A 57,671-nucleotide genomic window follows, 5' to 3' on the forward strand; every position below is an offset into this window, starting at 1 on the left:
CTTCGCCAGTCTGCTTGATGAGCCAGTCGAGCAAACCTGGGTAGTCCTGATGGCGGTTGGGGAATACTTTCGTTTTGACTTTCCCCTTGCTTAGATCGCGCACCCACAGGCAATCAAGTTTCTGTTTGCTAACATCAATGCCGATATATGCCATCTCGTTGTCTCGCCTTGTTCGTACAGCCTCTTTCGTCGTGCGAAGGGCTTTGGATACCGTCCAAATTTACGAGATAAAAACCAGAAGGGGCCCATCTACAACACAGGGTCAATGCCCCTTAGGAGCCCAACGGGTTACCCTTCTGGCCAGAGAGAATGGTAGCTAATCATTCCCTCTTGAGAGACACAAGGAGCCCAATTCATTGGGCGATCAGCAATGATCAGAGCGCCGAGGGTAAACGCTGATAGACGGCCTGATCGCCCGACAAGTCGGGCTCCTTGTGTCTCTACAAGACCGGTGCTGGAATCCGGATTAAACGCCCAGGTAATCCAGCATGCCTTCTGCGGCCTGACGGCCTTCGTAGATGGCGGTGACCACTAGGTCGGAGCCGCGCACCATGTCGCCACCGGCAAAGATTTTCTCGTTGCTGGTTTGGAAGGCGTACTGGCCGTGCTCCGGTGCTTTCACCCGGTCGCGTTCGTCGACCTGGATATTGGCCGGATCAAACCACGGCGCGGGGCTTGCCTGGAAGCCAAACGCTACGACTACCGCATCGGCGGCGACGATCTCTTCCGAGCCCGGCACTACTTCAGGACGCTGGCGACCGTTTTCATCCGGCTCACCCAGACGCGTGCGTACCACCTTCACGCCTTCGACCTTGTCTTCTCCGACCACAGCCACCGGCTGACGGTTGAACAGAAACTCGACACCCTCTTCCCGGGCATTGGCAACCTCTTTACGCGACCCCGGCATGTTTCCCTCATCGCGGCGGTAGGCACAGGTCACGCTAGCCGCGCCCTGACGAATCGAGGTGCGGTTACAGTCCATGGCGGTATCGCCGCCGCCCAGCACCACCACACGCTTACCTTCCATCGAGATGTAGTCGTCGGGATTTTTTTCAAAGCCAAGGCAACGGTTGACGTTAGCAATCAGGAAGTCGAGCGCTTTATAAACCCCCGGCAAGTCTTCACCCGGGAAGCCGCCTTCCATGTACTTATAGGTGCCCATGCCCAGGAAGACCGCATCGTAGTCCTGGAGCAGCGTTTCAAACTCAATGTCGCTGCCAATTTCGGTATTGAGGCGGAATTCCACGCCCATCTCTTCAAATACCGCGCGACGGCGCTCCATGACGTTCTTTTCCAGCTTGAACTCGGGGATACCAAAGGTCAGCAGGCCGCCAATTTCCGGGTACTTGTCGAACACCACCGGCTTAACGCCGTTGCGCGCCAAAATATCCGCACAGCCAAGGCCCGCCGGGCCAGCACCGACAATCGCGACTTTTTTATCAGTCCATACCACCTTGGACATATCTGGCCGCCAGCCCATGGCAAAGGCGGTATCGGTGATGTACTTCTCTACCGAGCCGATGGTCACTGCACCAAAGCCATCGTTGAGCGTGCAGTCGCCTTCGCATAGCCGATCCTGCGGGCAAACGCGGCCACACACTTCGGGCAGCGAGTTGGTTTTGTGCGATAGCTCGGCGGCTTCAAGAATGTTGCCTTCCACCACCAGCTGTAGCCAGTTGGGAATGTAGTTATGCACCGGGCATTTCCACTCGCAGTACGGGTTGCCACAGTGCAGACAGCGATGCGCTTGGCTGGCCGCATCAGTCGGCTTGTACGGCTCGTAAATCTCGGCGAATTCTTTGGCACGCTTGCGCGCGTCTTTTTTCTCTGGGTCTTTACGACCCACATCGACAAACTGAAAGTCGTTATTCAAACGGTTGGCCATGATTTCTCTCCTGTCAGCGATAGGGGCAATACGGTTATTCCGGATGACGCCGAGACTGATCCAGCAGGCTACCCAAGCTGGCCGCTTTGGGTTTTACCAACCAGAAGTGGCGCGCGAAGTCGCTGAAATCTTCCAAAATAGCCGCCCCACGTGCCGATCCTGTCGCTGCAACGTAGGCCTCAATCATTTCGCGTAGGTGGCGACGATACGCCTCCATCGCTTCAGTGTTAACACGGTGAATCTCGACCAGCTCGTGGTTGTACTGATCCACAAAGGTGCGATCTTCATCCAGCACATAGGCAAACCCGCCGGTCATGCCCGCGCCAAAGTTAACGCCGGTTTCGCCCAGCACGCAGACCATACCGCCGGTCATGTACTCGCAGCAGTGGTCACCCGCGCCTTCAATCACCGCCGTGGCACCGGAGTTACGCACGCCGAAGCGCTCGCCCGCCGTGCCGGCAGCAAACAGCGTGCCGCCCGTCGCGCCGTACAAGCAGGTGTTACCGATAATGGCGGTTTTGTGGCTCTCAAACTCACTCATCTTGGGCGGCACAATGACGATACTGCCGCCGTTCATGCCCTTACCCACGTAGTCGTTGGCGTCGCCTTCGAGATACAGGTTCAGGCCACGGGCGTTCCACACCCCGAAGCTCTGCCCGGCGACGCCGGTAAAGCGAGCGGTGATCGGGGCCGCCTCCAGGCCTTCCTCACCGTAACGCTTGGCGATCGCCCCCGAGGTTAGCGCAGCCACACTGCGGTCGCAGTTGGTGATAGTAAAGTCGAACTCACCGCCAGTCTGATTGTCGATGGCGTCTTTTAGCGCTGCCAGCACTTCCTGGTTTTTGGCACCCGGGTCGTGAGGCACGTTACGACTAACGTTACAGAACTGCGGCGCATCTTTGGGCACGAAGTCGTTGGCCAGCAGCGGCGTCAAATCCAGCTTGCGCTGAGACGCAGTGTTGCCTTCCAGGACTTCCAACAGGTCGGTGCGGCCAATCAGGTCGGTGAGCTTGTTCACGCCCAGCATGGCCATCAGCTCACGCACCTCCTCGGCGATAAAGCGGAAGTAGTTTTTGACCATATCCACCGTGCCGCGGAAGTGTTCGCCGCGCAGGAAGTCATCCTGGGTGGCGACACCAGTGGCGCAGTTGTTCAAGTGGCAAATACGCAGGTACTTACAGCCAAGCGCCACCATGGGCGCGGTACCAAAGCCGAAGCTCTCGGCACCCAGAATCGCCGCCTTGACCACGTCGAGCCCGGTTTTTAGCCCGCCGTCGGTCTGCAGGCGAATCTTGTCGCGCAGGCCGTTGATACGCAGCGCCTGATGCACTTCCGGCAGGCCCAACTCCCATGGCGAACCGGCGTGCTTGATCGAGGTTAGCGGGCTGGCCGCGGTGCCGCCGTCGTAGCCGGACACGGTAATCAGGTCGGCGTAGGCCTTGGCCACCCCGGTGGCGATAGTGCCGATACCCGGCTCGGAGACCAGTTTCACCGAGACTTGAGCATCCGGATTGACCTGCTTAAGGTCAAAAATCAGCTGCGCCAGGTCTTCGATGGAGTAGATATCGTGGTGCGGCGGCGGTGAAATCAGCGTGACGCCGGGCACCGAATAACGCAGCCGGGCAATCAACTGATTGACCTTGCCGCCGGGCAACTGGCCGCCTTCGCCGGGCTTAGCGCCCTGGGCCACCTTGATCTGCAATACTTCCGCGTTGACCAGGTAATGCGGCGTCACGCCAAAGCGGCCGGAGGCAATCTGCTTGATCTTAGAGCTACGAATGGTGCCGTAGCGGGCCGGGTCTTCGCCGCCTTCGCCTGAGTTGGAGCGACCACCGGCTTCGTTCATCGCCTGGGCCAACGCCTCATGAGCTTCCGGCGACAGCGCGCCCAGCGACATGCCCGCGCTGTCAAAGCGTGGCAGCAACTCTTCTACCGGCTCGACGTCGTCCAGGGAAATCGGCGTTTCCGCGGGTTTGAGCGCCAGCAAGTCACGAATCGTCGCCACCGGCCGCTCGTTGACCAACTGGGCGAATTTTTTCCACTTCGCGTAGCTGCCTTCTTGAACGGCGGCCTGAAGCGTCATTACCACGTCGGGGTTGTAGGCGTGGTACTCATGACCATGCACGTATTTGAACATGCCGCCCTGGGAGATGCCCTTGCGGGGAATCCAGGCGTCTTTGGCGAGCAGTTCTTGCTGAAGCTGTAGTTCGGCAAACCCGGTGCCTTGAATACGCGAGGCCATACCCACGAAACAGGTATCCATCACTTCGTCGGCAAGCCCCACGGCTTCAAACAGCATCGAGCCACGGTAGGACGCCAGCGTCGAGATACCCATCTTGGAGAGAATCTTAAACAGGCCTTTCTGCAGACCTTTGCGGTAATTTTCCCGCCCGTCTGCCGGGTTGCCGGTCAGCTCGCCGGTGCGGTGCATATCCGCCATGACCTGATAGGCAAGCCACGGGTAAACCGCCGTGGCGCCGACGCCGAACAGCACCGCCATCTGATGAGCATCCCGCGCGTAGCCGGTTTCCACCACGATGTTGGCGTTGGGGCGCAGGGCCAGACGGCCCAGATGGGTATGCACCGCGCCCACCGCCAGGGCGGCCTGAATCGGCAGCAGCCCCTTGGTCAGGTCGGCATCGGAGAGCACCAGCACGACCTTGCCGGCCTGCACCTGGGCTTCCGCTTCCTGGCATAGCGCTGCCAGCGCTTGCTTGAGCGACTGCTGCTCGGGGTCATAGCCAAGCGATAGGGTGTGGCTGGCAAACGCCGGGTCGTCCTGGCTGACCAGCGCGGTAAACTTGCGCGGCGACAGTACCGGCGTGGTCAGAATCAGGCGATGGGCGTGCTCGGGTGTCGCCTTGAAGACGTTGAGCTCGGCGCCGCAACAGGTTTCCAGCGACATGACGATGGCTTCGCGCAGCGGGTCGATCGCCGGGTTGGTGACCTGGGCAAACTTCTGGCGGAAATAGTCGGTGAGCAGACGCGGGCGGCTGGACAGCACCGCCATCGGCGTATCGTCGCCCATGGAACCGACTGCCTCCTGACCGCTCTCAGCCAGTGGGCGCAGCACCTGGTCGCGTTCTTCGAAGCTGACCTGAAACATCTTCTGCTGCACGTTCAGCGCGTCGGTGCCCATGTTCTGGAACCGCGCCAACTCGGTGAGCGCCGATTCAAGGTAGCTGGCTTCCTGCTTCAACCAGCGCTTATACGGATACGCCGACTTCAAGCGGTCGTCGATATCCTGGGTATGCAGCACTTCACCGGTCTGGGTGTCTACCGCCAACATTTGGCCGGGGCCCACGCGACCTTTGGCCACCACGTCTTCGGGCTTGTAGTTGTAGGTGCCGATCTCGGAGGCCAGAGTGATGTAACCGTTTTTGGTCATTACCCAGCGCGCCGGGCGCAGGCCGTTGCGGTCGAGCATACACACTGCCTGGCGGCCGTCGGTCATCACCACGCCCGCCGGACCGTCCCACGGCTCCATGTGCATGGAGTTGTATTCGTAGAAGGCGCGCAGCTCGGCGTCCATGGTTTCTACGTTCTGCCAGGCTGGCGGCACCATCATGCGCACTGCCCGGTGCAGTTCCATACCACCGGTCAGCAGCACTTCCAGCATGTTATCCATGCTCGAGGAGTCAGAACCCGTGGTGTTGACGATTTCGTCCAGCTCGGCGATATCCGGCAGGCGTTCGTTAACGAAGTTGGCTTTGCGCGAGTTCGCCCACCCCCGGTTAGCTTCAATGGTGTTGATCTCACCGTTGTGGGCCAGCATCCGAAACGGCTGGGCAAGCGGCCAGCGCGGCTCGGTGTTGGTAGAAAAACGCTGGTGAAACACGCAAATAGCGGTTTCCAAACGTGGGTCGTTCAAGTCTTTATAGAAGGCCGGCAGGTCTTCCGGCATCACCAACCCTTTATACGACACCACCTCGGACGATAGCGACGCAACGTAAAAGTCCTGGTCATCGCGCATGGTCTGCTCGGCGCGGCGGCGCGCCATAAACAGGTCAACGTCAAAATGCTCGCCGCTACCCGGTTGAACGAATACCTGCTTGATGCGCGGTAGGCAATCAAGCGACATCGGCCCACACACGCTGGCATCGGTGGGCACGTCGCGCCAGCCGAGCACGTTTAAGCCACGCGCCTTTAACGCCTCTTCGAGGGTGTCACGTCCCCGCGTTGCCCGCGCGTCATCATCCGGCAGGAACACAACCCCGACAGCGAAACGCTCGCCAAGCTCGACGCCCAACGCATCGTTCGCCACGGTCTGCATGAAGTGAGTGGGCATCTTAAGCAGCAGCCCGCAGCCGTCGCCGGTTTTTCCGTCAGCGGCGATACCGCCCCGGTGAGTCATGCAGGTAAGTGACTCGATCGCAGTTTTCAACAAGTCGTGGCTGGCCTGCCCTTCCATGTGGGCAATCAGGCCGAAGCCGCAGTTGTCGCGAAACTCGCCGGGCTGGTGAAGACCTCTATTCATGGGCGTGCCTCTAGTCAGCGTGTTTTTTTGGTAGCGGGGTTGTGATAAAAAGGCGGGTTATTGATTTTTTGGGGAGTGGCAACCGGCCGTTTGTCGGCGGTGCCTGCCTTCGCTACCGTCAGAAAAATGGCCGATCAGCATAGCCATTTGCAGCGGCTTTGCGCAATCTTTCCGCACCCTTTCAACTGCTAAAAACCTCGCCAAATCTTGTAGTTGCACAACTGATCAATTAAAAAGTTGATATCCATCAACTACTTGCACAGAGCGGAAACGCTATTTTAACGAAAGGCGCTCAATACTAGACTTTAGTCGTATAAAGCGCTTTTTAGCCATGCCGATGCTGCATAAGGCATGCGGATTAACTAAATCGAAAACACTGACTCTCGCCCTAATAAAAACACCCCGCTTGGTCAAAGCGAGGTGTGCAACGAGGTTAACGCGTCATGGATTAGCGGCGTGGGTAGCAATCTATCAGGTTTTTCAATTGACTGGCGGGCACCGCATCGCTCACACAGGCATTGCCCAGCGATTCAAGCAACACAAGGCGCAACCGGGCGTCGATATTCTTTTTATCCAGCCGCATGCGGGCTAAAAAATCGTCGCTGGTCATGTTTGCCGGCGCATGGGTAGGCAAGTTGGCACTTTCGATTAGCGCGAGGCTTCGCGCTTGATCCGCCGTCGATATCCAGCCAAGCGCTTGAGAGAGCGTTGCGGCCATGGCCATCCCTGCCCCCACGGCTTCGCCGTGAAGCCAGTTGCCATACCCCTGGTGCGCTTCAATGGCGTGACCAAAGGTATGCCCCAAATTGAGCAGCGCGCGAACGCCTTGCTCGGTTTCATCCTCGGCCACGATATCGGCTTTGATTTGGCAGCTTTGGGCAATGGCGTCGGCGATCACGTCGGGGGCAACGGCTAACAGCGCGCTCATGTGCACTTCCAGCCAGTCTAAAAAGGCGGTATCGCGAATCAGACCGTACTTGATGACTTCCGCCAGGCCCGCCGATAGCTCGCGTGCAGGCAGCGTGGTGAGCGTATCGATATCCACCAGCACGGCTTTGGGCTGCCAAAACGCGCCGATCATATTTTTGCCCAGCGGGTGGTTCACCCCAGTCTTACCGCCCACGGAAGAATCGACCTGAGAGAGCAGCGTGGTGGGCACCTGGATAAACGCCACGCCGCGCTGATAAGCGGCAGCGGCATACCCCACCATGTCGCCGATCACACCGCCGCCTAGCGCCACCAGCGTGCAGCGGCGGTTAAAGCCCGCTTCCAACAACGCATCCCAAATACGGCTAACCTGCTCGATGGATTTGTACTGTTCACCATCGGGCAGTACCAGCGTGCGCACCTCCAGGTGGTCCGGCAGAGTGGCGCAAAGCTTGTCCAGATACAGCGGCGCGATGGCCTCATTAGTCACCACCATGACTTGCTGGCCCGCCAAATACGGCGTCAGCAGCTCGGCCTTGCCTAGCAGCCCGGTGCCAATATGGATCGGATAACTGCGCTCACCGAGCGCTACCTGAAGCGTACGCTGTACGCCGTCGACTGCGGTCATTGGGATACCTTATTAGACGAATGAGCGGTTTCAAGCGGATCGACCAGGCGCCGAACCCGGCGCAAAATCTCGTTCACCACTGCCCGCGGGCTACGCCGGTCGGTGCGCACGGTGATATCGGACGTGGCGCGATACAGTGGATCGCGTTGGGTGAACATATCATTCAGCACCTGCTCACGATTGGCACATTGCAGCAACGGGCGGTTACGGTCTTTCGCCGTACGCCTTAGCTGCTGGTCCACCGTGGTCAGCAGATACACCACCGTGCCGCGCTCGCGCAGCGCACGGCGATTTTCCTCGCGCAATACCGCGCCGCCGCCGGTAGCGACTACCACCGGCTGGCGCTGGGTCAGCTCGTCGATCATATGAACTTCGCGCTGGCGAAAGCCCTGCTCGCCTTCCACATCAAAAATCCACGGGATATCCGCCCCGCAGCGCGCTTGAATGGCGTGGTCGCTATCGAAAAAATCGCGCGACAGCTCGGCTGCAAGCAGCCGACCAATCGTGCTTTTGCCAGCCCCCATGGGACCAATCAGAAAAAGGTTGGGTAAATCCTGCATCAGCGAACCGTTAAGCCATCGTCAAGAAGTCGTGGTGTAATAAAGACTAACAACTCTACCTTTTCATTGCTCTCTTCGGTATAGCGAAACAGTCGACCTAGTAAAGGAATATCGCCAAGCAGTGGTGTTTTGGAAACTTGTCTTAGCTCTTCAGTCGTCAAAATACCCCCCAACACCACCGTTTGCCCGTTATCTACCAATACCTGGGTCTCGATCTCGTTGGTATCAATCGGCGGCTCACCGCCAAATTCGGATTCGCGGAAGCTGTCGTTGCGAATCAACAGATCCATGATAATACGGTTATCGGGGGTGATTTGCGGGGTCACCTCAAGGGATAACAACGCCTCTTTAAACTCGGTGTCCGGGTTATCGTTGCCGTCCACGCTTTGAAAGGCACGCTCTTCACCCTGACTGATGGTGGCGGTGCGCTGGTTAGCGGTAATGATTTTCGGCTGTGAAATCGTTTGGCTTTTACCTTCGCTTTCTAAGGCGCGCAGCTCAAGATCAAGCAATACGTCGCCTGCCAAATAGCCAAAGCTAAAGCCGGTTCCAGCGTCGGAGGTGTCGCCCAAATCCACCGCTAGTCCGCCCCGGGCGCGGTTTAAACCGTCGGGGTTAATATCCCGAGCGGTAAAGTTACCGTTATCGTTTTCCTGAAACCCGCGAGTGCTGGACGCGCCCCAGTTAACCCCCAACTCGCGGGAGGCGGTGTCGCGGGCAATCACGATGCGTGCTTCAATCTGCACCTGGCGAACAGCCACATCCAAACGATCCAGCGTGCCCCTAATATCGCGCACTTGATCCGCCGTGTCCTGAATCAACAGCGTGTTGGTTCGCTGGTCAACGCTGACCCGGCCACGCTCGGTGAGCAGGCCGAAGCCATCGCCGCCGCGCAGCAGCTGCGCTAGGTCTTCCGCACGGGCGTATTTCACTTCCACAAACTCGGTAACTAGCGGCGCCAGGGTTGCCTGCTGGTCGCGGGCTTGTAACTTTTGACGCTCCAGCTCGGCGAGTTCACTGGGCGGCGCGACCACAATCACATTGCCGTTTTTACGGCTGGAGAGACCCTGGCTCTGCAGGATCAAGTCTAACGCTTGATCCCAGGGGACATCGTTGAGGTTGAGCGTCACCCGCCCACTAACGCTGTCGCTGGCCACCAGGTTCAAACCGGTAAAGTCGGCTAACGTGGCCAGCACGGCACGCACTTCAATATCCTGGAAATTAAGGCTCAAGCGCTCGCCAGTATATTCTTCGCCTTGATCCATACGGGCCTGCTGGGGCGATTCGCTAACGGGCTGAACCTCTACCGTTAATTGCCCTCCCGACTGAGACGACACCATGGCATAGGGGCCATCGGTGGTAATCACCAGTTCGCTACCGCGCTGCCCTCGACGCGGGGTAATGCGCGTAATCGGCGTGGCAAAATCCGTCACGTCATAGACTTGGTTCAGCGCGTCAGGCACGGTGATTTGACCTAGATCGACGACGACTTCATTGCGCCCGCCTTCACGAACACGAGGATTCACACCGTCGCGATCAAAGGTCACCAATAAACGCCCCGCGCCGTCCTCGCCGCGCTGAAAATCGATGTCTTCCACCTGCGGCCCCTGCGCGGTTTCAAGGCCCTGGCCGGATGCCTCTTGCGGTTGATTGGGCGCTGCGAGGGTCACCGTGAGCCGATCGCCGGAAACCGACGAGCGGAACTGCCTCGGGGCCTCCAAGTCGAGAACCAAGCGCGTACGACCGCTGCCTTCCAACGCCGTTATGCGTTCGAGGCCCCCTTGATCAATCTGCATCCGCCGCTCGGCGAGGCCATTTTCAGCACCAGCCAAGTCCAGTGCCAAACGCGGTGGATTCGTTAACGGATAGCCATTGAGCTCAGGGACGTCGCCGCTGAAACGTAAATCCATCATTACCTCACCGCTTTCCGACTGGCGTACGTCCAGGTCGGTTAACACAGACGCCATCGCCCAGCAGGGAAATAGCGCCACTGCCAACAGCATGCCTTGCCGAAAACGGCTTACCAACGAGTCTGCCATGGGCCTCCATCTACCTTCTTTGGGTCGCTGGGTCATCATCAACGTCCCGGTCATCAGTTAGGCGCTCATCATCAATGGTGAGCGTGGCCGGACGCGACTGCCACCCGTTTTGCCGGGTGTAGACGCGCTCGGTGATACGGACTTTCTGGTCGGAGATAGCCGTGATGCGGCCATAATCGGTTCCTACATAGTTACCTTCCCGTACCGTCACCACCTCACCGTCGGGTGCGGCAACCATGGCAACATTACGCGTGCCCATCTGCAGCGTGCCAACTAATTGCAGTTCTTGCAGCGAAAATCGCTCCAGCGGTTCGGGAGAGCGCTGTTGATCGGGGGCGTTTTCACTTACCAACCGCTCGCCGGACGCGCTGTTAGGGATCGATTCGGGCGGCAAAAACGGGCTGCGCGCATTACTGTGCTGATAGCGTTGCGCAGGATACAGTGGCACATACGGGATCACCATGGCGGGCTCACCACTGGGCATTTGCCGGATATCGCTGAGCGTGGCCTCCAATTGTGTTAACGAAGGGTCTGCACAGCCGGTCAACAAGGCAAGCCCCGCTATTCCCACACACAGGGGCCATTGGCGGACGAGTCGCCTCATGGTGCATCCTCCCGATCACGGTAGGTGCGTGCCAACATTGAGAGGCGCAGCGTATCGCCATTGCTGTCTGCCCTTTCCAGGGCAAAATCATGCTGGGTCACCAACCGTGATAGCGAGGCCATATCGGCCACGAAACGGGCAATTTGATGAAAGTCGCCACGCACCTGAATATCCAGCGGCTGCTCCACATAGTGCGGCTGGGTGACCGTGGGGCGCAAACGAATGGTTTCGATGGTCAGCCGGTTATCGACCGCTGCGTCGCTGATGCTATCGAGCAACGAGGGAATTTCCGCATCGGTCGGCAGAATCGCCCTGAGACGTGCCATCTGGTCTTCAAGCGTGGCTAGCTGCTCGCGCATTTTGGGCAGTTGAACCGCTTCGCCCGCCTGTCGGCGATAATCGCTGAGTAAGCGCGACTCTTGCTGCTGAGCACTCACCAGTGCGGCGCGGCGCTCGCCGATCACCCACCACTCCATCACCAACAACGCGACGAGCAACGCCAACCCGCCACACAGTGCTTTGAGCAGCGACGGCCAGCCGCCAGCTTCTTTAACGTCCAGGTCGCGCCAATCGACCTCTCGAAGCTGTTGCCATTCATACGCCCAACGTTCTCGATTCCACATCACGGCTGCTCCCCGGCTAGCGGTGTCGCGAGCGCCGTTTGTTCAACCTCGAAACGGAACTGGCGGCCGTTGCCCTGGCCATCGCTCTCAACTTCTGACAACGATGGCACCCCCAGTGCCTGGGTATCGGCGACCCGGCGCAGCTGTTCTGACACTTGACGCTCACTGGTGGCGACGCCTTCTACGCTCACCTGTGCGCCGTTGCGCGAGACCCGCTGATAAACCACTCCGCCAGCCACGCTATCCGCCAGGGCATTAAATAACGCCACAGCGCTGGTGCGTTGCGTTTGCAGCGTCTGAAACACCACCAGTTGTTCGCCCAGCCGTAAAGCGTCGGCTTTATAACGTTGCAGCTCGCCGATATCCTCAGATAACTCGCGCGCCTGTGCTTCGATAAAGGCATTCCGCTGCTGCTGAGCGGCTACTTGAGTGGCATAGAATTTGGCAATCCCCCACCCTAGCGCCGCACCCACCAGCAATATCAACACCATGATGTGGTAAAACCGTCGCGTGCGTTGCTCGCGCTGTTGCTCCCGCCACGGCAGTAGGTTAATGGTAATGCTCATTGCCCTACCCTCATGGCTAAGCCGCCCGCGGTGAGCATGGCCGGTGCGTCATTGGTGAGTGCTTCAGCATCCAGTCGTTTATTAACCAACATGGACTGGAAGGGATTGGCGATGGTCACCGACATTCCGCTGTCTTCGGCGATACGCTCCGCAAGCCCGGGGATGACGCTCGACCCACCCGCCAACACAATGTGTTTTACCTCGTGCTGACGGCCCGCGGTGTAATACAGCTGCAGCGACCGCCCTACCTGCTGCACCACCGTTTCCAAAAACGGGTTCAACACGCTCGATTGATAGTCATCGGGCAGACCGCCGCGTTTTTTGGCAAATCCCGCCTCTTCCATGCTGAGCTGATAACGGTCGCGAATCGCATCGGTCAGTTGGCGGCCGCCAAACACGGTGTCGCGGCTGTACACAATGTGCCCACCGCGTACCACGTGAAACGCATTCATATTGGCGCCGATATCCACCAACCCTACGCAGGCGTCAGGGTCATCCCGTACGTGCAACTGGCGACGCAACATCTCGAATGAGCGCTCCATGGCAAAGGTTTCGACTTCCACCGCGGCAGGCTCAAGCCCCGCCCGCTCCAAGGTCTGGGTTAACTGGCTGACGTCCTGCTGACGGCAGGCGACGAGCACCACCTGTTGGCGCTCGTCGTCAAACGGCGACGGACCTAAACATTCAAAATCGAACGCCACTTCATTGAACGGGAATGGAATATGCCGGTCTGATTCGGCAATAATCCGTGCTTCAATGTCATCTTCGCTAAGCGATCGCGGAAAACTGAGCGTTTTGGTGATCGCCGCGCTGGCGGGCACGGCCACGGCGGCTTTACGCGTCGAGGGGCGGGCATGCTCTACCGCACGACTGAGGACATTGGCCACGTCGTCGATATCACGGATGCGGCGCTCAACAACTGCGCCTTCGCGCAGCGGGCGCACCGCATAGCTTTCGACTTGAAAGTTTTGATGAGCATATTTGAGCTCAAGCAGCTTGACGGTCGCCGACGTAATATCGACGCCGATCAACCCGTTACGGGGTTTGAGTAAGCGCATTATGGGTCCGGTGTCGCCTGCCAATCGCGTTGATCGAGGTTACATGATTTTGAGTGAAGTCTCACTCACGCGGCACCAGAGTACATCAACACTGGTGGTGGCCGCCTCGGCTTCCTATAATGGCAGCCAGTTGCGTGATACGGTCGTTTAGATACCGTCTCCTTTTTTTCATCCCATGGGTACTTTCCATTCATGACGTTTCTCCGCACCCTTATTGTGTCGCTGTTAGGTATTGTGGTTTCGCTGGTCGGTGTCGTGGCGCTGGGCGTTGTCGGTGCTGCTATCTACTTTGCCCCCGGCCTCCCCGACGTTCGCCAGCTGCAAAATTTTGAATTGCATACCCCGCTACGTATTTATACGCGCGATGAACGATTGATCGGCGAATTTGGCGAAGAACGGCGTACCGAAATTGACTTCGACGCGATTCCCGCCGAAATGATCGACGCATTGACCGCCGCTGAAGATGCCAGATTTTTCGAACACCAGGGCGTGGCGCCGCGTGCTTTAGCTCGCGCATCGTTGGAATTAATCCGTAGCGGCGGGACGATTCAGTCCGGCGGCTCCACCATTACCATGCAGGTAGCACGTAACTATCTGCTCACGCTGGATCAAACCTTTACCCGTAAGATTCGCGAAATTCTGCTGGCCTTGCAGATGGAGCAATTGTTAAACAAAGAAGAAATTTTAGAACTCTATGTTAACAAAATCTTTTTAGGTAACCGGGCGTACGGAATTGCGGCAGCGGCCGACACCTATTACGACAAACCCCTCGACGAACTAACGCTTGCGCAAACCGCGATGATCGCTGGCCTGCCCAAAGCGCCCTCGGCGTTTAACCCGCTGGCTAACTCTGAGCGTTCGTTGATTCGCCGCAACTGGATTCTGTTCCGTATGCGCGAGCTGGAGCTCATCGATAACGAGGCTTATCTCGAGGCGGTTCAAGAGCCGGTGACAGCACGCCGACACTTCACCCAACCCGAAGTCGATGCGTCTTACGTCGCCGAAATGGCACGCCAATACGCGATCGACCGCTTCGGGGATGACGCCTATACCGGCGGCTACCGCATTTACACCACTATCGACAGCGAGTTGCAGCCCACCGCACGCCGCGCCTTGGCCGACGGACTCATCGCCTACGACCGGCGTCATGGCTGGCGGGGTCCAGAAGAACAGGACATAGCCGCGAGCTTGGTAGAAGCCCAGGAAGAAACCGCGACCCAGGGGCTTGAGGAAGAGCTTTCCGAATCCCCGGAGATTCGCCAAACCGCTCGTCAAGCGGCCGAACGCAGCCAAACCAACGTTGAAGGGATCGAGGGGGACGTCAGTAACTGGGTTCAGGTACTCGAACGCACGCCGAGCTACGGCCTGTTGGAGCCCGCGATTGTGGTCGAAAGCAGCGGGCAGGAAATGCAGGTACTCGTCGACGGCGAACTACGCCGCATTCCCTGGGAAGGTCTGAGCTGGGCACGCCCTTACCAATCCCCGCGCAGCCGAGGCGCCGAACCCAGTTCGGCGAGCGAGATTGCCACCCGGGGCGACTTGGTTAGGGTGGTTGAAGATGAGGAGGGCCAGTTGCGCTTGTCGCAACGGCCCGACGCAGAAGGTTCACTGGTCGCCCAGGATCCGCGCACCGGTGCCATCTTAGCGTTGCAAGGCGGCTTTGATTTCAACGCCAGCAAATTCAATCGCGCGGTTCAGGCTCAGCGCCAGGCGGGCTCTATCTTCAAGCCGTTCATTTACCTGGCCGCGCTTGAAGACGGCGAAATGAACGCCGCAAGTGTGGTCAACGACGCCCCCGTGGTCATGGATGACGGTAGCGACACCTTATGGCGCCCGGTTAATTCGAGCCTCGACTTCAATGGCCCTATGCGCTTACGTCCGGCGCTGGCCCGCTCACGCAACCTGGTCACCATCCGCGTACTGCAAAGCATGGGGCTTAATTACACCCTGGAATACCTGAAAGGATTCGGCTTTGCCGAAGGCCGTCTACCCCACGGTTTGTCGCTGGCGCTGGGCAGTGCCAGCCTCACACCGCTGGAAATGACCAATGCTTACTCAGTGCTTTCCAACGGCGGCTTCCAGGTTTCGCCGTGGTTTATCCAGCGCGTTGCCCGCGATGGCGATAGCGAAGAGAAAACACTCGACGAAGCCAGCCCTCAGGTGGCTTGCCGCGAATGCGATGACGACCAGGAGACGGTGGAGATTGATGGCCACGAGTACCCCATCGCGCCCCGAGTTGCCGACCCAGCGGCCTTATATATTCTGCGCGACATGATGCGTGACGTTATTGAGACGGGAACCGGGCGTGCGGCATTGAGCCTCGGGCGCGACGATATCGTCGGCAAAACCGGCACCACCAATAGTCAGCGGGACGCGTGGTTTGCGGGCTTTAACGACGACCTGGTGACCACCGTCTGGGTAGGCAAAGACAGTAACGAAACCATCTCGGAATATGGTTCTCAGGCCGCGCTACCTATTTGGATCGACTTTATGGGACAGGCCCTGGAAGGAACCCCGCCGGCAATTCCCGAGCGCCCCGATACGGTGGTCACCGCGCAAATTGATCCCAACAGCGGGCGTCGCCTGCGCGACGGTCAGTCCGGCGGCATCACGGAGTTTTTCCACCAGGATCACCTGCCCGACTATCAAGCCCAACAGATTAGCCGCGAGCTGGAAGAAGCCAGCGGCTCACAGGGCTCAGGTACCGCCGAGTCGATTTTCTAACGCACCAATACGCTGCAAGACAAAAGGCCTGGCAATATGCCAGGCCTTTTTTATGCTCCACGTCGGTTCCTTAGCCAGTCGCCAGACTAAACCGCGACGGCAGATTCCCGCCGGTTGGCTAGCCAGTTGGCGATAATCGCCACGCTCATGACCACTACCCCGGCGACTTCCGCCATCAGGTTCGGGTAGAACACGCCAACGATCGCGATGCTGATGGCAATGCGCGACAGCCACCCCATGCGGGTGAACAGATAGCCTTCCAGCGCGGCAGCAAAGGCACACAGCGCCAGCAGGGCAATCACCGCGTTCCAGATCACCAACGGTACCGGTCCGCCCACGATGATCTCTGGATTGAAGACCATGAACAGCGGAATCAGGTACAAGCCCTTGGCAAACTTCCACGACTGGAAGCTGGTTTCCATGGGTTTGCTACCGGCAATGGCGGCCCCAGCGAAACCAGCAAGCGCAATAGGTGGCGTCACATTAGAGTCCTGGGAGTACCAGAACACCACCAGATGGGCCACCAGCAGCGGAATGCCGAATTCTGTCGTCAGCGCCGGGCCGACCAGCACGATGAGCACGATATAGCTGGCGGTGACCGGCAGCCCCATGCCCAGCACCAGGCTTGCCAACAGAACCATGATCAGCGCGAGCACGATATTACCACCGGAAAACGCCATCATCATCGACGAGAACTTAAGCCCCAGGCCGGTAAGCCCGACAATGCCCACGATGATCCCCGCAACAGCACAGGCCATGGAGACGGCGACGGCATTGCGCGCCCCCAACTCCAGCCCTTCCACCAGTTTCTTGAATCCAGCAGCGGCCAACTCCTTGATGCTATGGGCCGTCACGGTTTCACCCTGGCGAGGCGCCACAAAGAAGAACCACAGCACATAACGCAACACGGCCACAGCCACCATGGTGACGACCGCATAAAAGCCGACGCGACTGGGCGACATGCTCATCGCCAACAGCCATACCAGAACGCCCAGTGGCAACAGGAAGTGCCAACCATCCTTCATCACCTGGCGCATCTTGGGCAGCTCACTTCTGGACATGCCCTGCATGCCTTGCTTAAGCGCAATAATGTGTACAAACAGATAGACCGTCGCAAAATACATTATCGCGGGCAAAATACTGATCTTTACAATATCCAGATACGGCGTATTGGTATATTCGGCAATCAAAAACGCGCCAGCCCCCATCAGCGGCGGCATGATCTGCCCCCCTGTGGAAGCTGCCGCTTCGATACCACCGGCCTGCTTGGGCTTATAGCCCAAGCGCTTCATGAGCGGAATGGTAAAGGCACCAGTGGTCACCACGTTGGCAATCGCACTGCCTGAAATAGAGCCCATGCCAGCAGACGCCAATACCGCTGCCTTGGCAGGCCCACCACGCTGGCGACCGGTCGCCGCGTAAGCCATGTCGATAAAGAACCGGCCGGCGCCGGTGCTTTCCAGAAAAGCGCCAAACAGCACGAAAATAAAGATATAGGTCGCAGCGACGCCCAAGGGCAGTCCGAAAATGCCCTCCTGGCCAAGATAGAGCTGACCAGCAATACGATCAAAGCTATAGCCCCGATGCCCCAAAATGCCGGGCAGCCACTCCCCCAGCCAGGCCAGATCACCGCGCGGCCCCGCCATCGCATAGAGAATAGCGATGAGACCAATCATGGTCATGCTAAGGCCGACAGCTCGGCGGCTCGCCTCCAGCACGGTCACAGTGGCGATGCAGGCTACTGTAATATCGGTCTGCGACCAGAAACCGGCGCGATTGATGATCTCGTCGAGAAACAGCACAAGATAGCCGCCGGTAATCAGCGCGCCGGTGAAAAACACCGCATCAAGCGCCCAGCCAACAATACCTCTGGGGCGCCCACCGCCAAACACCGGGAACATTAAAAATGCCAGCATCATGATCAGTGACAGGTGAATGCTGCGCTGATAGAAAAGCCCCAGCGGCTGAATACCCGCCGAGTAAAGTTGAAACAGTGAAAGCCCTACCGCCACGATGGTAATGCACCACAACACAGCGCGTGGCTGAACCACGTTGCCGCCGGGCATTACCACCGAGGGTTGATTGGATTCGCTCATGAAGTCCTCGTCAGACGATATCTGGCTTATTAGTTGTTAGCGCTGGAGTGCGCCGTGTTGGTCAGGTGCAGCGTTACCCGTTCACCCGCTGCTCGACGGCTTAGGCTGAAGCTTTGCGTCTCTCCATCGCGCTGCCATACCAAACGGTGGTCCACGGCGGGCGACCCGACACGCAAAACGTATTGGTTACCGGGTACCGGTTCATCGATGTGTTCGATCCAATAGCCCCCCTGACCATCGGAAACCTGTTCTCCACGGCCGTAGATATGCCCCAGGCCAGCGGCAAAATCCGGCTGATGGCTGCGCTCTAGCAGCATGTCACCCGCGTGGTTACGGTAGCAGTCCAGTACCGCAAATTTTTCCACCGAGTGGTGCCACTGCATACACCAGCGCGCGCCTTCGGGCATCGCCGTTTGGAAAAGTTGTTCACCCTGCTCGTTGGTCACCACCAGGAACTCAGACGCATTAGCCGGAGCAGAGGAAGCCTCCGCTCCGGCTAATGGTGAGGATACTAGCGCCAGCACAAACAGTGCTGGCGCTAACCACCCGGTCAATATCCAAGGCAGGCGTCGTTGCTGATACATAATGAGCGCCTGCTGAAGAATTAGGGACGTAAATGATCCGGAATATCGGCGTCAATTTCTTCGAAATAGCGGATCGCCCCAGGGTGCAGCGGTACTGGTGTGGACTCCATGGTGAACTCGACGGTAGTGTCGTTAGCGGCTGGGTGTACCGCAATCAGCTCATCGGTATTTTCAAACAATAGCTGAGTTAACTGATACGCCAAGTCCTCGTCCATATCAGCGTTGACCACGAGTACGTTGGGAATGCCGATAGTTTGAACCGCTTCGTCCATGCCTTCGTAGAGACCTTCTTGAAGCTGATAGGGCGCGAATACTTCCACTTCTTCCCGCGCGTTGGCAACTTCTTCATCGGAAAGGCCGATGATGCGAATGTCACGCGTGGTCGCCAGGTTCATGATCGAGCTGGTCGGCGGCCCAACGCTCCAGAAACCGGCATCAATATCGCCGTCACGGATGGCATCGGCGGTTTCATTGAAGTTCAACCGCTGGGGGTCGAAATCGTCGTAGCTCATGCCGTTGGCTTCAAGCAAAGCGCGCGCGTTCAGCTCGGTACCGCTGCCCGGTGCGCCCACGGAGACCCGCTTGCCTTCCAGATCCGAAAGCGACTCAACGTCGGAATCAGCCAGGGTGACCAGCTGCACGGCATTAGGGTAAACCGAGGCAAGGGCACGAGTATTTTCGATCTGGCGGCCTTCAAAGTCGCCTGAGCCGTTGTAGGCCTGATAGACCGTGTCGGCCAATGCCAGGGCCATATCGGCATCGCCGCGCATGATCAGGCCCATGTTTTCAACCGAGGCGCCGGTCACTTCGGCGGTCGCCTGAGCGCCTTCAATATGGTTGTTGATCATTTCGGCGAAACCCCCGCCGATGGGGTAATACACGCCGCCGGTGCCGCCGGTGGCAATAGACAACTGTTGGGCGCTGGCCGGCAGTGCAACGGCCAGCAGTGACGCCGCAGCGGCTTTGGTAAGAATGCGCATAAGCATTTCCTCCGTCCTGTTTGGACTTATAGGTATGGTTGGCGATAAGGAGGTCGTACATTCAGCTTCCGTTTATGGGGAAGCAGTATCAATGAAATTAGCATGCCTTAGCCTTGAGATGCCAATAACTTGATGTTACCGCTCAAACTCTACCTAGCTTCCTCAGCATCGTTAACAATACGCTAAGGTGCGCTTACCTTACGATGCTAATATGCTCTTGGGCTACGTTTCTGGAGGAGGTCACTATGCAGTCCGTTCTACACCCGACTACCGGGGGCTACGTATGATGCTTTGGGAGGCCGCTGCGCTGGTGGCGATCGGCATTTTGGCCGGGTTTATTAATGTGCTATCCGCAGGCGGCTCTATGCTGGCCCTGCCGCTTTTAATGTTTCTTGGGTTACCTACCCAGGTGGCCAACGGCACCAACCGCGTGGCGATTGTACTGCAGAGCGTCTCGGCGATTGGCAATTTTATGCGCGCGGGGGCATCGCATATTGGCCTGAGCCTGCGCCTGTCGGTACCGGCCGTCATCGGCTCGCTGGTGGGTGCTTGGCTGGCTTTGCAGGTGAGCGATGCCCTGTTCGAAGCCATTCTGATTGCCGTCATGGCCGGTTCAGCATTGTTAATGCTGCTTCCCCAACCCAAGCTGGATACCCGCCCGCTCACCACTGAGCGACTGACGCCGGTCATTTACCTCGCCATGTTCGCGATTGGCGTTTACGGCGGGTTTATTCAAGTGGGCGTTGGGGTGCTGTTTATCATCGTGCTGTACCGCATGCTGAAAATCGACCTGGCCCAGGTCAACGTCTTCAAGGTGCTGATTATTCTGGTTTATAGCATCCCCGCCCTGGCGATGTTTATGTGGTTTGACCAGGTGCGCTGGAGCTATGGGTTGCTACTGGCACTGGGCAGCATGACCGGCGCCTGGCTGGCGGTAAAGGTCAACATGAGCCCACGGGGTGCCATGTGGATCAAATACCTGACGCTTGTCATGATCGCCGCGATCTTGCTGCGGCTACTGCTCGGTTAATCGGCCTGCGTCGGGTTATTCGAGCAACAGCGCCTGAACCTGCTTCACGATATGCGCGCCGATCGGTAACGCGGAGGTGGCCGCCGGTGACGGTGCGTTGCCCACATTCAACGTGCGGCGGGTATTAACGAACAGGAAGTCATCCACCAGCTTGCCGTCGTTAGATACCGCCTGGGCTCGCACGCCTGCCGGATGCGGCAGCAAGTCCTCGTCGGTGAGGCTGGGGCAGTACTTGCGCACCAGCTCAAGATAGCCGCGTTTATAAAGCGAGTTTTTCATCTCAATAATCCCCGGGCGCAGGTGTTTACCCAAGACTTTTAGTATTCCCGGATGGGTAAACATGTGGCCCATATCGCTAAGCGACACGTCCCGCTTACGGTAGCCTTCGCGCTTTAATGCCAGCACCGCGTTGGGCCCCACGGTCACGCTGCCGTCGATCATGCGGGTCAAATGCACGCCGAGAAACGGCATCGCCGGGTCGGGAATGGGGTAAATCAGGTGGTTAACAATCTGGTTATGCTGCGAAGAGAGCTTGTAATACTCACCGCGGAATGGGCAAATCGTGAAGTCGGGTTTTTGCCCCAATAAGCGGATCACTTTGTCGGCCATCAGCCCCGAACACGACACCAGATAGCGGCAGGTCAGGCGCTCAAGAGAGGTCGTCACGACGACCTCCTGGCGGCGCTCTTCCAATGCCGTCACCTCAGCACCATATCGGATTTCACCGCCGAGGCGTTCGAACGTTGCCGCCATGGCACGGGTCACTTCGGCGTAATCGACAATACCGCTAGACGGCACGTAAATACCCGCCACCCCGGTTATGTTGGGTTCGCGCTCACGCAGCGCACCGGCATCAAGCCATTCACGTTCCAGCCCGTTGGCAGCTGTGCGCTCCCATAACGCCTCCATGCGCTGCTTTTCGACGTCGTCGGTGGCGACCAATAACTTGCCGCAGATGCGGTAGTCAATGCCGTGCTGATCGCAAAACTCGCGAGTGGCGCGGTTACCTTCAAGGCAAAATTGGGCTTTTAAGCTGCCCGGCGTGTAATACACCCCAGCATGAATCACGCCGCTGTTGTGGCCCGTCTGGTGCTGAGCGGGGCCATCTTCTTTTTCGACCACCAATAGGCGTTTATCAGGATAGGTCTGCTGAAGCTGCATTGCCGTGGACATACCGAGGATGCCGCCGCCGATAATGATAAAGTCCCACATCAATTACGTCCTCTATGCCAAATTGATAACATTTTTGCATAATAGTCATTATTCTTTGGGTATCACGTTTTATCCAGCCGACACTAGGGAGCCACCCCGTCATGGAGCCAGACGCGCCGCGTCAGAATTTAGCCATTCGCGCCTACCGTGAACTTAAGCACGATATTATCCGCGGCCGCTATGCACCTGAACAAAAGTTGCTGATGAGTCGCCTGAAAGAGTATTACGGCGCAAGCACCGGCCCGCTGCGCGAGGCACTTTCGCAGCTGGTCGCTGACCGTTTGGTGGTCGCCATCAGCCAACGCGGTTATCGCGTGGCTCCTATGTCGCTTGCTGAACTCAACGATATTTACGACGCCCGCGCTCAGCTTGAGGGGCTCATTCTACGACTGGCCATCGAACGCGGCGACGACGACTGGGAAGCCTCGGTCGTCGCTACGGCGCACCGCCTGGCCAAAGTCACCGACGTTAGCTCGCCGGATGACTTACTCGATGACTGGGATCTCCGCCATAAGGACTTCCACACCGCCATCGCCAGTGGCTGCAACTCGCCCCACTTACTGCAAATGCGCGACACCCTGTTCAACCAAGTCGAGCGCTACCGCCATCTATGGCTTCAGGAAACCGTTATGTCCCCCCAGGCGTTAGCGCAAAAGCGCCAGGAACATGCAGCCTTGGTCGAGGTTATCCTCGCCCGGGACGCGGATCGAGCGTCTGCCCTGATGCGCGACCATTTAATGACCCCGGTGCCGATCATTACCCGCGTACTGCAGGCGCGGGGCATCGATTAAATTCTGCGTTTTAAAAAAATGTAGATATTTTAAAAGAACGGCGATACATTGACGGTAGCGTAAATTCGACTGCCTCGTTATTGCCGTGGTCGCTTGCGGGCGTCTACGGAACTGCACCAAGGAGTTCTGCCATGACACATTTCAACTGGGACGACCCGCTGCTACTGGAATATCAACTGAGCGACGAAGAGCGGCAAATTCGCGATGCCGCCCACGACTACTGCCAGGAAAAGCTTCAGCCGCGGGTGCTCAGCGCCTTTCGTGAAGAGCGCTTTGATCGCGAGATCATGACCGAAATGGGCGAGCTTGGCCTCCTTGGGGCCACTGTTTCACCTGACTACGGCGGTGCGGGCGTTAACCACGTCGCCTATGGTTTGATTGCCCGTGAGGTTGAACGCGTCGACTCCGGCTATCGCTCGGCCATGAGCGTGCAGTCGTCGCTGGTCATGCACCCCATCGAAGCCTACGGCTCCGAAGAACAAAAGCACAAATACCTGCCTAAGCTGGCCAGCGGCGAGATGGTCGGCTGCTTCGGCTTGACCGAGCCCGACCACGGCTCGGATCCCGGCTCGATGATTACCCGGGCGGAAAAAGTCGACGGCGGCTACCGCATGACCGGCGCCAAAATGTGGATTACCAATAGCCCGATTGCCGATATCGCCGTGGTCTGGGCCAAGTCATCGGCCCACGACGACCAGATCAAAGGGTTCATCGTAGAGCGCGGCACCGAAGGGTTCTCCACTCCTAAAATCGAAGGCAAGGTATCGCTACGCGCGTCGATTACCGGCGAGATCGTGCTGGATAACGCCTTTGTGCCTGAAGACAACCTGCTACCCAACGTCAGCGGCCTTAAAGGCCCCTTCGGCTGTTTGAACAAAGCCCGTTATGGCATCGCTTGGGGCGTAATGGGCACCTCTGAATTCTGTTGGCACGCCGCCCGCCAGTACACCCTGGATCGCAAGCAGTTTGGGCGCCCACTGGCAGCCAACCAGCTCATCCAGAAAAAACTCGCCGATATGCAGACCGAGATCACGCTGGGTCTGCAAGCCGCATTGCAAGTCGGTCGCCTAATGGATAGCGGCAACTGGGCACCGGAAATGGTCTCGTTGATCAAACGCAATAACTGCGGCAAGGCGCTGGATATCGCCCGCCAATCTCGCGATATGCACGGCGGCAACGGTGTCTCCGACGAATACGGCGTTATTCGCCATATGGTTAACCTGGAGTCGGTCAACACCTACGAAGGCACCCACGACGTGCATGCGTTAATTCTGGGGCGTACCCAAACCGGCATTCAGGCGTTCTTTTGAACGTCCCGAAGGAATCACGATGAGCACACCGTCCAAGCCACTGGCAGGCATTAAAGTCCTCGACATCTCCAGGGTGCTGGCGGGCCCGTGGTGCGGGCAAATGCTCGCGGACATGGGCGCCGATGTGATCAAAATTGAGCGCCCCGGCTGCGGCGACGATACCCGCCACTGGGGACCGCCGTGGCTATCGGACAGTGCAGAATCCGCCTACTACCTGTGCACCAACCGCGGCAAGCGCTCGGTCACGGTGGATATGGCCAAGCCCGAAGGCCAGGCGCTCATCAAGCAGCTGGTGGCTGAATCAGATGTACTGTTGGAAAACTTTAAAGTCGGCGGCTTAAAACGCTATGGCTTGGATTACTTAAGCCTAAAGGCGCTGAACCCCAAACTGATTTACTGCTCGATTACCGGCTTCGGTCAGGAAAGCCCTTACGCCCACCGGGCGGGTTACGATTTCATGATCCAAGCCATGGGCGGGATCATGAGCCTAACCGGCAAACCCGACGACGAGCCCGGCGGCGGACCGGTCAAAAGCGGCGTGGCGTTTACTGATATTTTCACCGGGCTATACGCGGCCAATGCGGTGCTGGCGGCGCTTTACCAGCGCCGCGACACGGGCATTGGCTGCCACATTGATATGGCGCTGATGGACGTTCAGGTGGGCGTGCTGGCCAACCAAGCGCTCAACTATTTAACCTCGGGCCAAGTGCCCCAGCGCATGGGCAACGCCCACCCCAACATCGTGCCCTATCAGGCCTTTACCACGGCGGATGGCCATATGATTGTCGCCGTGGGTAACGACGACCAGTTCCGGCGATTTTGCCAGGTACTTTCATTACCTAGCCTGGCCGAGGATGCGCGCTTTGCCACCAACGGAGCGCGCGTTCTGCACCGCGACCAGTTGGTACCGCTATTAGAGGCAGCGCTTGCCCAGCGTGGCACCGATGACTGGCTTGCCGAGTTTGAGGCCGTGGGTGTTCCCTGCGGCCCAATCAATACGCTAGACCGTGTCTTCGACGACGCACACGTTAAAGCACGCGGCCTGAAGCAGACATTGCCCCACGCCCAGTCGGGCCACGTCGACTTAGTGGCTAACCCCATCCGCATGAACGGCGAATCGTTAAGCGCCACCACGGCACCGCCAACCCTAGGTGAGCACACCGACGATGTGCTCACCGATATAGGTGTTACCGCTGAGCAACGCCAAGCACTGCGCGATGCAGGCATTATTTAGCCACATTGACTCCTTGCCGCCTCAATGCTGTTCTCACTATTCCAGCGCCTCTTGGGGCGCTTTTTTGGCTAAACACGCTAAACGCAGGAAAATCTATACAAAACATGTACAAACAAGTTGCGACTGGCTAGAATAGCATAAGGGTAATTGGGCAACCCATTTTTAAAATTTAATAACATAATGCTTGTCTCGCGATTGGTGAGCAAAAGCATCAGGAGTCAAAATGAGTCAGTGTGCTCGAGTTAACGGGAGCTGCAAACGCTGCGAAGGCGATCTACCTTTCGACTTTACGATGGCTTTTCAACCCATCGTGGATGTGTCACTCGCCAAGGTTTATGCTTATGAGGCACTGGTGCGTGGCCCAAAAGGGGAATCCGCTTGGAGCGTGATTTCGCAGGTCACCGATGAGCTTATGTACCGCTTCGACCAAGCCTGCCGGGTAAAAGCCATCGAAATGGCCAGCGCACTGGATATGCAAACGGATCTCTCGATCAACTTCTTGCCCAACGCCGTGTACGAACCCGAAGCGTGTATACAAGCAACGCTAGAAGTGTCCAAGCGCGTCGGCTGGCCAGCGAATCGGCTTATTTTTGAGATTACTGAAACCGAGCGCGTACGCGACCGTCAGCACCTGTGCAATATTATTGATGCCTACCGTTCCATGGGTTTTACGACCGCCCTGGATGACTTTGGCAATGGTTATGCAAACCTGGATCTTTTAACCGATCTCGCGCCCGATAACATCAAAATTGACCGCGAATTGATCATGGGCTGTGATCAACATAGTCGGCGCCAAGCGCTGCTACGATCCATCGTCCTGTTGGCGGAAAACCTGGACATTAAACTGATTGCCGAAGGCGTTGAGACCCACGCTGAAGCCTTATGGTTAGCGCGTGAAGGCATCCCTTGCCAACAGGGGTTTTACTACGCACGTCCTGCTGTCAACACGTTGGGCGACGACCTGACCCAACACCTCGTCACTCTGCGCAATGAAGCGTGGCAGTCAAGCAGCTAGGTACCCTATGGATAACGTGCTACCCAAAGATATTTACCAACGCTTTCAGCGCACACAGCGCAATACAGAAAATGTGATCAAAGCCGCCCCGCTCGGCATCTGCATCACTAATCCCCAGGGCTATTTGGAAATGGTCAACCCGGCCTACTGCGATTTTTACGGTTATCGCGAAGAGGAACTGCTGGGCCAGCATTTCACCATCGTGGTTCCCGAGGCCCACCGCGCCACTTTGTCGGATCTGCACGGTTTATTTATTAACGGTGAAGAGATTCAAGAGTTGCGCCAAGAGTGGGAGGTGCGTTGTAAAAATGGCGAAGTGCGCACGATTATTGCTGAAGCCGCGCGCATTGAAGGCGATGACGGGCAGCCGCGGAAAGTCACCTTCATCGTCGACATAACCCAGCGTAAACAGCTGGAAGAACGCCTAAAACAGGCCAACGATCGTCTGGAGCATCTCGCTCACCACGACGAACTGACCGGTATACTTAACCGACGAGCAGGTTTGCAGTGTTTAGAGCAGGAGCTAAAACGTAGCTCGCGGTACGGCAGTCCGCTCAGCGTGGCCATGTTTGACCTGGATAACTTCAAGGCCATCAACGACACTCATGGACACGGCGTGGGTGATCAAATTCTTGAAGAAGTGACGGCGACGGTGAACCAAACGCTGCGCGAGACCGATATACAGATTCGCCTGGGTGGCGAAGAGTTTTTAATCATCATGCCCGAAGTGAATGCCGAAGACGCCCAGATTGCCATGGAGCGGGTTCGCCGTGTGGTCGGTCAAACGTCGTTTACGCGACAGGCCTTGACGGTTACGCTCTCAGCAGGTGTGGCAAGTTACGTCGAAGCGTCGACCACCCGCTTGCTCGATCACGCTGACAAGGCCATGTATCAAGCTAAGCAGTCGGGTCGCGACCGCGTGGTAGTCGCGTCATCCATGTAAGCCAGTTTATTGCGCACTATGCTGAAGCATATCGCCCCATCAACCCAGGAGTTGAGCCATGAGTAATGCCGAGCTAAACGAACTAAAACTCAAATACGTCGCCGCCGGTGCCGCAAGCCCCGCCACGGCGTATGCTGCGCGCGCTGAAAATGCCGAAGTGTGGGACGCCGACGGCAACCGCTTTATCGATTTTGCCGGTGGGATTGGCGTATTGAACGTGGGTCATCGCCACCCGAAAGTCGTCGCGGCGGTTAAAGACCAGCTCGACAAGGTGATGCACACCTGCCAAACGGTGATGCCCTACGAAGGCTACGTGAAAGTTGCTGAAAAACTCAGCCAGATCGTGCCGGTACGTGGCCAAGCCAAAGTGATGCTGGCCAACTCTGGTGCAGAAGCGCTGGAAAACGCGGTTAAAATCGCCCGCGCGGCCACGGGTCGTTCCAACGTCGTCTGCTTTGACGGCGGCTACCATGGCCGTACGCTCTACACCATGGCCATGAACGGCAAGGTCGCCCCCTACCAGACCGACTTCGGCCCAATGCCGGGTACCGTCTTCCGTGCGCCCTACCCAGTGCCCTACCACGGCGTGAGCGAAGACGAAGCCATTCGCGGCTTGAAGATGGCGCTGAAAACCGACGCCAACCCCAAGGATACCGCGGCGATCGTTCTCGAGCCGGTGCTGGGCGAAGGCGGTTTCTACCCGGCGTCCAAGAGCTTCCTTGAAAAAGTTCGCGCCATCTGCGATGAACACGGCATGCTGATGATCATCGACGAAGTGCAGTCGGGCTTTGGCCGGACGGGCAAAATGTTTGCCATCGAGCACAGCGGCGTAGAGCCGGACATCATGACCATGGCCAAGAGCATGGCTGACGGTATGCCGATTTCTGCCGTTGTGGGTACCGATAAGGTGATGGATGCCTCCGGCCCCAACTCCTTGGGCGGCACCTACACCGGTAGCCCTACCGCCTGTGCGGCGGCGCTGGCGGTCATGGAAGTGTTCGAAGAAGAGAACATTCTTGAGAAAAGTCAGGCGCTGGGCGAGAAACTGGCTACCCGCTTCAAGGACTGGGAAGGCAAGTTCGACTGCATCGACAACGTCCGCAACATGGGCGCAATGGCGGCGTTCGAGCTGGTATCCGACAAAGCCAACCACACCCCCAACCCGGAACTTGCTGCCAAGCTTTGCGGCAAGGCTCGCGAAGAAGGGTTGATCCTGCTGTCCTGCGGTATGTACGGCAACACGATTCGTTTCTTGATGCCGGTGACTATCGAAGACAACGTGCTCAACGAAGGCCTGGACATCATCGAGTCCTGCCTGGATTCGCTGACGTAAACGCTATTAGCGCCAAAACCAAAACGCCGCCCAATTGGGCGGCGTTTTGGTTAGTGATCAAGCAGTCCTCTAACGGTCTGAACAACCCTTGGCGGGGGCGCTGTAAACCCGTCCCTGGGCGCTACTTTCGCCATCCATGGCGAAAGACCCCCGCTACGGGTTGATTCAGACCTCATTGCCAAGATAGCTCACTACCGTGGCCGACGATCACCTTCGAGAAAGTTAACCGTAAAGACTGCTTTACCGTGGGTTTCAAACGACCATTTCATGACATCGCTTAACCCCGCCATCACCGCGTCGAATTCGCCAAATACCTGAGTGCTCATGCGGTTGGGGTGCACCTCGAGGCCGGAGGCTTCAAGACGCTTAACCACCTCTTTAACGGCCGGCTTAAAATCATCGGCCAGCGGGTAATAGCTAAGCTGTACGGAAAGATACATATCGCCTCCTTACGCAGTATGTGAAGATCTGCTTTGTGGCGCCAGCCGCTGCCAGGCAGCCAAAATAGCGCCACGGGTTTCATCCGGGTGTTCCATCGGGAACATGTGCGTACCAGGGATCTCGCTTACCGAGACGCCGTAGCGCTTCAAGCGCTGAATACGCGACGCGGTCAATAAGTGCGATTGTTGACCGGCCACCACCTCCAGTGGCACGCCTAGCCGACGCGGCAAGCGCGTCAGGTGATCGGGCAAATGACGGAAAATCTCCACCTCGATACGCGGGTCAAAGGTCAGCTCGGCGCTGCCGTCGGCTAACACTCGGGTTCCTGCTTCAATGTAGTCGTTGAGCGCTTCCGGGGTAAAGCGACGAAACAGCCCGCGGCGCCTCAAAGAATTAGCCATTGCTTCCCGACTCGGCCAGACCGCTCGCCGACCCAGGGTTTTACCCGCCGGCGTGACGCGGTCAACAAAGCCAAAGCGCTTGGCGGCTTTCATCGCCCAAGCATCCGTCCCCAGCTTCAAGGGCGGATCCAACATGATCACCCCACAGAAACGCTCGGGCTGCTTATCGGCGGCCATGGCCATGAGTGTCCCGCCCAGCGAATGGCCGACGCCCAGCAATGGCGTATCGCTCTCGGGCAGGCAGCTCAGCAACTCGTCCACCAGGTTGCCCCAGTTACGGTTCACCGGGTAATCAGGATGGTGGCCCAAACGCTCGATGGGATGCAGATCAAAGTTGTCGGCCAGCGGCGCCAGCAAGCTGCGATAACTTAACCCAGGAAAGCCATTGGCATGGGCAAACACTAAACGGGGGCGTGGCGCGGTATCGGCAGGCATGGTGGGCTCGTGGTTTAGTCAATTAGTTAGCGATGGCAAGGCATCTATCATACGTCTGTTTTAACGCGCTCCCTGCTTAGCGTCAATCCACCTGTGTCGTTAAAAAACTAATCAAACAACGACAGCTGATGTGTTTGGGTGTTCTCCGCCAGCCGGTAACCCACGCCCAACAAGCGCACCGGCCGTTCGCCCCGGGCCCAGCCAACGTTGAGCAGGGTTTCGAACTGGGCAAGGTTGGGCGCGGGATCCGCGTGCTCGACGGTGGTCTGAGTAAAGTCGTTAAACTTCACTTTGACGATTAACCCGCGCACCGCCAACGGCGGGTCTAATCGTGCGTAGCGGCGCTCTAAGTCTTCTATTAGCGCCGGTAGCTCACGGCGGCAATCATCAAGGGAGGGCAAATCTTGAGCGTAGGTTTGTTCGGTGCTGACCGATTTGCGCTCGCGGTGGGTTTTCACCGGGCGCTCATCGCGCCCCCAGCTTAGCTCGTGTAGCCGCCGTCCAAAACGCCCAAAGTGCTCTACCAAATCCGTCAGCGAGCGCAGCCGTAAATCGGCGCAGGTATGAATATCCAGCCCCGCCAGCTTCTCGGCTGTGCGGGGGCCAACGCCGTGAATTTTCTTCACTGGCAGTTGCTGCACAAAGCTATCGACTTTATCCGGGGTAATCACGCACAAGCCGTCGGGCTTATTCCAATCGCTGGCAATTTTGGCGAGAAACTTATTGGGCGCCACGCCCGCCGAGACGGTAATCCCTACTTCGCGACTCACCCGCTCGCGGATGGCTTCGGCCATCAACGTGGCGCTGCCGTGATGCACCGTGACCTCTGAGACATCCAAAAAAGCCTCATCCAGCGACAGCGGCTCGATAAGCTCGGTCACCTCGCGATAGATGGCAAACACCTGCCGGGCGACCGTTTTGTATTTGGCCATATCGCCGCGAATCACGGTCAAATGCGGGCAACGCTTGAGCGCCTGGGCCATAGGCATCGCCGAATGAATGCCGTATTCGCGGGCGGGGTAATTGCACGTGGCAACCACCCCACGCTGCTCGACGCTACCGCCAATGGCAATCGGGATATCCCGCAGCGCCGGGTTATCGCGCATTTCCACTGCCGCATAAAAGCAGTCACAGTCGCAGTGAATAATTTTGCGCACCGGCTACCCGCCTAACTGTAAAAAACCACAGTCTAGCATAGGCGTTATGTGCCACAGAACGTTCTTAATACCTGTTCGCTATCGGTGGCGGGCGCCGCCAGACGGCGCGCTTCAACAGAGTCGTCGAATGGCTGGGTGACCACCGCTAGCAGGGTATGGAAAGGCGCAAAGTCGCCGTCGTAAGCGGCATCAATGGCCTCTTGAACCCGGTGGTTGCGGGGGATGATAACCGGATTGCCACGGCGCATAGCCGCAAAGCGCTCCTCGTCTTGCCCGACTACCTGCGCTGCCTGCCACTCATCCAACCACGCGGTTAGCGCCTGGGGCTGAGTCGTCAGCGCCAGAAGCGCGTCGCGGTGTTCATCGCTTGGCGAGGCAGCGTATTGGGTGAGCGCATCAAAGGTGGCGGTCATATCCATCCGGCCTTGGTGCATCTGACTTTCCAGGCCTTCCATCAGCGCTTCCGCGTCGCTGCTTTCCGCCGCGAGGCCCAGCTTATCGGCATGCAGGCGGCGCTGTTCGGCGCTGAACACGCCATCAAAGCGGCGAATGGCGTCGGTGGCCTGCGCGACGCCCGCATCGCCCTGCTCCTTCATCAGCGGCAGCAGGGTTTCAGCAAAACGCGCCAAATTCCACTGGGCAATAGCGGGCTGATGACTAAACGCGTAACGCTTGCCCTGGTCGATGGAGCTAAACACCTTCTGCGGATCAAACTGCTCCATAAAGGCGCAGGGGCCGTAATCGATGGTTTCCCCGGCAATGCTGCAGTTATCGGTATTCATCACGCCATGAATAAAGCCAACGCTCATCCAGCGCGCCACCAATTCGGCCTGGCGGGCCACCACAGCGTCCAACAGCGCAAGATAAGAATCGTCCGCCGCAGCGGCGTCTGGGTAGTGGCGTTCAATCACATGGTCGGCCAGCGCTTTTAACGCATCCTCATCCCGGCGTACGGCGGCAAACTGAAAGGTGCCGGCGCGAATATGGCTGCTGGCCACGCGGGTAAACACCGCGCCGGGTTCGGGCAGTTGGCGTACTACCCGCTCGCCGCTGGTCACCGCCGCCAGCGCACGCGTTGTAGGGATGCCCACGGCGGCCATAAACTCGCTGACCAGATATTCACGCAGCACCGGCCCTAACGGCGAACGGCCATCTCCGCCGCGAGAGAACGGCGTGCGCCCGCTGCCTTTTAGCTGCACATCGCGGCGCTTGCCGTTCGCATCAACCACCTCGCCGAGCAGCAGCGCCCGGCCGTCGCCCAACTGGGGGACAAAGTTGCCAAATTGATGCCCGGCATAACCCAGCGCGCGGGGCTCGGCACCCGGCATTGGCTGATTACCGCTAAACCACTGGGCCAGAGTGGCGGTATCGGGTATCTCTTTAGCGCCCAGCTCCTGGGCCAGTGGCGCATTAAACGCGATCAATTCAGGATTGGCCACGGGCGTTGCCGCACAGGCAACCGAGAGAGGTTCAGGTAAAGTGGCGTAGCGATGTTCAAATGACAGCACGATAAGCTCCGCTTCAATGGGCTATGGTATGGCTAATACCCTAGCATTTTACTCAAGTAAACGCCGAGACGAAGTTTTCACACCATGCCGATTGCTCAAGACACCAAACTAACGCCGCTGACGCGCGATTTTTATAACCGCGATACCCTTGAGGTCGCCCGCGAGTTGCTGGGCTGCTGGCTGGTACGTGAACGTAACGGTGAGCAACTGGCCGCGCGCATTGTGGAAACCGAAGCCTACTGCGGCGCCGAGGATTCCGCCTGCCATGCACATCGGCGCCGCTCGCCGCGCACAGAGGCGATGTTCGGGCCGCCCGGCCACGCTTATGTGTATCTGGTCTACGGCATGCACTGGCTATTAAACGTGGTCACGGAGGCGGAAGGTTCGCCCTGCGCGGTATTGATTCGCGCGGTGGAGCCCACCGCCAACGAGGCCGCGATGCGCGCAACCCGTCAGGCTGCTGGAAAACAACTGAGCAACGGCCCCGGCAAGCTTACCCGCGCGCTGAGCATTGATAAGGCGTTATATGGCCATGACATGACCCAGCGCAACCAGCTGTGGATAAGCGACGCAGCGCACAGCACGCCGATAGCCAGCGGCCCACGGGTGGGAATTGATTACGCTAAACCGGAGCACCGCGACGCTCCCTGGCGGCTGTGGCTGAAGGATAACCCGTGGGTGTCGAAGGCCCGCTAACGGTCAAAGACGGCGAAACGACCGGAAAGCCATCACGTAGGCTTTCATGATTGTCCTGGTCGTTACCGTATGGATAAATGTTCTGTGAATTTTTTCTGCTGGTTATTTACCGGCACAAGGTTTACTTTTATGGAAAATAAACATGAAAAGTAAACCGGATGACCGATATGTTAGGACAACGTATACATCAGGCACGCCTTGCCGCTGACCTGACGCTTGAAGCGTTGGGCCAACAACTTGAGGTTTCCAAGGCTGCAATCCAGAAGTATGAAAAGGGTAAGGCGACACCCGACTCTTCTAAATTGCTCAAGATCGCTCAAGCGTGTGGCGTGCGCACAGAATATTTTTTCCGTAAGTCGACGGTGACGTTGTCGAATGTCGAGTTTCGTAAACGCAGCACGTTTGGAAAGAAACGTTCTGACGCTGTGCAAATTCGCATTACCGAGCTGATTGAAAAGCGCGTAGAGCTGCTGAATGCGTTCCCCGAGTTACCTATTCCCCGCTTCGCAGTCCCAGCCTTTGTGCCGTCCAAGGTGGAGGATTTGGACGAGATTGAAAGCATCGCCGAGGGTGTTCGGCACGCTTGGGAGCTTGGGCTGAACCCAATTGCCGACCTAACCGCTGAGCTTGAGCCCCTGGGGTTGCTGGTAATGGCCATCGACGTTGATCACAAAGCGTTTTCAGGGATGACCGCTACCGCAACAACAGCAGACGGGCAATATTACCCTGTGATTGTGGTGTCCTCCCGCTGGCCTGGGGATCGCCAGCGATTTACTCTCGCACACGAATTGGCCCATGTGCTCTTGGCAGGCCGCTTGGTGGGTGGCGCAAATGAAGAAAAGGCCTGCGACCGGTTTGCCGGTGCGTTTTTAGCCCCGAGAGACTCGGTGATCAAGGAGCTTGGCGCTCAGCGCAAACGCCTGGAGCCGCAGGAGCTTTACCATCTTAAGCATGAATACGGCCTTTCGATGACCGGTTGGGTGATGCGTGCGTTTCAATGCGGCGTTATCCACAACGAGGTGCGCGAGGCGGCGATGCGCATGTTTTCTGTTCGAGGCTGGCGAACTAACGAGCCAGGCGAGCCGCTGCCCAATGAAGCACCTTCTTTGTTTGAGCAGCTGGTATATCGGGCATTGGCAGAAGACCTCGTTTCCGAGGCGAAAGCGGCTGAGCTGCTAGGCATCCCAAGAATGCGGTTCTACCGAGAACGCTTTATGGAGTCTGCTGATGCTGTTACTCATCAGTGACGCCAACGTCATCATTGATTTGGAAGCCGGAGACATACTGGAAGCTCTCTTTCAGCTTCCTTATGACTTCGCTATGCCTGACGTGCTGTATGAAGAAGAAATCAAGGACGGCAGCCCAGACCTACTCGATATGGGATTAAAAACACTCGTTGTTGAGTCCCAATACGTTGATTATGCAATCGCCTTGGGAGAAGTGCATGGCGATGAACCAGGCTTCTACGACAGGCTCACATTGTCTTTAGCCAAGCAGGAAGCCTGCCCGTTGCTCACCGGAGATAGTAACCTCCGCGCCCTTGCCGGCCATGAGGGTGTCGATATAAGAGGTACGCTATGGGTGCTCGCTGAGCTGATTGAGTTTGGACTGTTAACCCAGGAAAAAGGGTTCGCGTCCCTTGATTTAATGAAAGCGCGCAAACGTCGACTGCCTTGGGACAATGCCAAACAGCAGATCGAACGGGCGAGCTACGGGGTCAGGCAAAGAGGCGCGTGAAGACACGTTTCCCCATAGAAAGCGATACGTTCGGTACCCAAGGCCCGCTAACGCACCTCAAGGCAACGAACCGCCTGCTCCAGCACCGGGGTTAACGGCGCACGCCACTGGTGAGTGAGCAGCGCGTCGGCGCGGGTAACGCCCAGCGACAGCGACGCTACCGGTAAGCCCATGGCATGGGCATCGCGGCAGAAACGATACCCCGAATAAACCATTAGCGATGTACCCACCGCCAGCACCGCCGCCGACTTTTCCAAACCAGCCTGGGCAGCTTGCCGCCGCGCCGGCGGGACAACATCGCCGTAATACACCACCTCCGGTTTTAAGATGCCCTGACAGCGCGGGCAATCGAAGACCTTAAAGCTCGAAAAATCGGTTTCCAAATCCGCATCGCCATCCGGGGCGTGACCGGCATCCAAAGCGGCAAAGCGCGGATTTAACTGGGCCATTTCGCTGTGCATGGCGTGGCGCATCATATGGTAGCCGCACACCATGCAGCTGACGGTATCGGCACGGCCGTGCAGGTCGATCACCTTTTTGGATCCTGCCCGCTGGTGCAGGCGGTCGACGTTCTGGGTGACCAGCATCTCCACATAGCCCATCTTTTCGAGCGCCGCGAGGGCCCGATGCGCCCCGCTGACCTGCGCCTCGCGCAGCGCCTTGAAGCCCACCAGGGCACGCGCCCAGTAGCGCTGGCGCACCGCCTGAGAGGCCATGAAGTCGCCGTGCTGCACCGGCGGCGATCGCTTCCATTGGCCATCCGCATCGCGATAGTCGGGAATCCCGCTGTCGGTGCTGACCCCCGCCCCGGTGAGTATCCAAAGCTTTGGGTGGCGCGCAATAAAAGCGGCTAGCTCTTCACCCGCCTGGGCCACGTGCGTTGATATATCCACTGCCTGCGTCAAATGTTCACCTCTAGGCAATTTTTCTCGCTGTCGACGATACTATGACATCAATAGCAAAGATTATGTGACAGGCTTTTAATCCAAGGAGCATCTAATGCAAGGATCCCATCACCAGGCGATGCAGTCGCATCATGATGTCATTATTGTAGGCGGCGGCATGGTCGGCGCTGCCCTGGCCGCCCGGCTGGGCAATGCAGGCAGATCGGTCGGACTCGTCGAGCAAGGCGATGCACCTGAGTTGCCCGAAGGCGATTATGACCTGCGTGTTTCATCGCTCAATGCGCGTTCGCTGGCGTTCATCAACGCAAGCGGCACCCAACTGCCCGACGAGCGTTGCTGCCCCTTCCGGCATATCGATGTTTTCAACCAGGACGGCTCGGGCCATTCGCTGTTCTCCGCTGCGGATAGTGGCATGGACGACTTCGGCATTTTTATCGAAAACCGCACGCTTCAGTACGCGCTCTGGCAACGGTTGGCCGAGTTACCCGGCGCCACCTGTTACACCCAGTGCGCACCAATTAGCACGCTGGCCAGCGGCGATGCGCGACTGCTGGAATTGGACAACGGCCAAACGTTAAGCGCTCCGCTCATTGTAGGGGCCGATGGCGCGCGTTCCACGTTACGTGAGTTAGCCAACATTGGCGTAACCCAACACGATTACCACCAGCGCGCGCTGATCGTTAACGTGGAAACCGAATTGCCCCAGCAGGATGTAAGCTGGCAGTGCTTCACCCCAAATGGCCCAATGGCCATGCTACCGCTCCCCGGCCAGCGCGCCTCACTGGTGTGGTACGACAACGACGATGACACCAAAGCCCGCGAACAGCTAAACGATGAAGCGCTCAAGTCAACGATTGAAGACGCCTTCCCCAAACGATTAGGCAAGCTCACCCGGATCGTGGCGCGGGCCAGCTTTCCCATCAAACGCCAACACGCCAAACGCTACATCGGCAAGCGCCTGGCATTGATTGGCGATGCTGCCCACGTGGTGCACCCGCTGGCAGGCCAGGGGCTAAACATTGGTCTCCACGACGCCGATACCCTGGCTGAGCTGATCATCCACGGCCGCGACCCCGGTGATCACATCAACCTGCACCGTTTTGAAGTTCAACGCCGCCTGGCCAATCAGGCGATGATCGCCGCCACCGACAGCTTTCACCACCTGTTTACCGGCGCCAAGCCGCTGCGTCAGCTGGGCGACCTTAGCCTGCACATCGCCGAGCACATCCCACTCGCCAAACGCATGATGATGCAGCAAGCCAACGGGCTGAATCCGTTCAAGAAGCGCTAGGCGTGATAAGCGCAACGACGTTTCGCTAATAAAGCCAAGCGGTTGAGCTTGGCCTTATTGCATACATTAGCCCAGCCTGGAAAAGAGGCTAGCCCGTTGCCTTTCTTTATCCTTTCAGGTGGTCATCCAGGAACGCACGAATCACCGGGATAATGACATCGCCATGGGTTTCCAGGGCAAAATGCCCTGTGTCGTAAAAGCGAATATCCGCCTGGGAAATATCGCGCTTCCAGGCTTCAGCACCCGGTGGCAGGAAGAACGGATCATGCTTCCCCCACACGGCGAGCAACGGCGGTTGATGCTCCCGAAAATAGGCCTGAAACTCGGGATACTTCGCGACGTTGGTGGCGTAGTCCAACAATAAGTCGAGCTGAATATCCGCCATCCCGGGTTGAGAGATCTGAGCCCCTTCCAACGTATAGGCATCCGGAGCGACAGCACTGGTGTCTTTTACCCCCTCCACGTACTGCCATTTGATGGACGCGGGCGTCGGGAAGTCGCTAAGGGCATCACGATTCGCCTTTGAAGGGTCGTTCCAATACGTCCGGATAGGCTCCCAGCCTTGCGAAAGGCCCTCCTCATACGCATTGCCGTTTTGCGAAATGATCGCGGTGACTTTTGACGGGTGAGCCACCGCCAAACGCCAGCCAACAGGCGCACCATAGTCATGAACGGCAATCGCGTAGCGATCAAGCTTCAATTGCTCAGTAAACTGATCAATCGTCTTCGTCAGGTTGGCAAAGGTGTATTCATACTCACCGCGCGCCGGTGATTGAGTAAAACCAAACGCTGGCAAATCCGGCGCTACCACGTGATAGCCATCCGCAAGCGCCGCAATAACATCGCGCCACATATACGATGACGCCGCGAATCCGTGCAGCAGCAGTACCGTCGGCGCCGCCGGATCACCCGCTTCACGATAGAAAACATCGACATCGCCCACTTTCTCGAAACGATAGTGAACCTGCTGCGTTGTCGAGCCAGAAGCCGTTATATTTTCAGATGTCATGGACAACCTCTTTAGTAACCGTTAATAGTAGTTTTTGAAGGTTACGAAGAAAGATAGTAACCTGTCAAGTATTAAATTAAAGGTTACTCAGAATGCCATCAAAAATTGCGCCTCCGTTTATCGCGAGCAATCTCGCTATCGATTTCATCAACACCCAATTTGGCGTAGGGGAAGAGCGCCATGAATGTCTGGATAACGACAGTAGTGTCGTGGCATGGCTTCAACAGGCAGGAGTACTGACCGAGGAGTGTGAACGCCCACCGTCTGGGATAGCCCAGCTGGCTCGGGAACTGCGCGACAGCATGCTGGAACTGCTCACTTCGGCCCAACAGGGCCGGGCTGCAGACCCCGCATTGATAAACCACGTACTGGAAAGGGGCTGCCCCATAGAAAAGATTGAATGGCAGCCAAAGGAAGCGGTATTTAAGAAAAAAACTTACAAGCGCAACATGGAAAGCGAGAGCCTTTTGCAGCCTGTCACGGCGTCGGTGGTTGAGTTGCTTACCGAGGAAGACCTGCAGCTCGTCAAACAGTGTGAAGCCTCGGACTGCGTTCTACTGTTCCACGATCAAACAAAATCCCACCGCCGCCGCTGGTGCAGCATGGCCGCTTGCGGAAACAGGATGAAAGCGGCCGCACACCGTGCCAGGAAAAAAACGGGGTAGTAGGCTTTAGGTGATATCCATTAGGTGACACTCGACATGATCAAAATAGCGTTAGCTCTGTGCACCCTGATACTGATCAGCGGGTGTGCCCACGACAGTAATACCGCCACATCCGGCGCGAGCGACTCAGGTACTTCAGCCGAGCAAAACGCGCCCCATCACCAGGCTACCGATCAATGGGTCGGCAGATGGACTGGCGTGGAAGGGTTATTCCTGGAAGTCAGCAAGGACGAGCCTGCGGGCCCAGGCCATTATCGACTTCACATGCGCTACGGCCTGGATGCCGATCAAATCGGCACCTTCGAAGGGCAAGCCACAGCCGATGGCATTCGCTTCAACCGCGGGAACGGCCCACAGCTGCTTCGTGCGGGCGACGGCGAAGCGACAGGCATGAAGTGGCTAATGGAAAAGGAAGACTGCCTGATCGTCAGAACAGGTGAAGGCTATTGCCGGGACTGATCTGCTCGACGGAAGTAGGTTTATTTCACCGCTCAGTGCGCTAGCCAACAGACCAGATACAGCTAGCAATCTACTCTGATGATAAGGCAATGGACTGCCTCGCAAGGAAGCTAGATCGCGCGCCTCAGGGACGATGGCGCGACAGGGATTTCGGATTCATAAAAGGAGTATTTACTGATGAACAGTATCGTCTACATCGTTGGTGCCGTCGTTATCGTCATAGCGATTCTTTCCTTTCTTGGTTTGCGCTAGCACTTCGCGAAGACTTGTTTTTTATAGAGATTTACACAGAGCCTGCGATGGTTAACCACTCGCAGGCCTTCGCGCGTCTTAGCATTACAGCACTAGGTTGAGGAGCAGTACCGATTCGGCAACCGCATGGTGATGCAGCAGGCCAACGGGTTATCCGTTCAAAATGCGCTAAAAATGGCTAGGCTAAGAGGGTGACCATTGCCGATGGCCAACAACAATCACAATGATCCCTTATCGCAGGAGAACTTATGGCGCTTACTCAACGGCACCCTCTGCTAACGTCAGCGTTTATCAGCATCGGCCTGATTGCCTCGTCATCGTTAATGGCCTGGGACGGTCTGGTCGAAAAGCAGACCTTTGAGATAGAAAACTTCACTACCCAAGGGGGAAAAACCATCCCCGACGTAAGCGTGGGCTGGGAGGCGTACGGTGAATTAAACGACGCCCGCGATAACGTCATTTTGATTACCCATTTTTTCTCAGGCACTAGTCATGCCGCTGGCCGCTATGAGGCGGATGGCGAGCCAACCGGCTACTGGGATTCGATCATCGGCCCAGGCAAGCCGCTCGATACTGATGAGTACTACATTATCTCCTCGGATACGCTGGTGAACCTGAATGCCAATGATCCCAACGTGACGACCACCGGGCCTGCCTCCATCAACCCCGAAACAGGCGAACCCTGGGGAATGGACTTTCCTGTCGTCACCATCCGCGACTTTGTCGAGGTGCAGCGCGAGTTGCTGGACAGCCAGGATATTGAATCACTGCATGCGGTCATGGGCGCATCGATGGGCGCCCTTCAGGCCATCGAGTGGGCCAGTGCCTACCTTGAACGCGTTGATCGCCTTATCTCCGTAATTGGCGGCGGCGTTGCCGACCCCTGGCTGTTGGCGACGTTGAGCGCCTGGGCAGCGCCGATTCGGCTGGATGCCAACTGGAACGAGGGTAACTACTACGACGGTGAACCGCCCACCGACGGGCTAAAAGAAGCGCTCAAGCTCGTCACGCTCAATGCCAACCATTGGCAGTGGGCCAACGAGACCTTTAACCGTGACTGGGCCGATGAACAACGCGACCCCGCTCAGGATATCAATGCCAACTACGCCATTGAGCAAACCCTGGATGACATTGCCGCTGCACGAGCAGAGGTTTCCGACGCCAACCATTTCCTGTATCTGGTTCGCGCCAACCAAACCTTTATGGCAGGCCACGGCGACTCGCTAGAAGCGGGGCTTGAAGCAATCGACGCCCCTACGCTGATGCTGTATAGCGAAAACGACCTCGTCTTCGCCCCCGAAGGCGTCCGACGCACCGCCGAGTTGATTGAAGAAGGTGGCAGCGAGGTGACGCTTGAAACCCTGGAAGGCAATCGAGGCCATCTCGACGGTGTCGTTTCCATTGATCAGGCGAGCGAAACGTTGCGAGAGTTTTTGCAGTAAGGGATCGAGCGCTGGCTTTGAGCCTAGAGCCAGCGTTTGAAGCCGGTGCTTGGCTAGTTTGGAGCGAAAGACGGTCGCTTCGCAGCCGATTGTTATGTGCGCGTTTTATTGTGGCGCCCAGGTAGGCAAACGCTAAAGGCCTAACTCGCGGAGCATGTCCGAATACTCCGCACTATGGTCTCCTTCGAAGTTGGGCATACCGGGTTTGGTCAGACACCCCTTTGGCGAAATGTAGCTTCTTATAGATTTTTCAGGGTTCTGATGCCAGCCGATGTTGAAGGCACAGAGCTTGGGGAAGAAATACATCGATGCATACCCCGGCACAGCGTCATGCACCCACCAAGCAAGTGCCTGCCAATCTCCAGTTCGCTCAAAGTACGGCACGTACTTATTAACGACGATACACGCCATTGCCCCAATGTGGTCGTTCTTGTCAGGAAAGTCCCATATATGATGGGCATAGTTCTGTTCGTTGCTTCCGCAGTTATATTGGTTCTTGTTTTCTGCTCCCTTGGCATTAACGGCACTTGACCGGTAAGCGGAACGAATACTGATACGGCCAAAATGCTGCTGGATGGGTTCGAGCACTTCTTCACAAAGAGACCGACCGGCCTCGATCGCACGATCAGGGTTGTCGGGGATATTAGGTATTCCTTCAATCTGCGAGATCTCGGAGTGCAAGAAATCTCGCATAAAAAAAGACTCCGAAAGACGAACTCGCCCTAAATTCTCGAGCGCCTTAACCGACTGCGGTGATCTCACTGACATCTCCCCGAAAGACAATTATGAATTGAGCGGTGCGGCCACAATTTGCAATAAAAACGTGATCATTGCTATGCGCTCACCCCAACTGGCAGAGAAGAATGCCCCATCAGCCAATTGAATCTACCCCATTGATTCTCTCACGGGCAAAGGTAAATTCAGCCTAGCCTAACGCAACCACTCGGCGTACCTCTGACCATGGTCAACAAGCCAATGGAGTATCAGAGTATATCCCGTTGACATATCCCAAAAATACAATCAAACTGAGATATCACGTATACGTGCATACACTGGGTAACAAGCCGTAATGATCAGGAGGCAGCCATGGAAAAAGCAGCAGTGTTTAAAAGTAACCGTAGCCAAGCGGTGCGCATGCCTAAATCCCTCGCGCTGCCCGAAGACGTTACACGCGTTGATGTTATTGCCTTGGGTCGCGCGCGCTTAATTACCCCCGCAGGTGAAACCTGGGACAGCTGGTTTGAGGGTCAAAGTGTCACCGCAGACTTTATGAGTGAACGCGAGCAGCCAAACGAACAGGAGCGCGAGGCGTTTTGATGCTTAAGTACATGCTTGACACCAATATCTGTATTTTCACCATCAAACATAAACCTCCCCATGTTCGTGAGACCTTTAACCAGCATAGCGACCAGCTTTGCATCAGCACCGTGACACTCATGGAGCTGGTTTATGGTGCTGAAAAGTCCGCTTCTCCCGAGAAAAACTTAAGTGTTATAGAAGGGTTTGCAGCCCGGCTGGAAGTGCTCGACTACGACCCCGACGCCGCCTATCACAGTGGGCAGCTACGTACTGAACTGGCCAAAGCTGGCACACCAATAGGCCCATACGATCAGATGATTGCCGGGCATGCTCGTTCAAGGGGGCTGATTCTGGTCACCAATAATCTAGGTGAGTTTAGTCGCGTACCAGGGCTTAGAGTAGAAGACTGGATTTAAACCAACCCCACGCACACCATTTCACGACTAAATCATTGCTTTAGCACCCATTGCTTTTCTAGCAGCAACGCTAGTTAGCCGCATCGGTCGCGAAACACAAAAAAACTATTCGCCCGCCACTTCAGAAAAGTGACCCGATTTATCCAGGGTTAATTCGAGAAAATCCCGCGCCAGGTATAGCGAGCCCGAATAGACGCACTGAGCCTCTTTGCGGATGTCCTCAATGGACGGCGACACATGGGGGTTGAGCTGGTAACGGGGGCTAAAGTGCGTCAGCACCAGGTTGGGGAGCGCTACCGCTTCGGCAAACGCGGCGACCTGCTTGGCGTAGCTATGCCCTACGTCACCAGCCTTCTCGGCCATTGCTTCGGTGTAGGTGGCTTCGTGCACCAGTACTTGCGCCCCCACGCACGCTTCAGACAACAAGTCGGGCTGGTCATTGTCCCCGGCGATCACGACTTTTCTGGGTTTGTGTTTGGAGATCAGGAAGTCACGGCTTTTAAACCGCTCGCCCGCAAACTCAATATCAGCGCCTTGCTTCAACTGCCCCCATAACGGGCCTCTGGGAATCCCCTTTTGCGCCAACTTATCCACATCCAGAGCAGACTCGACCTTTCGCTCCGTAAACCCATACGCATAGGACGGCGCCCGGTGTGAAAGCCTGAAGGTGGTAACCGCGATACGCTCAAACTCGACACTTGGGAGTTCATCAGAGCAGACAAACTCCACATCGAAGGATAACGATAGCTGGGTGGTCTCAAAGGTGGCGTCCAGCCATGCCTTGATGCCTGCGGGCGCCACAATGGTAAGCGGCTCCGTCCGGCCGTTCATCGCCGCACTCGCCAGTAGGCCCGGCAGCCCATAGCAGTGGTCGCCGTGCACGTGGGTAATCAAGATGGCTTTCAATGAATTCAGCGACAGTTTGGTGTGCAAGACCTGATGCTGGGAGCCCTCACCACAATCGATCAGGTACCAGCCTTTCCCCTTGCTCTCACGCAACGCGACCCCGGCGACGTTTCTTTGTTTGGTGGGTACACCGGCGGAGGTGCCGAGGAAGAGTAAGTTCATAGTTTGATCGTTATCTCTTATGCATCCGCTCTAGAAACAAGCGGCCTGGGCTGCAGCAAGCTGAGGGGGCTGATGCTGAAAGGCTCAAGGTAACTCTCGCGAATTAATTCACCAGAATACGGCAGACTATGCATCGTCATTAATTTAAAAACCTCAGCGAAGCGAAAGCTTGGCACCTGGTGCATAGCTTGGTTATGTAGCTGAAAACAAATGGATTTCATGCTCACCTACATTATCGGGTACTGGCTGCAAGGCGCGCGCCTAAGGTGACGAACAAGGCTCCGAGGCCGCGGTCCATCCATATGCCAACTCGCCGATTTTGTCTCAAGAAAACGCCTAACTTTGACCCCAGCATAACTAAAGGTGGCTCTATGCAAGCCGCGACAACAATGATCAGGCTTCCGTGCAACAGCAACTGAGCACTGGGAGGGCCAGCACCTTCCACGACGAACTGAGGCAGGAAAGCTAGGAAAAATACGGCCACTTTCGGGTTAAGGGCGGAAACCAGTGCTCCTTGCCAATAGATTGAATGCTTTCGTTGCTGGCTGACGCTCCCGCTGGGCTCGAAAGAGTCACCACGCGATAGGAGCATTTTGATACCCAGCCATATCAAATATGCGGCGCCGACCCACTTAACGATAGAAAACGCCAGGGCGGACGTGGCAAGGATTGCGGAAAGCCCCACCGCCGCCATAACGACATGCAACGCTGCCCCTGTCCAAATGCCAAACATCGCAGCGAATCCATGCTGACGTCCGTTACGCAACGTTTGCCCCAAGATGAAAGCGATATCTGGGCCTGGGGAAAGGTTTAGCAGGGCCGCCGCACCAAGAAATGTCACCCAGTGAATTATTGAGTAATCAAACATTTTGACACTCCTATGTCTTTAACTAAGGCCAGCTCTATCGTGCTACTGATGGCATCGACTGGATCGCTTAATGATCAAGCGTCTTTACGCTAGCACTTCCGTTTTTGGTGTCCAGCACCACCACGCCCTCTGATTCAGCATCCATCTGTGCAAGCAGTTCCCCGCGGCCATTCCAGGCGGCCGACTGCCCGACGCTGATAAAGTCATCACTAGGCCCGACACAGTTCGCCATGATCACAAGCATTTTATGTTTGCTTGCGACCGCAGGATAATGCGTCATTGCCTTGGCGATACCACCAACCGGTTTGGCAACACTGGCTAGATACATATCGGCAGACAAGGTGGCTGCACTATCAGCATGGTTCATTTGAAGCGACTCGTAGCAGATAGCAGGCACAAGCCTGGAGCCCTCTCTTTCCAATACAAGCTGTTTGCCGCCCGTAACAAAGTAAGGAAGCTCATCGGCGTGCAGCTGTTGTTTCGCGTATAGGCGGCGAGCATCAACAGGCGAGAACCACACCATGCCGATAGACACACCAGAGCCAATGGAGATCGGCATGCCGACGCCGATCAGCATGTTAGTTTTGTCGCTGTGTTCCTGAAACACATCAAGACGCTGATCCGCTATATCGATGGCAAGAGAATCCGCGAGTCGGGGCTCGAACCCAGTGAGCGACAGCTCAGGAAAAAATACCACATCGGCCTGCTGCGAAACGGCAAGCTCGATGAGCTCAAGATGCTTAGCAACGTTGGCTGCCAAATCACCGGCCACTGGTCGCAACTGAGCGGCACACACCTTCATGAAAAGACTCCTGACCAATGGCTACCGTTCATCCTACGCCTAGGCTGCTTCTTATGCGCCAGCCTTACGTGAACGATTAGCCGTTGTACTCATAAATAATAAGTCATCCGTGGATTCTGACTCGACGACGAAGAAGCCAAGGCTGGAATATAAAGAACGAGCGGCATGATTGTCTCGATAAACGCGCAGCGTCACCGTCGACGCGTCTGTTGATTCTCTGGCCTTTGCTATCAGCTTTTCTGGTGTTCGTAGAGCTGTTTGCATATGTCTAACGCTCGCCATCACCGGTGATAAAACCAGAGCAAAGCCCAGGTTTTGGCATCCGTTGGATAGCTGGATTAGCTACCGATCCTCATGCAAACGACCTTCGACATATTTATGGAGAATGCTAGCAACAAGTGTTTGGTAGGGGATGCCCTCCGCCAGAGCTTTCTTCTGAAGACCACGAAGATCCTTGGAAGAAAGCCTGATGTTGATACGGGCATCCTTCTTAAACATCGCCTCGGCATACTCTTGATGCCGTGCTTTCCTATTCTCACTATCTGGCGACCGCTGCAGCTCTCCTGCATCAAATGCATCCAGAATTTCCTGCTCTTCTTTATTCAGCCTGCTCATTTCGGACCTCCCAAATAGGTTTTGGTCGCTTTCCTGCTAGGGATGATCGTTTTCAGAAAAACCTCATCCTCTGACTCCACAAAGGGTACCAAATACGCATACCCTTCTATCTCAATCACATGAATTTGTTGACCCCGATACCGCTCCTGATTCGGATGCTCGAACGTATCCAGGATACCTCCAACCGAGATGTGCAAAACCACATCCTCGAAAGATATGTTTCTTTCTGTTTGGAGAAGCTTGTTTTTCTCTGGGTTCCATGTGATAGGTTTCATGAATCAAAGGCTAGCACATTGTGTGCTCTTTGTACTCACTAGCTAACGCCAAGCGCACCGGTGGCCTTGACGCAGCGAAGCGGAGACAAGGGCATCCGTGTGCCGCGCATTGTTATGGTCATTGCCCACTAAGCTCAACCTTTCGTCCATCAGGGTCTCGAACAATGTAGATCTGCCTACCGTTGAATTCATGCTGGCTGGCAGTTGCCACTTGGGAGAGAACCTGATGTATATCTTTTAACGAGAAACCGATCCTGGAATTGCCCACAGCTTCGTTTTCCGACAACGGATAAAGCTCAAACACAAAACTGGCATCTTGCGAGGAGTAGTGCATAGGCCCGTCACCATGCCTCTCCTTAACGAAGTTAAACCCTAGCAGTTCATAAAACTGCTTACTCGTTTCCAATTCTTTGCATCGCAAGACGAGCAAGTTGATTTCCATTGTTCACCCTGAAGGCCATAACAGTGATTCTACGCCCAACTGCAAAACCTCAATGAACGCGACGGCGCATTGATTGAGATTTTGCAGCCAACCATTTTGACTCTACCCCATTGATTCTTCTTAGAGCAAAGCCACAATTTTGGCAGCATGGCCAGAATTCGCGTGCCTGCGCGTTTTGCCGGTTTCAATCATTACACCAGCGCCACGTGCTCCAATCGTTCACCCAACCACTGCTGCCTTAGCCCGCGCTGCTGGTCGAGTAGTAGCGTTAGATACGGCTGTAGCGGATGTGCGGCGGGTAATTGATCGCGGTGGCGTAGCAGGCGTGGGCGGTCTTCGAGTTGATTGGCAGGGTCGTGGAAGGTGGTGGCCTGCTCGGTGAGCCATGCGAGCGGCGGGAGTAGAAGGTGAGAGGCGCTGCTGGAAAGCGCGATACCGAGGCCTTCGACATCAAAGTCGCCTGCGTAGAAGTGTGGCTTTTGGGTCGCGTTCCAGGCGCTGGCGAGTTGCTTGAAAGCGCCGCCGTAGTGGCTGTCACCACGGTAGACAATCAGCGGATTAGCGTAACCGCTTAGCGCGGGAATTTGCGGTAAAAAGGCGTAAAAGCTGTCCAGGTTTTCAACCTGGATAAGCACGTCGCACTGGTCAAGGTTTATATCTCGCCAGTCGACATCGTGCATTGAGCGCGGTTGTCCCGAGAACCAAGCGGGTGTGCTGGCGGGTGTGTTCACCAACACTCGCTGGGCACGCGGGCCTTCGCGGTTGGTTTTATCTTCATTGACGCCCTGCTCCGCTTGCTCAGCACTGGTCAAGCCACTTTGCCATTGCTCAATAGTAGTCAGTCGCTGGCTTCTGAGCGCTTCGTTCACCTGCTGGATGAGGGCGCGATCAAAGCGCAGGGATCGATGACGTAGCCTGGGGCCAAGCTCAATGTGTTGCTCATCACACCAATGAATGAAGTCCGCTACCCACTGCTGGCTGCGCTTCTTGTCGACCCACGACTGCTTGCGCAGTTGGCGGTCGACGTCGCCTAGCTTGCTGTAGACCTTGGCCGTGAGCGTCTGGTCATTCATCGTTACACCGCCAAGCCTAACGAAACGTCGCGGATCAGCTTCACATCATTGTAGGCGCTCGCCCGTTCTTCCTGCTGATGAAGGTGAAACGCGCGCTGCTCGCTGTGCGGTAGGCCCTGGTGCTCGGCGATGACCTGGAACAGCCAGATTTCTGGGGGCCATTGCAGCTCGCTTTGGTTCAGATAGTCCAAGGCGCTAATGGGGGTTTGCTCGGCCCGGTCCACCACGTTGAGGTAGAAGGTTTCGACGTCATCCTTGAGGGCCTGCTGGCGGGCAGCGATGAGCGTGTCTTCGACGTGTTCCGCCGGGCGTGCCGCAGTGACCGACTGGGCGGCACGTGACGGCGTGGGCACATTTTGCAGCAGTGCGCTGATGGTGGGCATATCCTGGGCGCGATCCAGCGCCACGGCCCCGGCGGCGGTGAGGGGGGCTGCGTGATTGAACAGCGCGGGCACCTCGCTGCGGCGGGCGTAGTTGCCGGGGGTGAAGCCGGGGTGCTCGCGCAGGAAGGCGGCCATGCCTGAGACCAGGCGGCTGCGGGCCTGCATGCGGCGAAAACGCGCCATCAGCTCGATCAGGCGGTGCTGCACTTCGCGCAGGCTGGTGTAGTGCTGACTGATCTGCTGCTGCAGCTGGCTGATCAACACCTTGCGCAGCGTGCCGTCGCTGCCGACCAGTTCGATCAACTCGTCAAAGTCGATCAGCGCCAGCCCATCGAGCAGGCGGATCACTTGCTTTTGCGCACGGTCGTTTTCGCGCACTTTATCGTTGAGCTGGCTGACAAAGCCAAAATCGCTGTTGAGCCGCTGCCACAGGCTGTCGATGGCGTCGGCAAAGCGGCCGTTCATGTCATCCACCGCCTGGCGTAGGCGCAACAGTTGCTGCTCCTGCTGCCAGTAGTCGCCGCGGCTGCTGGAATCGCGATAGCTCTGGATCAGGCTGCGGATCAGCTCCAGCGCCTCGGCCACGTCGGCGTTGACGTGGCGCCGGGCTTCATCGGCCACCATCTCAGCGATCAGTTCGCGGACTTTGGGGGTCAGCTTGAGGCCGCCCTGCTCGTCAGGACGCCAGACTATCCGTGCGCTTAGCAGCTTGCGCAGCGCGGTATGACTCAGTCCTTCCAGGGGGACTTGGTCGTTGGTGTAGCCCTGCATCAGCGCCTCGGCGTGGCGGCCCAACAGGGCCAGGCGCTCTACCCCGGTAGTGATCAGGCGGCTTTCCAGCCCCGGCGTTTCCGCGTCGTTCACAGCAGCGCCTCCTGGGTATCCTCGCCCTCGTCGTCCACCGGCAGGTGCTCTTCGTCGCGAATAAAGCGCACTAGTTCGAGCAGGTAGTCGACCTTGCCAGTGACCAGGAATACCTGGCGGTCGCCGTGAGGCTGCAGCAGGTAGCCGTGCTCTCTTAACCGCTTGAACACCTGCTTGACCTGGGCGTCCAACTGGTCGCTCTGGGAACCGAAGAAGCTGTCGGTAGCCAGGCGTTCAATACGTTCGCGCAGGCTGGGGTTATCCTCGCTTTTGGCCTGTAGCTCGCCGGGCTTGAGCACATCGCCGGGGGACAGCACACTGTCGCGGCCCAGGGTTTCCTGCACCAGCTGTAGCCATTCCAGCAGCGGCAGCAGGCTGTTGACGGTGTCGCCCAACTGGCGGGCGAGCTGATCCCGCGCGCTGTCATCCAACTGACGCCAGGCGAGAAAATACACGCATTCCTCCTGGCTGCTGGCCACGCGGCGGTTGAGCGGGCGCAGGTAGCTGTCGATGGCCTCGCGCGTGGCGTCATCCTGGAGGCGCTTGAAGGCACTTTCATCGCTCACCGCGCAGATAAACTCGCCCGCCAGCAGCCGCTCCAGCAGCGGGCCATGGGGTAGAAGACTCATATCGCTCATACCGGCACCTCCTCATGGCGGGCTTTGAGCCGTTCGGCCAGGCGACTTTGGCGGGGCTCGATGCGTTTCAACCGTCGTTTGGCGGGGTCGTCGGCGTCGCGGTCGATCAGGTAGCGGTTATGGAACAGCAGCAGCACGTCGGACTCCGGGTTGGGGAAGGCGCCGACAATATGAATCTGGTTGCTGTCGCAGGCGTCAAACAGCTTTTCGACGTTGTGGTAAGCCAGCGTGCCGATTTCGTCGATGGGCCAGTGGATGGCGATCTCGGCCCGGCCGCGCAGCAGGCGGGTAAAGGCCAGCAGGAACTTGCACAGAATCAGATACGCCATGCCGTGGCTGGACGATTCGAGCAGTTGGCGGTCGTTCTTGATGATCAGGTCGGTGCCGCCTTCGTTGAGGTGCAGCTCCAGGCGCAGCAGGCTTTCAAAGCTGTATTGCTGGTCGCTGCGCAGCAAATCGACCACGTCCGCCAGGGCGTTCAGGTAGTCGTCGCTGGGCAAGGTCTGCTCGGAGTCGCGCCACGCCTTGTAGCGCTGGGCGAACAGCTTGAGCGGCTCCCAGAAGCCGAGTTCGTCGATGGTCGACTGAATGCGCACCTCGGCCTTGCTGATACCATCCAGGCGCAGGTCGTCGGCCACTTCATCCGAGAGGCGCTTGCTCTGGGCGCTGATGCGACGGTTGAGGTCGCGGAACACGGTGAAGAACTTGTCCAGGTCGTCGCTGAGGTTGCGCCCCTGCTGAATCAGCTGTTGCTGCTGGTCTTCCAGCAACTTGAGCATGCCGCCGAGCAGTGGCAGCAGCGCCCGCGGGTCGTCGGGGTCGGCAAGCTGGGCGCGCTCGCTTTCCAGCGCATCGACAAAGCTGGTGCTGGCCCCTTTTATCAGCTGGCTTTCCGCCTCCTGGCAGCCTTTGCGCAGCGTGTCGCGCTCCTGGGCCCGGCGCGAGAGTGCCTGGCGGGTGCGCGACAGCCGCTCGGCGACATCGCCTGGGGCCTCCTGCTGGGGCGTGGCGTCCGAGGTCAGCGTGAGTTCATCGAGCTGCTTGAGCAGCGGCTTGAGGTCGTTGAGCACCTCGTGGCTTTCGCGGCGCTTGGTTTCAAACGCGGCGACGTGCTGCTGGTGGGCCGCCTTGGTGGCTTTAAAGGCCTGCTGATGCGCCTCGCGCTTACGCTGGGCGGCGTCTATCTCACGGCTTAAACGTCCTTCTTGTTCGACCAGCTCTGGCTTGCGCTGCCCCCAGCTCACCCGCATAAAGCGTTTGTAGGCGTCCAGCTCGTCCTGACGGGCGGCGGTGCGGCGGATGTGTTCGTCCAATTGCTGCAGCCGGGTGCGGGTATCCCGCAGTTTTTCCGGGTCGACGCCCTGAGCCTTTAATTCCTCGTCGAACGCCTGCTCCAGCTCTTCGCATTGACGCTTGTGCTCAGCCTTCTGCTCGGTGAGCTGGGCCTTGTACTGCTGAACCTGTCGGTCGATGCTATCCAATTGGCTTTGCGCATCGGCTTTTAGCTCCAGCAGTTCGGCCTGATGGGCGGCGTTGAGCTTGTCCAGCGCGGTCTGGCGTTCGTCGCGCAGAGCTTGCTGCTGCGCTTGTTGCTCCTCTAGGGCGGCCTCGTGGTCGGCCTTGCGCTGGCGTTGCGCTTGGGCATGGCGCGCCTGGCACTGGCGGCGGGCTTCCTGAGCGTATTCGACTTCCTCATCGGCGCGCTTCACCGCCAACTGGGCTTTGCTTAGCGCTTCCTCGGCGGCCTGGACACGCTCGTTATGCCGCTTGAGCTGCTTTTCGCAGTTGCCGAGTTCGGCCTCGGCGCGCACCACAGCGTCGTCCGCCGCTTCAATGGCGGCCAGCAGGCTGGCTTCATCCTGGGCGTAGTCCGGCGGCTCAATCAGGTGGGTATCCAGCACCAGGCCGTAAAGGTCGTCGGTGGGCTGCTCCGTCAAGGTCGGCGAAAGATCCCGCCGCTCCAGCAGCTCGGGGGCAATCACCTTGCCCAGCCGCTGCTCCCATTCGGGCAGGTGGTAGCGCAGGAAATGCCGCAGCGAGCCTTGCGCGGGGTCGCGCTGGCGGTGCAACGCCTGGCTGGTTTGCTGGGCGCGGGTAAGCGTTCGGCGTGCATCCGCGTGGGCCTGTTCGGCGTTATCGCGTTCGCGCTTCAGGCTATCCAGCTCGCGGCGCTGGCTTTCCCGCTGGCTGCTGGCGGCGTTGTGGTCGCTTTGCGCCTGGTCGATCCGCGCCTGAACCAGGGTGGCTTCTTCGCTTTCCTCCGCCGTCGGGCCACTGTGGCTAAGCGCGGCTTTCAGCGCTGCCAGTCGTTCAACCCCCTGGTTGAGGCGTTCCTGAAAATCGGCTTCTGCCTCTTCACGCTGGGTCTGGTAGCGGGCGTCCAGGTGGCGTTGGGCCTCCCAGGTGGCTTCCTGATGCGCGGCTTTTTCTTCGTTGAGGGCATCGACCAGCCCCTGAATTTCTTCGCCCTGGCGGGCCAGCGCTTCGCCCAGCTCGCGCAGCCGCTCTTCCTTGCGGGCCTGACTTGCCTGCACGGCCTCTTGCAGTGCGGTCAGGTGGGTTTTTAGCTGCTCGAACTGCTCGCGTTGTTGGGGCAGCGCGTTGAGGTCGCGCTCAAGGGCGGGCATGTCCGCCGCCTCATAGGCTTCATACTGATCCTGCAGGTCGCTCAGGTCGCGCTGGGTTTGCTTGAGGCCGCTTTCCAGCTCGCTAAGTTGCTCATTCAGGTCATCACGGGCCGCCTCGTAGGCGTTTTTCTCGGCGTCGAATGCCTCTTGCCGCGTGCCCATCTCGGCTTCGGCATCGGCCAGGGTGCGCTCGATGTGGTGGCGGTCGGCTTCCAGTTGCGGTTTCAGCTGCCAGAGTGCGGCTTCCACATCCGCCAACTCGCGGTCAACATCGTGCAGCTTGGCAAGCGAACGCTGCAGCGGTTCGAGACGCATGGACTGGCGCATCTGGTCAATCCACTCCCGTGCCTTGGCGCTGCGGATGCGCGTCACCGGCAGCTCGACGCCGTCCTCTTCGAAAATCGCCGCCAGCATGGTTTTGAGGGTGTCCATCTTGCCCTCTTTGGCGTGCACCGCCGAGACCAGCTTTTCGATATGGCGAATGCGATGCTCGGACTTGACCAGGCTGAACTGCGCGGCCATCTGGCGCAGCTTGAGGGCATCCTTGCGATTGCCGTGGGGCATGATGCCGGGCGTGGGGGTAAAGTCGTTCTGGATCACCGCGCGGTATTCAGAGGTGGCCGTGAGCTTGGATGAGAAAGAGATATTTTCGCGGCGTAAAACACCCAACCACTGGGCGTACTCCAGCGCCACGGCGCCGTCTTCCCCCTCCACCAGATAATCTTCTGGCCGGTAAGGCGCGGCGACGAAGCGATACTCCACCCCGCCTTCTGATTTGCGGGTCAGCACCACCTGGCAGATATTGCCCGCTTCGCGGCGGTATTCGTAGACCAGGTAGCTGTTGCGGTGGGGCAGGTAAAACGCGTCGAACTTCATGCGCGTCTTGGGTACGACTTTATTGGGTAACTCGCCGTAAAACACCGGCACCAAGCGCTGGAGCGTGGTTTTACCCGAGGCGTTGGTGCCACAAATATTGGTGTGGCCGTCCACACTCAGTTCGACCACCCCTTCCAGGTGGCCGTGAATCATCACGATGCGTAGCAGGTGGGCCATGCCTTGTCCTTTCAATGACTATACGGATCGTTTGCTGATCGCTGAAAGTGGCTATAGTGCCAGACACAGACCAAGGTGGCATCCGTTGAGTCCCAAACATCAATTCCAGTAGCCCAATGAAAAACCTTTAGAACGACCCAGGCTAACGGCTGGCCTTTTACGATTTTCCGGCGGCTCACATATCGACCGGCCAAGCGCTAAGACGCTCGCGATAGCCAGCCCTACTACCTATGGCGTGTTGGCGGGATCAGAGGGGGACGCTAGAAAAAGCGGCAAGCTATGGAGATAGGCCGGCCCTGACAGCCGGCCCGGGGTGGGATCAGCCCTCGGCGAGCCAGCCGTCGATGAGATCGCGATGTTCCTCGATCCACTGCTTGGCGCCTTGCGTGGGGTCGCCGACGTTTTCGATGGTCAGCATGAGATCGGCCAACTGGGCGTGGCTCATGTGCCAGGTGTCAAGCATTTGGGTGACCTCGGGATGCTCCTCGCCAAACCCTTTGGGCGACATCCACATGATATCGTCACCACCCCCATAGCTCTTCTTGGGATCTTCTAGCGCCTTCAGGTCGTACTGCGCGTAGGCCCAGTGGGGCTGCCAGAGTGTGACGGCGATGGGCGCTTCGTTGGCATAGGCTTCCTCGAGGGCTGCGAGCATGGCGGGGCCGGAGCTGTTCAACTGGCGAAACGGGAGGTTGTAACTCTTGATGGCGTTTTCGGTCTCGCCGGAGATAGCCGAGCCCGATTCGATGCCAAGGATGGTCGGCTCGCCCTGATAGTCGAAGCGCTCGGCGTTGTCTTTGAGGTCACTGATGCTATTGATGTCTTCCATGTAAGCGGGCACCACCAGTTCGTCCTGGGCGCCGTCGTACCAGGCATCGTGAACGTCGATGCGGTCCTTATAGGGCTCGATGTATTGGGCGTCGCCATGCGGGAGCCAGACTTCCAGCGAGATATCCAGATCGCCGTTTGCGAGCCCGCTGAAGAGCACGCTCTTGCCGGTGGTGGTCAGCTCGACGTCGTAGCCTTGCTCTTCAAGCAGTTGCTGCCACATATGCGAGACGGCGATGTTTTCCGCCCAATTGTTGGTGCCGATGGTCAGCGGGTCGTTGGCCGAGGCGGTCATCGAGAGACCGGCCAGGCCGCAAGCGATAAAAATAGGTGTCAACGGTTTCATACGCGTCCTTTTTTGTGTTCGTGAATCGAAAGGGATGAGAAAGAGTGATGCGCTACGTCGTCATTCTTCCATCAGTATGTCGGAATAGCCGTAGGTCGAGAGACGTTCGATGCCATCCTCAGTAATCAGCACTTGTTCTTCCAGCTTGACGCCCTCGGTGCCATCGCGGTGGCCGATATAGGCCTCGACGCAGAGCGTCATGCCGGGTTCGATGGTGCCGTCGTAGCCGACGTCGTCCCAATCCATGTCGTGGGCGATCAGCGGCCACTCGCCGGTCATACCGCAGCCGTGAACAATATCCAGGTAACGGTTTTCGCGATAACCATCGGGTATCGGCCACGCTTGTTGCGAGTAGTCGCGAAAGCTCATGCCCGGGCGCAGCAGGGCAATGTTGCGCTCGAGCTGGTCGGCGGCCATGCGATAGAGCGCTTTTTGCTCGGCGCTGGGCGCGCCTGCGCCGGACACATGGAAGGTTCGCGAGAAATCGGTGTAGTAGCCGAAGCAACCCACGATGTCCGTATCGAAGGCCACCAGCTCGCCTGGAGCGATGACTTTGTCCGAGCATTCCTGGAACCACGGATTGGTGCGTGCACCGGAGGTTAGAAGTCGAGTTTCGGCGTATTCACCGCCGGTGGCCAGCACGTGCTGGTTGAAGATCGACCACAGCTCGTTTTCGTTCATGCCGGGGCGAATGGCGGCTTCCATGCGCGTCATGGCGGCTTCGGTCAGGGTCACCGAGCGGTGAATGAGAGCCAGCTCGTCGAGGCTCTTGATCGACTTGGCGCCCTCGACCACGGTGGCGGCATCGGTCAATTGGAAGCCGGCCTGGCCCAGCGCCTCGATGGCGCCGGTGGGTGCAGACTCGATGCCTAGACGCTGCCCCTGGGTATGCGAACGCTCGAACAGGCTGCGGATGTCATCGACGAAGGCCTGGGTATGTACCGCGCAGCGAGGACCGCTGTACTGCGGCATCACCGCCCGGGCGGGATGCACCTCGTCGAGTAGCTCGGCGTTGGCCGCCAGGTGCAGGCAGGCGCTGAATTCAAACAGCACCACTGGGCCGTCCGCCGCCACGTAGAGATAGCGCGCAGGGTTACGCTGCGAGTAAACCTGCATGTTGCGCACGCCGCAGGCATAGCGAATGTTGATGGGATCGAACAGGATCACCGCATCCAGTTGGTGATGCTTCATTTGCTCGCGCAGGCGTTGCAGCCGGTAGCGCTCGACGCGCGACAGCAGCGCGGCGTCGAGCGTGGCATGGCGGAAGCTCCCGCCGGCATAGGGGCCGCCCGTGGGAACTGATCCGGCGAGTGACACGATATCGCCCATGGCAAGGCATCCTTTTGTGAAGTGGATAAATAAGGGTCGCGTTCAGTAGCACCTAGCCCATGAGCGCGTCGTGACGGCGCTGATTATCGGCGTCGATGTGTTGCTGCGTAACGCGGCCGTAAATCCGCTTGGTGTGCTCCAGGCTACCCATCATGTCGGGCGTCTTGGCGTACCCCAGTAGCGTGCAGAGACGTTGGCCCTTGGCGGCGGCGACGCGGTGCATGGAATAACGTCCTTTGAAGAGCTGCAGGTCGCCAGTGTTGAGCGTCAACGATTTGACGTCGGTGTGGTCACCCTCAAGTACGCGTTGCACGGCAGCGAAGTTTTCCTCGCCGGGGCGGCGGATATTGGGCACGTACTGGAATTCGCCGCCTTCAATGGGACGCCGCGTCATCAGGCTGACAATGAATTCGTTGGTGTCGAAGTGCCAGGGCAGCTCGGTGTCGTCGGGCATCACGTTGATCACCAGCCCCGCGATAGGATCGGCGAACTCGTAAATCACCGGCTCTTCGAGGCAGTCGGCAACGAAGCGCTGGAAGTCAGGGTCGCGATAAAGCTGCTGGACAATGGCATCCTCGGGGATCAGGTCACGCGCCACGAAGCCATTGGTGTAGTGCTGGAAAAAGCGTGCAGGGTGATCCTCGGGCAGAGACGGATCGTCCGGCGTGACATAAGGATTGACGTTGTTGTCCGAGTAGAACGCCTTTGGCGCCAGGGCCTCACTTTCCTCGCGCAGCGGCTCGATAAGATCTTTCCGGATGAAGCTCGATAGCAGCGCACAGCCGTCGGTACGCAATTGTTGACGAACGCGCTCGACCGCCGATTGGTAGGCGTCACTATCGCGCTGCAGGATAGGGTAGCGTTCAAGATCGATGAAACGCGCTAATGGATGGCGGTCATCGGTGGCGTCTTGCGAGGCCGGTTGAGTTCCGAGCGTAGCTTGTGACATATATTGCCTCTCCTGATAGTTCGTGAATGATCAGTTGTTGCTAGCAGATCGTTGCTAGGGAGTGGCAATACAGTAAAAGTGTGGGGACGGGGATACTAATGAGAATGTCCGACCATCTGCGACGAGATTTTTATCGTTCCAGCTCGCGCCGAGGTGGATACGGCCTTATCTCACACGTCGGTTCGGTAGAGATGGCGGAGCGTGGCCGCCAGCGGCTCGGCGACGGCGGTGATACGTGGCGTTTGCGCATAGGCCAAATACCAAGGAATGCGCAGTAAGTTACCCGCCAATGGCCGCATGACGACGCGACCGGCGTAATGCGCATCCTGAACGGCCCAGCGCGATAGGATGCTCACACCCTTGCCAGCAGCGACGAGCTCAAGGATCAGGGCGACCGACTCAATCTGGACCATATGCGACGGGTAGACACCGGCTGGCTGGAAGAAATGCTCGAACTCATGGCCGGACTCGGGGGTGATGCTGTAGGTAAAGTGCCGCCCCTGATCGAATACCTCGGCGGGCACTGCGTCGCTTTGTGCATAAGGGTGCTCGGGCGGCAAAACGGCCACCAGTGGCTCCTCGAACAATAACTGGTGGGCAATGCCACGCTGCGAGGGCACCTCAATCATACAGATCATGTCGACGCGACTGGTGAGTAACGCCGTGGTCATGTCCGCCATGGACAGGCGTACTAGGTCAATGTCACGCGCATGCTGGTCGTAGAGATGTGGAATCGCCCTCGAGAAGGTGTCGTAAGGGCCGATGCCCAGTCGCAAAGC

At 57.8% G+C, this 57,671-nt stretch carries 50 protein-coding genes (1 of these 50 running past the window's edge); 17 read left to right on the forward strand and 33 right to left on the reverse strand.

The annotated features are described in order from the left end of the window. Nucleotides 1-466 precede the first annotated feature (466 nt). The 9 genes from BLR97_RS06790 to pilM all read right to left on the reverse strand — a co-directional run bounded on the left by BLR97_RS06790 (nucleotide 467) and on the right by pilM (nucleotide 13,367). A complete protein-coding gene (locus BLR97_RS06790; RefSeq protein ID WP_089703932.1) occupies nucleotides 467-1,885 on the reverse strand; it encodes an FAD-dependent oxidoreductase in 1,419 nt (472 codons plus the stop codon). Nucleotides 1,886-1,919: 34 nt separating this feature from the next. Further along, nucleotides 1,920-6,362: a glutamate synthase large subunit gene (gene gltB, locus BLR97_RS06795; RefSeq protein WP_089703936.1), complete on the reverse strand. Its 4,443-nt coding sequence runs from the start codon at nucleotides 6,360-6,362 to the stop codon at nucleotides 1,920-1,922. A 448-nt stretch (nucleotides 6,363-6,810) separates the two neighbouring features. After that, nucleotides 6,811-7,917, reverse strand: coding sequence for a 3-dehydroquinate synthase (gene aroB / locus BLR97_RS06800; protein ID WP_089703939.1), 1,107 nt, complete (start codon nucleotides 7,915-7,917; stop codon nucleotides 6,811-6,813). Beyond that, nucleotides 7,914-8,477 carry a shikimate kinase AroK gene (gene aroK, locus BLR97_RS06805; RefSeq protein ID WP_089703941.1) on the reverse strand — a complete coding sequence of 188 codons (564 nt, stop codon included), beginning with the start codon at nucleotides 8,475-8,477 and terminating at the stop codon, nucleotides 7,914-7,916. The genes aroB and aroK overlap by 4 nt, the downstream gene beginning before the upstream one ends. Continuing rightward, nucleotides 8,477-10,516 (reverse strand): type IV pilus secretin PilQ, encoded by a 2,040-nt coding sequence (locus BLR97_RS06810; RefSeq protein ID WP_089703944.1) that lies wholly within the window; start codon nucleotides 10,514-10,516, stop codon nucleotides 8,477-8,479. Before BLR97_RS06810 ends, aroK begins: the two co-directional genes overlap by 1 nt. A gap of 10 nt (nucleotides 10,517-10,526) precedes the next feature. Continuing rightward, a complete protein-coding gene (locus BLR97_RS06815) occupies nucleotides 10,527-11,120 on the reverse strand; it encodes a pilus assembly protein PilP (RefSeq protein WP_089703947.1) in 594 nt (197 codons plus the stop codon). Continuing rightward, on the reverse strand, nucleotides 11,117-11,746 hold the full coding sequence (locus BLR97_RS06820; RefSeq protein ID WP_089703950.1) for a type IV pilus inner membrane component PilO: 630 nt from the start codon (nucleotides 11,744-11,746) through the stop codon (nucleotides 11,117-11,119). Before BLR97_RS06820 ends, BLR97_RS06815 begins: the two co-directional genes overlap by 4 nt. After that, nucleotides 11,743-12,309: a PilN domain-containing protein gene (locus tag BLR97_RS06825; RefSeq protein ID WP_089703952.1), complete on the reverse strand. Its 567-nt coding sequence runs from the start codon at nucleotides 12,307-12,309 to the stop codon at nucleotides 11,743-11,745. The genes BLR97_RS06820 and BLR97_RS06825 overlap by 4 nt, the downstream gene beginning before the upstream one ends. Continuing rightward, nucleotides 12,306-13,367, reverse strand: a complete 1,062-nt coding sequence (gene pilM, locus BLR97_RS06830) for a type IV pilus assembly protein PilM (RefSeq protein WP_089703954.1) — start codon at nucleotides 13,365-13,367, stop codon at nucleotides 12,306-12,308. The genes BLR97_RS06825 and pilM overlap by 4 nt, the downstream gene beginning before the upstream one ends. A gap of 192 nt (nucleotides 13,368-13,559) precedes the next feature. Between pilM and BLR97_RS06835 the strand changes: the two genes are divergently transcribed. After that, a complete protein-coding gene (locus BLR97_RS06835) occupies nucleotides 13,560-16,091 on the forward strand; it encodes a penicillin-binding protein 1A (protein WP_089703957.1) in 2,532 nt (843 codons plus the stop codon). An 86-nt stretch (nucleotides 16,092-16,177) separates the two neighbouring features. On the opposite strand, the gene BLR97_RS06840 is transcribed toward BLR97_RS06835, so the two are convergent. From BLR97_RS06840 to BLR97_RS06850, 3 genes are read right to left on the reverse strand one after another with little or no spacing between them, the layout of a single operon-like run. Further along, nucleotides 16,178-18,187, reverse strand: coding sequence for a TRAP transporter permease (locus tag BLR97_RS06840; protein ID WP_089703960.1), 2,010 nt, complete (start codon nucleotides 18,185-18,187; stop codon nucleotides 16,178-16,180). A gap of 29 nt (nucleotides 18,188-18,216) precedes the next feature. Continuing rightward, entirely contained in the window at nucleotides 18,217-18,771 is a 555-nt protein-coding gene (locus BLR97_RS06845; RefSeq protein ID WP_089703963.1) for a DUF1850 domain-containing protein, read from the reverse strand. Nucleotides 18,772-18,791: 20 nt separating this feature from the next. Next, entirely contained in the window at nucleotides 18,792-19,751 is a 960-nt protein-coding gene (locus BLR97_RS06850; protein WP_089703966.1) for a TAXI family TRAP transporter solute-binding subunit, read from the reverse strand. Between the two features lie 283 nt (nucleotides 19,752-20,034). On the opposite strand from BLR97_RS06850, the gene BLR97_RS06855 reads away from it, so the two are divergent. Further along, nucleotides 20,035-20,781 (forward strand): sulfite exporter TauE/SafE family protein, encoded by a 747-nt coding sequence (locus tag BLR97_RS06855; RefSeq protein ID WP_089703968.1) that lies wholly within the window; start codon nucleotides 20,035-20,037, stop codon nucleotides 20,779-20,781. Between the two features lie 15 nt (nucleotides 20,782-20,796). Here BLR97_RS06855 and lhgO read toward each other — a convergent pair whose 3' ends face one another. After that, the gene (lhgO, locus tag BLR97_RS06860; protein ID WP_089703971.1) at nucleotides 20,797-21,993 is read right to left on the reverse strand and encodes an L-2-hydroxyglutarate oxidase; all 1,197 of its coding nucleotides are present in this window, start codon (nucleotides 21,991-21,993) and stop codon (nucleotides 20,797-20,799) included. A 101-nt stretch (nucleotides 21,994-22,094) separates the two neighbouring features. On the opposite strand from lhgO, the gene csiR reads away from it, so the two are divergent. The 6 genes from csiR to gabT all read left to right on the forward strand — a co-directional run bounded on the left by csiR (nucleotide 22,095) and on the right by gabT (nucleotide 28,619). Then, nucleotides 22,095-22,784 carry a DNA-binding transcriptional regulator CsiR gene (csiR, locus tag BLR97_RS06865; protein WP_089703974.1) on the forward strand — a complete coding sequence of 230 codons (690 nt, stop codon included), beginning with the start codon at nucleotides 22,095-22,097 and terminating at the stop codon, nucleotides 22,782-22,784. Nucleotides 22,785-22,915: 131 nt separating this feature from the next. Continuing rightward, nucleotides 22,916-24,094, forward strand: a complete 1,179-nt coding sequence (locus BLR97_RS06870; RefSeq protein ID WP_089703977.1) for an acyl-CoA dehydrogenase — start codon at nucleotides 22,916-22,918, stop codon at nucleotides 24,092-24,094. Between the two features lie 19 nt (nucleotides 24,095-24,113). Continuing rightward, nucleotides 24,114-25,328: a CaiB/BaiF CoA transferase family protein gene (locus BLR97_RS06875; protein ID WP_089703980.1), complete on the forward strand. Its 1,215-nt coding sequence runs from the start codon at nucleotides 24,114-24,116 to the stop codon at nucleotides 25,326-25,328. A gap of 223 nt (nucleotides 25,329-25,551) precedes the next feature. Then, nucleotides 25,552-26,343: an EAL domain-containing protein gene (locus BLR97_RS06880; protein ID WP_089703983.1), complete on the forward strand. Its 792-nt coding sequence runs from the start codon at nucleotides 25,552-25,554 to the stop codon at nucleotides 26,341-26,343. 7 nt (nucleotides 26,344-26,350) lie between these two features. Next, nucleotides 26,351-27,286 (forward strand): sensor domain-containing diguanylate cyclase, encoded by a 936-nt coding sequence (locus BLR97_RS06885; RefSeq protein ID WP_089703986.1) that lies wholly within the window; start codon nucleotides 26,351-26,353, stop codon nucleotides 27,284-27,286. 58 nt (nucleotides 27,287-27,344) lie between these two features. Beyond that, entirely contained in the window at nucleotides 27,345-28,619 is a 1,275-nt protein-coding gene (gabT, locus tag BLR97_RS06890; RefSeq protein ID WP_089703989.1) for a 4-aminobutyrate--2-oxoglutarate transaminase, read from the forward strand. 191 nt (nucleotides 28,620-28,810) lie between these two features. Here gabT and BLR97_RS06895 read toward each other — a convergent pair whose 3' ends face one another. The 4 genes from BLR97_RS06895 to BLR97_RS06910 all read right to left on the reverse strand — a co-directional run bounded on the left by BLR97_RS06895 (nucleotide 28,811) and on the right by BLR97_RS06910 (nucleotide 32,561). Further along, on the reverse strand, nucleotides 28,811-29,059 hold the full coding sequence (locus tag BLR97_RS06895; protein ID WP_089703993.1) for a YkoF family thiamine/hydroxymethylpyrimidine-binding protein: 249 nt from the start codon (nucleotides 29,057-29,059) through the stop codon (nucleotides 28,811-28,813). Between the two features lie 9 nt (nucleotides 29,060-29,068). Then, on the reverse strand, nucleotides 29,069-29,896 hold the full coding sequence (locus BLR97_RS06900; RefSeq protein ID WP_089703996.1) for an alpha/beta fold hydrolase: 828 nt from the start codon (nucleotides 29,894-29,896) through the stop codon (nucleotides 29,069-29,071). A gap of 107 nt (nucleotides 29,897-30,003) precedes the next feature. After that, nucleotides 30,004-31,053, reverse strand: a complete 1,050-nt coding sequence (gene dinB / locus BLR97_RS06905) for a DNA polymerase IV (protein WP_089703999.1) — start codon at nucleotides 31,051-31,053, stop codon at nucleotides 30,004-30,006. Nucleotides 31,054-31,097: 44 nt separating this feature from the next. After that, nucleotides 31,098-32,561, reverse strand: a complete 1,464-nt coding sequence (locus tag BLR97_RS06910; RefSeq protein ID WP_089704002.1) for a protein adenylyltransferase SelO — start codon at nucleotides 32,559-32,561, stop codon at nucleotides 31,098-31,100. 84 nt (nucleotides 32,562-32,645) lie between these two features. Between BLR97_RS06910 and BLR97_RS06915 the strand changes: the two genes are divergently transcribed. The 3 genes from BLR97_RS06915 to BLR97_RS06925 all read left to right on the forward strand — a co-directional run bounded on the left by BLR97_RS06915 (nucleotide 32,646) and on the right by BLR97_RS06925 (nucleotide 34,994). Beyond that, entirely contained in the window at nucleotides 32,646-33,257 is a 612-nt protein-coding gene (locus BLR97_RS06915) for a DNA-3-methyladenine glycosylase (protein WP_089704004.1), read from the forward strand. Between the two features lie 167 nt (nucleotides 33,258-33,424). Continuing rightward, a complete protein-coding gene (locus BLR97_RS06920; protein ID WP_089704748.1) occupies nucleotides 33,425-34,504 on the forward strand; it encodes a helix-turn-helix domain-containing protein in 1,080 nt (359 codons plus the stop codon). Continuing rightward, on the forward strand, nucleotides 34,485-34,994 hold the full coding sequence (locus BLR97_RS06925) for a PIN domain-containing protein (RefSeq protein ID WP_089704008.1): 510 nt from the start codon (nucleotides 34,485-34,487) through the stop codon (nucleotides 34,992-34,994). Before BLR97_RS06920 ends, BLR97_RS06925 begins: the two co-directional genes overlap by 20 nt. A gap of 47 nt (nucleotides 34,995-35,041) precedes the next feature. Here the strand turns inward: BLR97_RS06925 and BLR97_RS06930 are convergent, their stop codons facing one another. Beyond that, nucleotides 35,042-35,899 carry an NAD-dependent protein deacetylase gene (locus tag BLR97_RS06930; RefSeq protein WP_089704012.1) on the reverse strand — a complete coding sequence of 286 codons (858 nt, stop codon included), beginning with the start codon at nucleotides 35,897-35,899 and terminating at the stop codon, nucleotides 35,042-35,044. Nucleotides 35,900-36,017: 118 nt separating this feature from the next. Here BLR97_RS06930 and BLR97_RS06935 point away from each other — a divergent pair, with 118 nt between their 5' ends. After that, on the forward strand, nucleotides 36,018-37,190 hold the full coding sequence (locus tag BLR97_RS06935) for a UbiH/UbiF/VisC/COQ6 family ubiquinone biosynthesis hydroxylase (RefSeq protein WP_089704750.1): 1,173 nt from the start codon (nucleotides 36,018-36,020) through the stop codon (nucleotides 37,188-37,190). A 106-nt stretch (nucleotides 37,191-37,296) separates the two neighbouring features. On the opposite strand, the gene BLR97_RS06940 is transcribed toward BLR97_RS06935, so the two are convergent. Continuing rightward, nucleotides 37,297-38,199, reverse strand: coding sequence for an alpha/beta fold hydrolase (locus BLR97_RS06940; protein WP_089704017.1), 903 nt, complete (start codon nucleotides 38,197-38,199; stop codon nucleotides 37,297-37,299). 92 nt (nucleotides 38,200-38,291) lie between these two features. On the opposite strand from BLR97_RS06940, the gene BLR97_RS06945 reads away from it, so the two are divergent. From BLR97_RS06945 to BLR97_RS06955, 3 genes are all read left to right on the forward strand, one after another. Continuing rightward, nucleotides 38,292-38,864: a CGNR zinc finger domain-containing protein gene (locus tag BLR97_RS06945; protein WP_089704020.1), complete on the forward strand. Its 573-nt coding sequence runs from the start codon at nucleotides 38,292-38,294 to the stop codon at nucleotides 38,862-38,864. A gap of 36 nt (nucleotides 38,865-38,900) precedes the next feature. Next, entirely contained in the window at nucleotides 38,901-39,323 is a 423-nt protein-coding gene (locus BLR97_RS06950) for a hypothetical protein (RefSeq protein ID WP_089704021.1), read from the forward strand. Nucleotides 39,324-39,823: 500 nt separating this feature from the next. Continuing rightward, a complete protein-coding gene (locus tag BLR97_RS06955) occupies nucleotides 39,824-41,017 on the forward strand; it encodes an E22 family MetX-like putative esterase (RefSeq protein ID WP_089704024.1) in 1,194 nt (397 codons plus the stop codon). 132 nt (nucleotides 41,018-41,149) lie between these two features. Here the strand turns inward: BLR97_RS06955 and BLR97_RS06960 are convergent, their stop codons facing one another. Further along, nucleotides 41,150-41,710, reverse strand: coding sequence for a hypothetical protein (locus BLR97_RS06960; protein ID WP_211605065.1), 561 nt, complete (start codon nucleotides 41,708-41,710; stop codon nucleotides 41,150-41,152). A gap of 393 nt (nucleotides 41,711-42,103) precedes the next feature. Between BLR97_RS06960 and vapB the strand changes: the two genes are divergently transcribed. Beyond that, nucleotides 42,104-42,334, forward strand: coding sequence for a type II toxin-antitoxin system VapB family antitoxin (gene vapB, locus BLR97_RS06965; protein WP_089704030.1), 231 nt, complete (start codon nucleotides 42,104-42,106; stop codon nucleotides 42,332-42,334). Beyond that, nucleotides 42,334-42,732, forward strand: a complete 399-nt coding sequence (gene vapC / locus BLR97_RS06970; protein WP_089704033.1) for a type II toxin-antitoxin system tRNA(fMet)-specific endonuclease VapC — start codon at nucleotides 42,334-42,336, stop codon at nucleotides 42,730-42,732. Before vapB ends, vapC begins: the two co-directional genes overlap by 1 nt. Before the next feature lie 105 nt (nucleotides 42,733-42,837). Here vapC and BLR97_RS06975 read toward each other — a convergent pair whose 3' ends face one another. The 13 genes from BLR97_RS06975 to BLR97_RS07040 form a co-directional block, all read right to left on the reverse strand. Beyond that, the gene (locus tag BLR97_RS06975; protein WP_089704035.1) at nucleotides 42,838-43,800 is read right to left on the reverse strand and encodes a ribonuclease Z; all 963 of its coding nucleotides are present in this window, start codon (nucleotides 43,798-43,800) and stop codon (nucleotides 42,838-42,840) included. Between the two features lie 232 nt (nucleotides 43,801-44,032). Further along, nucleotides 44,033-44,668 (reverse strand): LysE family translocator, encoded by a 636-nt coding sequence (locus BLR97_RS06980; protein ID WP_089704039.1) that lies wholly within the window; start codon nucleotides 44,666-44,668, stop codon nucleotides 44,033-44,035. 67 nt (nucleotides 44,669-44,735) lie between these two features. Next, nucleotides 44,736-45,470: a carbon-nitrogen hydrolase family protein gene (locus BLR97_RS06985; protein ID WP_089704042.1), complete on the reverse strand. Its 735-nt coding sequence runs from the start codon at nucleotides 45,468-45,470 to the stop codon at nucleotides 44,736-44,738. 342 nt (nucleotides 45,471-45,812) lie between these two features. Next, nucleotides 45,813-46,085 (reverse strand): antitoxin, encoded by a 273-nt coding sequence (locus tag BLR97_RS06990; RefSeq protein ID WP_089704045.1) that lies wholly within the window; start codon nucleotides 46,083-46,085, stop codon nucleotides 45,813-45,815. A 393-nt stretch (nucleotides 46,086-46,478) separates the two neighbouring features. Then, the gene (locus BLR97_RS07000; RefSeq protein ID WP_089704053.1) at nucleotides 46,479-46,802 is read right to left on the reverse strand and encodes a VOC family protein; all 324 of its coding nucleotides are present in this window, start codon (nucleotides 46,800-46,802) and stop codon (nucleotides 46,479-46,481) included. A gap of 191 nt (nucleotides 46,803-46,993) precedes the next feature. Next, nucleotides 46,994-47,875: a DUF7281 domain-containing protein gene (locus BLR97_RS07005; RefSeq protein WP_089704056.1), complete on the reverse strand. Its 882-nt coding sequence runs from the start codon at nucleotides 47,873-47,875 to the stop codon at nucleotides 46,994-46,996. Between the two features lie 2 nt (nucleotides 47,876-47,877). After that, on the reverse strand, nucleotides 47,878-49,122 hold the full coding sequence (locus tag BLR97_RS07010; RefSeq protein WP_089704058.1) for a DUF445 domain-containing protein: 1,245 nt from the start codon (nucleotides 49,120-49,122) through the stop codon (nucleotides 47,878-47,880). Continuing rightward, nucleotides 49,119-49,760, reverse strand: coding sequence for a hypothetical protein (locus BLR97_RS07015; protein ID WP_244511252.1), 642 nt, complete (start codon nucleotides 49,758-49,760; stop codon nucleotides 49,119-49,121). The genes BLR97_RS07010 and BLR97_RS07015 overlap by 4 nt, the downstream gene beginning before the upstream one ends. Beyond that, on the reverse strand, nucleotides 49,757-53,440 hold the full coding sequence (locus BLR97_RS07020; RefSeq protein ID WP_089704061.1) for an ATP-binding protein: 3,684 nt from the start codon (nucleotides 53,438-53,440) through the stop codon (nucleotides 49,757-49,759). The genes BLR97_RS07015 and BLR97_RS07020 overlap by 4 nt, the downstream gene beginning before the upstream one ends. Nucleotides 53,441-53,759: 319 nt before the next feature. Then, nucleotides 53,760-54,614: a glycine betaine ABC transporter substrate-binding protein gene (locus BLR97_RS07025; RefSeq protein WP_089704064.1), complete on the reverse strand. Its 855-nt coding sequence runs from the start codon at nucleotides 54,612-54,614 to the stop codon at nucleotides 53,760-53,762. 60 nt (nucleotides 54,615-54,674) lie between these two features. Beyond that, complete coding sequence (locus BLR97_RS07030; RefSeq protein ID WP_089704067.1) at nucleotides 54,675-55,943, reverse strand: M24 family metallopeptidase; 1,269 nt, start codon at nucleotides 55,941-55,943, stop codon at nucleotides 54,675-54,677. Nucleotides 55,944-55,995: 52 nt separating this feature from the next. Then, on the reverse strand, nucleotides 55,996-56,892 hold the full coding sequence (locus BLR97_RS07035) for a HalD/BesD family halogenase (RefSeq protein WP_089704070.1): 897 nt from the start codon (nucleotides 56,890-56,892) through the stop codon (nucleotides 55,996-55,998). A 170-nt stretch (nucleotides 56,893-57,062) separates the two neighbouring features. Beyond that, nucleotides 57,063-57,671, reverse strand: the 3' portion of a protein-coding gene (locus BLR97_RS07040; protein WP_089704073.1) for a LysR family transcriptional regulator. Its footprint extends 276 nt past the window's final position; only the last 609 of its 885 coding nucleotides appear in the window; its start codon lies off the right edge, out of view; its stop codon occupies nucleotides 57,063-57,065.

Origin of the sequence: Vreelandella arcis (assembly GCF_900103865.1) — a bacterium.
Classification (GTDB): Bacteria; Pseudomonadota; Gammaproteobacteria; order Pseudomonadales; family Halomonadaceae; genus Vreelandella; species Vreelandella arcis.

What these genes read in the sequence shown, in the direction of transcription:
- BLR97_RS06790 (WP_089703932.1), bottom strand. Translation starts at nt 1,885, where the DNA reads ATGGCCAACCGTTTGAATAACGACTTTCAGTTTGTCGATGTGGGTCGT.
- gltB (WP_089703936.1), bottom strand. Translation starts at nt 6,362, where the DNA reads ATGAATAGAGGTCTTCACCAGCCCGGCGAGTTTCGCGACAACTGCGGC.
- aroB (WP_089703939.1), bottom strand. Translation starts at nt 7,917, where the DNA reads ATGACCGCAGTCGACGGCGTACAGCGTACGCTTCAGGTAGCGCTCGGT.
- aroK (WP_089703941.1), bottom strand. Translation starts at nt 8,477, where the DNA reads ATGCAGGATTTACCCAACCTTTTTCTGATTGGTCCCATGGGGGCTGGC.
- BLR97_RS06810 (WP_089703944.1), bottom strand. Translation starts at nt 10,516, where the DNA reads ATGGCAGACTCGTTGGTAAGCCGTTTTCGGCAAGGCATGCTGTTGGCA.
- BLR97_RS06815 (WP_089703947.1), bottom strand. Translation starts at nt 11,120, where the DNA reads ATGAGGCGACTCGTCCGCCAATGGCCCCTGTGTGTGGGAATAGCGGGG.
- BLR97_RS06825 (WP_089703952.1), bottom strand. Translation starts at nt 12,309, where the DNA reads ATGAGCATTACCATTAACCTACTGCCGTGGCGGGAGCAACAGCGCGAG.
- pilM (WP_089703954.1), bottom strand. Translation starts at nt 13,367, where the DNA reads ATGCGCTTACTCAAACCCCGTAACGGGTTGATCGGCGTCGATATTACG.
- BLR97_RS06835 (WP_089703957.1), top strand. Translation starts at nt 13,560, where the DNA reads ATGACGTTTCTCCGCACCCTTATTGTGTCGCTGTTAGGTATTGTGGTT.
- BLR97_RS06840 (WP_089703960.1), bottom strand. Translation starts at nt 18,187, where the DNA reads ATGAGCGAATCCAATCAACCCTCGGTGGTAATGCCCGGCGGCAACGTG.
- BLR97_RS06845 (WP_089703963.1), bottom strand. Translation starts at nt 18,771, where the DNA reads ATGTATCAGCAACGACGCCTGCCTTGGATATTGACCGGGTGGTTAGCG.
- BLR97_RS06850 (WP_089703966.1), bottom strand. Translation starts at nt 19,751, where the DNA reads ATGCGCATTCTTACCAAAGCCGCTGCGGCGTCACTGCTGGCCGTTGCA.
- BLR97_RS06855 (WP_089703968.1), top strand. Translation starts at nt 20,035, where the DNA reads ATGATGCTTTGGGAGGCCGCTGCGCTGGTGGCGATCGGCATTTTGGCC.
- lhgO (WP_089703971.1), bottom strand. Translation starts at nt 21,993, where the DNA reads ATGTGGGACTTTATCATTATCGGCGGCGGCATCCTCGGTATGTCCACG.
- csiR (WP_089703974.1), top strand. Translation starts at nt 22,095, where the DNA reads ATGGAGCCAGACGCGCCGCGTCAGAATTTAGCCATTCGCGCCTACCGT.
- BLR97_RS06870 (WP_089703977.1), top strand. Translation starts at nt 22,916, where the DNA reads ATGACACATTTCAACTGGGACGACCCGCTGCTACTGGAATATCAACTG.
- BLR97_RS06875 (WP_089703980.1), top strand. Translation starts at nt 24,114, where the DNA reads ATGAGCACACCGTCCAAGCCACTGGCAGGCATTAAAGTCCTCGACATC.
- BLR97_RS06880 (WP_089703983.1), top strand. Translation starts at nt 25,552, where the DNA reads ATGAGTCAGTGTGCTCGAGTTAACGGGAGCTGCAAACGCTGCGAAGGC.
- BLR97_RS06885 (WP_089703986.1), top strand. Translation starts at nt 26,351, where the DNA reads ATGGATAACGTGCTACCCAAAGATATTTACCAACGCTTTCAGCGCACA.
- gabT (WP_089703989.1), top strand. Translation starts at nt 27,345, where the DNA reads ATGAGTAATGCCGAGCTAAACGAACTAAAACTCAAATACGTCGCCGCC.
- BLR97_RS06895 (WP_089703993.1), bottom strand. Translation starts at nt 29,059, where the DNA reads ATGTATCTTTCCGTACAGCTTAGCTATTACCCGCTGGCCGATGATTTT.
- BLR97_RS06900 (WP_089703996.1), bottom strand. Translation starts at nt 29,896, where the DNA reads ATGCCTGCCGATACCGCGCCACGCCCCCGTTTAGTGTTTGCCCATGCC.
- BLR97_RS06915 (WP_089704004.1), top strand. Translation starts at nt 32,646, where the DNA reads ATGCCGATTGCTCAAGACACCAAACTAACGCCGCTGACGCGCGATTTT.
- BLR97_RS06920 (WP_089704748.1), top strand. Translation starts at nt 33,425, where the DNA reads ATGTTAGGACAACGTATACATCAGGCACGCCTTGCCGCTGACCTGACG.
- BLR97_RS06925 (WP_089704008.1), top strand. Translation starts at nt 34,485, where the DNA reads ATGCTGTTACTCATCAGTGACGCCAACGTCATCATTGATTTGGAAGCC.
- BLR97_RS06935 (WP_089704750.1), top strand. Translation starts at nt 36,018, where the DNA reads ATGCAGTCGCATCATGATGTCATTATTGTAGGCGGCGGCATGGTCGGC.
- BLR97_RS06940 (WP_089704017.1), bottom strand. Translation starts at nt 38,199, where the DNA reads ATGACATCTGAAAATATAACGGCTTCTGGCTCGACAACGCAGCAGGTT.
- BLR97_RS06945 (WP_089704020.1), top strand. Translation starts at nt 38,292, where the DNA reads ATGCCATCAAAAATTGCGCCTCCGTTTATCGCGAGCAATCTCGCTATC.
- BLR97_RS06950 (WP_089704021.1), top strand. Translation starts at nt 38,901, where the DNA reads ATGATCAAAATAGCGTTAGCTCTGTGCACCCTGATACTGATCAGCGGG.
- BLR97_RS06955 (WP_089704024.1), top strand. Translation starts at nt 39,824, where the DNA reads ATGGCGCTTACTCAACGGCACCCTCTGCTAACGTCAGCGTTTATCAGC.
- BLR97_RS06960 (WP_211605065.1), bottom strand. Translation starts at nt 41,710, where the DNA reads ATGCGAGATTTCTTGCACTCCGAGATCTCGCAGATTGAAGGAATACCT.
- vapB (WP_089704030.1), top strand. Translation starts at nt 42,104, where the DNA reads ATGGAAAAAGCAGCAGTGTTTAAAAGTAACCGTAGCCAAGCGGTGCGC.
- vapC (WP_089704033.1), top strand. Translation starts at nt 42,334, where the DNA reads ATGCTTAAGTACATGCTTGACACCAATATCTGTATTTTCACCATCAAA.
- BLR97_RS06975 (WP_089704035.1), bottom strand. Translation starts at nt 43,800, where the DNA reads ATGAACTTACTCTTCCTCGGCACCTCCGCCGGTGTACCCACCAAACAA.
- BLR97_RS06980 (WP_089704039.1), bottom strand. Translation starts at nt 44,668, where the DNA reads ATGTTTGATTACTCAATAATTCACTGGGTGACATTTCTTGGTGCGGCG.
- BLR97_RS06985 (WP_089704042.1), bottom strand. Translation starts at nt 45,470, where the DNA reads ATGAAGGTGTGTGCCGCTCAGTTGCGACCAGTGGCCGGTGATTTGGCA.
- BLR97_RS06990 (WP_089704045.1), bottom strand. Translation starts at nt 46,085, where the DNA reads ATGAGCAGGCTGAATAAAGAAGAGCAGGAAATTCTGGATGCATTTGAT.
- BLR97_RS07000 (WP_089704053.1), bottom strand. Translation starts at nt 46,802, where the DNA reads ATGGAAATCAACTTGCTCGTCTTGCGATGCAAAGAATTGGAAACGAGT.
- BLR97_RS07005 (WP_089704056.1), bottom strand. Translation starts at nt 47,875, where the DNA reads ATGAATGACCAGACGCTCACGGCCAAGGTCTACAGCAAGCTAGGCGAC.
- BLR97_RS07015 (WP_244511252.1), bottom strand. Translation starts at nt 49,760, where the DNA reads ATGAGCGATATGAGTCTTCTACCCCATGGCCCGCTGCTGGAGCGGCTG.
- BLR97_RS07020 (WP_089704061.1), bottom strand. Translation starts at nt 53,440, where the DNA reads ATGGCCCACCTGCTACGCATCGTGATGATTCACGGCCACCTGGAAGGG.
- BLR97_RS07025 (WP_089704064.1), bottom strand. Translation starts at nt 54,614, where the DNA reads ATGAAACCGTTGACACCTATTTTTATCGCTTGCGGCCTGGCCGGTCTC.
- BLR97_RS07030 (WP_089704067.1), bottom strand. Translation starts at nt 55,943, where the DNA reads ATGGGCGATATCGTGTCACTCGCCGGATCAGTTCCCACGGGCGGCCCC.
- BLR97_RS07035 (WP_089704070.1), bottom strand. Translation starts at nt 56,892, where the DNA reads ATGTCACAAGCTACGCTCGGAACTCAACCGGCCTCGCAAGACGCCACC.